This is a genomic window from Paenibacillus sp. FW126-R14 (assembly GCF_058789495.1).
On the sequence record NZ_JBYTBS010000029.1, the window covers coordinates 1 to 57671 of the forward strand.

Consider the following 57671-nt stretch of genomic DNA (forward strand, 5'->3'; position numbering starts at 1 on the left):
AAACGACTTCGTCGTCCTTTCAGGACGAGCACGTTTGTCAAGGTAGATGCGAAGCAAAAGTATAAAACTTATACTTTCTTATCTACAAAAAAAAGAAGAAGGCTGTTCAGCCCTCTTCCGCTATTTTTAATGCTTAATTTTGAAGAATTAATTGTGCTATTGCCGCTAAGTCAGTGATGTCGATGATGCCATCGTTATTCATATCCGCGATTTTGTACTGCTCCCAGTTCGGATCGGCGGACGTTTTACCATACCAAGCTGCTACCATAGCCAAATCTCCGATGCTCACTTTGCCGTCTCCGTTCAAGTCGCCCGGATCTCGCGTGATTACCGTAATTTGTACGTTTTGCGAAGCGCCGCTTGCCGGCGTCTCCACGCCACTAGCGTTGGCTACCGTAATGTTCTTTAACGTGACGGTTCCGGCTGCCGATTGAGCGATCGATTTCGCTTTAAAGTTCAATTTCAGGAAGTCGCCATCCGTACTTACCGCATGATTCCCGCCCAAGCTTGCCAGTAGGATTCGAACTTGTCCAGGCGCTTTTTCGGAAGTGACCACTGTTAATTGATCTTTCACTAAAGGTTCGGCAGAGATAAGCTCGAACTGCGCCGGATCAAACGTAAGGGTCAGATCTTGAGCAAGGAAAGGTTGAGTCACACCGGTTAAACCATAGTTCAGTCCAAATGACTGCCCTGCGCCGACGCTGCTCGTTCCGGTTAATGTCGCATTTAACGTGACAACATCCCGAGCTACCACACTGAAACTCAATGTCGTATCCAGCTTATTGCCGGCATAGTCGGCCGCTGTAATATTCAGGCTGTGGACGCCCAGCTTACCGGACAAATCGACCGGCGTTCCGTTCGTGTAAGGATTGCCGTCAAGCGTGATGGATTGAGAGACCACACTTGTTTCTTGATCTTGTGTGTTCAGTTCGAACGAAACCGTTTGGTTGTCTTTATATACGGTGCTGTCAACGAAAGGTACCCCGTTCGCCGTCAACGTATAGGTTGGCGCCGTGTGATCTTTGACCATAGAGTAAGTGTCGACCACTGCCATTGTATCCGTTCTGTACGTGTTGATCTTAACGCTGGACGGTGAAACGTTGATCGTCGAGAAAGTCGGAACTTTTAGCTGGCTTCTGACCTCGGAATATATTTCCGGGGTAGTCATTAATTCGTAGTATTTACTTCCGCTCGCCGAGTTGGCTGTAAGGTACGTCGCACCTGTCGGGTTGACGACTCGTCCCTCGCTGTCGATCAGCTGATTTTTCTGCGGAATATCGCCTTTCATCACATACGTTCTGACATAGGAGTGGTCATGACCCATGAAGATCATATCGACATCCAATTCGTCAAACGTCGGGAAAAGGGCGGCTCTTAAGCCGGTAATCACAGCTTCCGTAGAGTGAGGTCCGGCACCGTAAATGTCATGGTGGAACGTGACGAACTTCCATTTCGTGTTAGGCACGGCAGCAACCGTTTCTTTCATGAATTGTACGTGCGAAGCTCCGTTCGTGTTATTTGTGTTCAAAACCATGAATAGCGCATCGCCATACGTGTAATAATAGTCACCGCTGGCATTGGTTACACCGTATTTGGTAGACTCATTCGGCTGGTTGAAATGGTATTTGTAATTGACATTGGTATCGTGATTGCCGACGGTAGTTGCAACCGGCAAGCTGCGAAGAACGTCAGGGCTTTCGAACGCGTCATATTCCGCTTCGGTGGTCGCATGCTCAACCTGATCGCCTGCAGACATAATAAAGCTAAGGTTAGGCAATTTTGCAACCGCTTTATTTAAGGTGTCTGTCCAGCCTTCCGTATCCTTAGTCACACTGCCTGAAGCGCCGATTTGCGGGTCGCCAACGAACATGACGCTGAACTCATCGGTTCTTTGCGTATTAAAGTTATATGCTTTGCTCCAATTTGTATCATTACCGTCGCCAACACGGTACACATACTGCGTCGAAGGCTGAAGACCAGTAACCGTTACTTTATTGGAATAATAGAGCGTCGTTCCGACTGTAGCTGCTGGGGAAACCGTTCCAGTAAATGTTACTGCCTTTGCAGCGGGGAAGTTCGTGTCAGTCATATCTGATTTCTTAGCCATTTGGACGATGCTGGCGACCGGATTAATGGAAGAATACCAGGTGAGACGAAGTTCAGTTGCATCCGTGCCGGGATTAAGTGCTATGTCCTTAGGAATGTATGTAGCTGCATCTGCGCTGACTATGCCTACCGGTTTTATGTTTCCGTAGCCTGCGAATCCATCGGACAACAGGGGTAATGCTACCAATACGGACATAACCAAAATACCGATTTTGGTAGAACGTTTCTTCAGACTAAATGAACTAAACATTCAACATAATCCTCCCTAAACTATTATCACCTTCACCCGCGCGGTCTTTCATGAAGGCTCTGATAGTTATCATAGTAAACTTTTGTTAAAAGAAAGACTCAATCTCGTGAATTGTTTGTAAATAATTGGAACCCGCATTTCAATGCGATATTCGAATGCGTTTAGCCCAATTGAATCTTCGAATATGATGGATTGCTGGATACATAACCATCACCATCAGGAGCAGACTGGTTATTATGCCCATAGCAAATGCAAAAAGAGATGAAGTATTCAGCCCGTTATCCGCCCTCATTCCCGACAATAATTCCGCACTGCCGAACCCGTAAATCAGCCCAAAACCAATGGCAAACTCGACCATATATTTTTTATTCCGGTTAAACAGGTTGTTCAAGGTGACGAACAAAATACTAAGCGCAATGATAGATTTTATTAATAATACAGGCGGCGTTACAACATGCAACCCGGCCAAAATTAAGGCCAAGGAATGAGCGGCAGCAAATGCGGCCACGACGGCAAGGAGCTGTTTTACAGAACCGACCCCTATGAGAAGGCCTAGCAGAAACAAAATATACACATAACCTGTCAATAAATGCTCCAAACCTAGCAGGAAAAATCGTTGAACGGCATGTCCAAAACTCATGCTGCCCAATTGAATTTCCCGCAGTTCGTTAACGATCACGGCGCTTTGCTGTATTTTGCCTAGCGAGAACGTTACATAATTGATATGCCATTGGTCGTTATCAAAAACCAAGTCATAGTTCAAAACAAAATGCTCCGGGATACTTCCTGCCGGATACTCCAATACCGCCTCCGCAAACGGTTGAGCCTCATTCTCCAGGTCGATGGTCCGAAGCCCCGTCATCTTGCCTTCAAGCGGCAAACTATCCGCATAAAGTTTAATTTTGGACAGCAAATAAGTTTCCACTTCCTTTTTCGAGCTGTTAACGAACCGATTTAACGTTTCCGGCGTCGAGATGCCGATGTCCGGATCGTTCGGGGTTGCAATTACCCTGAGATCATACATATCAATCTGTAATACATATTTGATTTTTCCATTCTCTAATGAAATATTCGAATAAGCTAAGCTGGCATTGCCATGAGCCAATGAAACGGGCGTACACATACCGAACAGCGCAAACATGAACACGATCAGCAATATCCTTTTTTTACTCATCTCATTTCCTCCCAAAATAGATTTACTTGGGAATATTTTACTTCTTCAATGTTTGAGCAGATGCGTAAGTTTTTTTTCTTTTTGTAAAAAAGCTATTTTATCCATTGTTACTAGTTTCATTGACAACGCGTTAACATTCATTTGATAGGATAGCTTATAAGTGTTTTTTACAAAAAATGCCATGGAGGTTTCGTATGTTCGCATCCAGTAAGGTAAGAACGGCTCTATTCATAGCAGTGCTATTGCTTATCTCTGTCTTTATGTATTTTTTTAACCAGCTTCCCGAAAAAACGTATAACGAACAAGGAGGAACCTCTTATGCAAGCTATGAAAAGGCAAAAGTATTGAGGGTCATCCACGAAGATTTGGCGAAAGATTCGACAGACGAAGGCGTGCTGCACGGCTATCAAGAATTGGAGATCAAAATTCTTTCCGGGGAACATAAAGGCGAGGTTCACACCATTACAAACTATTTAAGCGTATACTTAAACGTTCTTGCCAAAGCCAATCAGACCATCATCGTGAACGTCGACTCCGCCGATCCCAAGCATTATCAGGTAACCGTATACAGCTATTACAGAGCCTCGCTGCAATTTTTCATGATTTTGCTCTTCTTTGCTGTTCTATGGGCGATTGGCGGGAAAAAGGGCTTGAAGTCGGTCGCAGGCATCCTGTGTACGTTTGCTTTTATTTTTTATCTATTTATCCCGATGCTGTACAGGGGCTATTCTCCCATCTTTGCATCCGTGGTGGTCGGTCTGCTGATAACCTGCATCACCTTGCTTTTATTGAACGGTTGGAGTTCGAAATCTTTGGCGGCTATATTTGGTACAATGATCGGCGTCGTTATTTCCGGCATCTTTGCCTACATCTTCGGTGAATTAGTCCAAATTTCAGGATACAACACGAAAGAAGTTGAAGTCTTGATTGTCGTTGCCCAGCAAACGGGCATGCAGCTCAAAGGATTGTTATTTGCGGGAATTATGCTCGCTACCCTCGGTGCCATTATCGACGTAGGTATCTCTATCGCCTCAGCCGTATATGAAGTGTATGTGACGAACCGTAATCTTAGCCAAAAAGAACTGTTCGTATCGGGCATCAATATTGGCCGCGATATGATGGGCACAATGGCGAATACCCTGCTTCTTGCCTTCACAGGCACTACGCTCTTTACGCTGATGGTGCTCTATGCCATGAAAGTGTCTTTTACTCAATTGGCCAACATGAATATGGTGACGATCGAAGTGATTCAAGGGATAACCGGCTGCATGGGAGTCGTGCTGACTGTACCTATCGTGGCGTATATATCCTCGGTCCTTATTCCAAAGTTCGAGCAAAAGTCGGTTCAGCATTTGGAAAGGCAGGAAACGATGCCTGGTTTGTAGGGATTGTTGGTGTTTGCTTTTATAAATGTGATATACCAAAATCAACAAAAAAAACGGAGCCCGCAATTTCACAGCGCTCCGTTTTTTTTGTTTCAGAATTGATTTGAATTTCTATGAAGATTTATGTTTCTCAGCTTTCGTATTAATTCGGCAACATGACGATTTGATAAGCCGATTGTGCGTTCATGTTGTTAACCGTAATTGTGACTGCTCCGTTCGTCACGGTGTAAGCTGCTCTCGATAGCCGGTACGTGCCCGGCGATGTGCCCCCGTTGGAGTTATCGACGGCCCACACCTCAATTGTTGTCTTCCCGCTCGTTTGCAAGGCTGCCGGAATGTTCGTCATATTCACGTCCAGACTGCCGCTGCCTCCTCCGAATATGGTTGCCGAGAGCTTTCTTCCGCTGTCATAGAAGCCTACCCCTTGCATCGCGCCATTTTGGCTGGGCGGTGTAACCGCAATCGTGTTGCCGGTAAACCCGCCGTACCATTGGTACATGTACCACGCACCGGATTTCTGGTAGCTGGCGGTCAGAAGCTCATCCAGCCTTCCCTCCGGCTGCCAGAATGCAAGCCCCGCGTGCACCTTGCTATTTTCGAATCTCGCCATGTACTGAATCAGCTTGCCTGGAACCCCCAGCTCGCCAGTGGATTTACCGTATTCATTAATGGTGATCGGACGGTCAGGGATGCCGAGATCATCCTCGATTTTCCGGTAATCGTTGTAGCTGTTGTACCATGAGGACACGGTATCATCCAGCTCATGCCAGCTCGTATAGTCTGGAAGGACATTATTCGCTTTGGCAAAAGTGAAGAAGTCGCGATACGCTGCGCTGTTATAATGTTCAAAGTTCGGACCGACGATTTTGGCAGTCGAATCAATTGAACGGATTTTTTGGAACACGGTCTTCCAATCGTTTTTGAAATCGTTCAGCTTTGTACCGGACGTCCCGTACCATATCCAATCGGGTTCATTGAACGGCACATAAAGGAACTTGGCGCGATCCTTGTGTGCCTTGACCTGGTTCGCGATCGTCGTTACCTTCGCCAAGTAATCCGTCATATCCCGCGTAGGATACGGCCAATCCTTGTAAATATCCTGCATATAAATTTGCACAAATTTACCGCCTGCCCGGAACCATTGATCCGAGACCTTAAAGGCATCTCCACCGGCATGCTGCAGCCCGCCTGGCGCCATCTGTCCGGTCATATCCAAGCTGTTCAGTCCGGTAAGGAGCGAATCGTCTAACGTCGTACTGTCCTTTAATCCATACAAAAAACCTGTAGCGCCATGCAGCGGCGCACCCGTGGATTGCCCGAGATTAATCGTCATCACGGGATTTGCGGCAAATCCTTGCAGGGGAAGCGCCGTCATAAATAATGCAGCAAGCAAGACAGTAAGCACTTTCGATTTCTTCATGAGAAAACCTCCTGTAACAAATTGGTCATGCGTGACATGACGTTCCGAGCCTTGTGATGCAATCTCTCACCTCTTTCCTCTCGTCGACTACACCTATTATAAGAAGGTCGTTTGGCGGACTGAATGGATTTTACAGGCAAGCATTGGAAAGAAACAGGACAATTTTCTTGGGGTTCTTGTAGATTCGGCACGCGGCTCCAATCTTTGGAAGCATCTCCAGCGCTTGCGGATTGTGCCAATTCGCTATCCTTTCACCGCCGAGCCGACCGTAAGCGCTTTCTCAACCTGTTCGCTAAGCAGCAAATAGACGAGAATCGTCGGCAGACTGGCCATCACCATTGCTGCTCCCATCGCCCCCCAATCGGTGGAGTACTGGCCCACAAATGAAATGAGACCGGTTGGCAACGTTTTCAGATGGGCGTTCGTAACCAGAATGAGCGCCATCGGATACTCGTTCCAAATATTTAAAAAAGCGAATATCGTGACCGTTGCAATGGACGGCTTCACAAGCGGCACCATAATCTGCGCAAACGTGCGGTAGATCCCTGCGCCGTCCATGAACGCCGACTCTTCAATCTCCATTGGAATCGTGCGGAAGAATCCGTAAAAAATCAGCGATGAGAAAGCGAGATTAAAAGCCGTATAGGGTACGATTAATGAAAAATGCGTATTCGCAAGTCCCAAATCTTTGACCAGAATCGCCAACGGAATCATTATGACCTGAACCGGGATAAACAGACCAAGCATAAGATAGGCGTATGCCGTATGGCGGAAACGCCATTGCAAACGGGCAGTGGCATATGCGAAGCCCAGCGATAAAACGAGAATGCCGGCAATGGAGAGAAGGGCAACAATTACGCTATTTTTAAATAACTCAACGACATTAAAAGCCGAAACCGCTTTTTCATAATTTTCAAATCGGACATGCCACGGAATACCTAACGGATTCGCAAAGAAAATTTCATTATTATTTTTCAACGAGAAGAACACCATATATAGAATCGGATAGACCGACACGATGCCATATCCCCATAAAAACGCTGCTAACACAGTGTTTCTACCTAACAACTTTCCCAATGATGCACCTCTATCCTCGATCTCTCTAGTACGTGATTTTATCCCTTGCGATCAACCGATTCACTACCAACGTCACCAGCAGGCACTCCAGCACGAGCATAACGGCCACCGCGCAGCCGTAACCAAAATCGTTTACGACAAACGCAGAGCGGTACATCAGGTAAGTCAGCGTATACGTCGCCGTTCCCGGACCGCCCTTCGTCATAATTTGCATATGCGCAAAAGCATTCAGCCCGCCGACCAGAGCGAAGATCAGGCACATTTTATACGTCTCCGAAAGAAGCGGAAGAGTAATTTTCATATGCGTCACGAACGTTGAAGCCCCATCTATCTTAGCAGCTTCGAAATACTGCTCCGGAATTGACTTAGCTCCCGCATAAATTAACGCAAATTGATAGCCTAGATATTGCCACGATGAAACTAACGTCACTGCAATGATGGACGCCAGCCCCGGACTGGAGAGCCAATCCTGACGATAAGTGAGATGCAGCGCTTCGAACACTTTATTAATCAGCCCAAACATCGGATTATACATCGAGATCCACAATTGGCATACGACCGAAACCGAGAGTACGACAGGCAAAAAGTAGACACGGCGCAGCAGGTTGCGACCGAAACGCTTTTTATTGAGCAGCGCTAAAGCTAGTACAGTGCCAATCCCGAGCTGAAAAACTGTCAGGATGGCAGCGAAGATGAGACCATTTTTCAAAGAAGTATAAAAAAGACTGTCTTGCAGCAAATTTCGGTAGTTATTCAAAGCGATGAAAGTGCCAACCGTAATGCCATCCCACTCGAATAAGCTCCGGTAGAAAATTTGAAGAAGCGGATAGACGACGATGATAGTGAACAGCGCTAGGGCAGGAAATGTAAAAACAAAGACAGCTTTCGCCTGACCTCGTATAGCATTCATAGTAGCTCCACACCTTTATTCCTTAAACTTTTCAATCAGTTTGTCGGTATTGCTGATAAAGAGGGAAGCCGGCTCTCCGGCTACAAAACGCTGCAGCTCCTCGCCAAACGCCGCTGCAAACTTCTGATTCGGCAGCGAATGCTCGACCTGCGATTTCGTCATGTACTGATCTTTGACCTTCAGCAATTTAACCGCCATTTTCGGCAGCGGCTTGTCAGTCTTCAACCCTTCGGTTTTTATTGTTGTCATCGTGTTCCCCGTCGTTCTAAACGTTATTTCTTGATAAGCTTGGGTAAAAGCGGCAGCCACTTTAACGGCCAACTCGGGGTTTTTCGCATTTTTGGAAACCGCGAACCCGTTCATCTCAAAGCCGCCCGGCAGCGCAAGCTTGTTAGCGCCCTCTTGGCCAGGATCCGTCACAGGGAAGACATCCATGAAATCGACGGCATCGTCGCCGAGATTTTTCACGGAGTCTGGAATTTCCCACTCCCCATTGATCAGCATTGCCGCCTTTTGCCCATAGAATAAGGCTCTTGCCGTATCATAATCGGCCGTCACGGCACCTTTTTGGAATACACCTTCCTTAATCAGTTCCGCCATCTTGTTAATCGCATCGGTGTAGCCGGGATCGGACGCTTTCGCTGTGCCTTTGGATAACGCCATCATCCCCTCGGGATTTCCGCGCATCGCGAAGATATCGAAAAATGCGCCAATCGGCCATGCCTGCTTCGCAAAGGTAGCGATGGGCACTATTCCTTTGCTGTTAAAGGTTTTAACCGCCGCCAGCAGCTCCGGATAGTTCGTCGGCACCTTCACACCGTTTTGCTCAAAAAGCTTCTTATTATAAAAGATGACATCCACAGACGGACCTGAGCGCGGAAACGTGTAAATGTGACCATCCGTATATTTCAGCTGATTGCTAACAATATTCGGCGCCAGTTTATTGGTGTATTCGGGATTAGCGGAAAAGAAGCTGTCAAGCGTCAAAATGCTTCCCGATTTGACCACATTTGGAAGTGTTTGCCCGTTAACATCAATAAAATCCGGCAGATCGCCGGTCGCGATTCGCGTTTTCAACTGTTCGCCGTTATCATTTGCCATGGCTTCAGCGGCAATGGTAACATTCGGGTACTTCTTTTTCATTTCAGCAATAGCCAGGTCGACCGGCAGCTTTTCGCTGTCGTTGGAATAATGGGTCATGAGCTTATACGTGACCTGCAGGTCGTCAGCAACTTTGCTTGTGCTCGCATGACTTGCAGCCGGTGTTTCTGTCGTAGATGCTGAGTTGCCACAGGCGGTTGTCGCTCCCAATAAGCCTCCGGCAAGTAAAACGAGCGACGCTTGTTTCCATTTACGTTGTTGCATAGAAATCCCCCTAATTGTATAGGTAAATGATGTACATAGCGCTATGTCATGGCCTTATTATAAAATGTCCGCCCTGCCTCATGAAGGGATAGAACGGGCTTCCATCCGTACTTTTCGTGCCAATCTTATTTTTCGCTCCCATCCTTTTTCCCCATGTACTCGCTAGGCGAGACGCCGGTAGATTTCTTGAACACCTTGCTGAAATACCCTGCATCCGTGTAGCCAACCCGCTCCGACAACTCTTGCAGCTTCATATCCGCCGTATCCATCAGCTGCTTGGCCTGCCGCATACGCACCCCTGTCAAATACTCCGTGACATTGAGTTTTAGCTCTTTGGCAAACGCTTTCCGGATATAGCTGGCATCCAAATGCAAATACTGCGCAACCTGCTCTACCCCAAGATCCGCATCCGCGTAATTCGCGTCGATATACGCCTTCGCCTCCTTTACGATAGCCTGCATCCGAGACAGCTTTTGAACACTATAGTACTGAATCGTTTTACTATAAATCAGGGATACCCATGCAAAAGACTCGTCCAGCGAAGTAATCTTCTTAATATGCTGGAAAGGCTTGAAATCCTCCCCTAGAATCTCTGCAATGTCGCCTCCGAGCTCTGAAATATGCGACAAGCACAGGGAAACTACGCTCATCAGCATCGCATAGGTAAAATCAACCGAGGTGCCGTTAGCGGCAATAAACGTTTTCATCTTCTGCAAGGAACCCCTGATTTCTTCCAGGTCATTTCTTCGCAGTGCGGACAGCAGTTCTTCGTTCACCTTCAATGGATAATAGCCTTGCCTATTCCCGCCTTCGGGTAGGCTGCGATATTCAATGAAACGTCCGACGCCAATTGTTAATTTATGCTGCAATGCGATCGCCGCTTCCATATACGCGCTGCGAATATCCCGCAAATGCCGGACAGAGCCCGAGAGTCCAACCGTAACGGTAAACCGGAAATATTTCTTCGCATAGTCGCACAGCTGTTCATATATCCGAAGATTAAGGGAGTTCAATTCTTCCTGACTGTCCACCCCATGAATCGAAATAATTCTGCCTTCCGGCCCGTTGAAAATCATATGCTTCGCGCTTGGCGAATGGAGATCGCCCAGCACGTTAGAGACGGCGAACCGCCATAGAGAAATGTCATGCGGCTTGAGCCATAACTGGAACAGTTGATCGATTTCTATGGCGGCTACAAGAAAATAACTTGCCTCCACATTCGTACCCTGCTTTTTGAAAAATCGCAAAAACTCGTCTTCAACGGTCTCATAACCGTCGGTAATCAGTGCGTTCAGCAAGCTCTCCTTTGCAAAAAAGGCCTCGTCCTTCGCCTGCATCGCATCTTCTTCCTGCTTGTGAATCTTGAGCTTGAATTTCAGCATGGCGCTGAGCAGCTCATCTTTGCGAAACGGTTTTAGGACATAGTCCTCAACACCCAGCTTAATCGCTCTACGTGCATACTCAAACTCACTGTAGCCCGTGACAAGCGCGATATATAGATCGGGATGGCTGCCCTTCAGCGTTTCTGCGGCTGTAATGCCATCCATCACCGGCATATTAATATCCAGCAGTGCGATATGCGGATGCTTCGCTGCCGCTAACTCAACGGCTTCCACACCCGTGCGGGCCTCTCCGCAAATTTCAAAGCCATAGCTGGCCCAATCAACGAGCTCCACCACGTATTGTCTGAATTCCGGCTCATCATCGGCAATCAACACTCTAATCATGGAACCAACTCTCTTTCTTCCGGGGAATTGTAACCGTAATTGCCGTCCCCGCTTCAGGTGACGACTGAATTGCAATGCCGTAACGTTCGCCGTAATACAATTTCAACCGCTCATTGACACTTTTCAGTCCGAACGATTTGAGCGGTGACAGCGCATTCATATGGGCAGTGACTTGGGCCAGCTTCTCCTCTGTCATCCCCACTCCATTATCAATGACTTTCAAAATAATATGATCATGGTCAAGCATCCCTTGCAGCAGCAGCAGCCCCCGGCAAAGCCTTGGCTTTAAACCATGATAAATCGCGTTCTCAATCAGCGGTTGAATGGTCAGCTTCATAATCGGGTAATCCTTGATGTCCTCATCGATGTCAAAGTTAAAATCGACTATATCCGAATACCTTGTCTTTTGGATAAATAAATAGTCTTCCGCGTTTTTAATTTCCTGGGCTATCGGAATAATCTCTTTGCCTTGGCTAAGAGAGACCCGGTAGAAATCAGCCAAGGCCTTCGTCGTATCCGCCGCCAACTCGATCCGCCCCCGTTCGCAAAGCACAAAAATTAAATCGAGCGTGTTATAAAGAAAATGCGGTTTTATTTGCGCTTGCATTAGAGCAAACTCGTACTCCCGCTTTTTCTTCTGTTCAAACGTCACCTTATGAAGCAGCTCGTTGATCGTGCCGATCATATCGTTGAAGGTTTTGGCCAAGATACCAATTTCATCCACAGAATGGATGTTAGAAGTGAAATGCAGATTGCCTTCGCGAATATGCTTGGCTACCTTGGTAAGGCCGATAATGGGCTTGGCAATATGCCGGGATAGTACATAAGAGCCAATAACCGCAATAAGAATACAGAGTACCCCGACAATAACTATTGTGATGGAATTCGTATAGGTCTCCTGATTAAGATTATGGACGAGCATCTGCTTATAGAGCACCCAGTTCAACTCAGGGATGTGCTTTTGCATCACAAGATAACGGAACTGGTTCATTTTCAAATTGATAGAAGCGCCGTCTCCCCCCGTCCTCAGCCAGCTTTGGAGCTGCTCATTCCCGATAACATGAAGCAGATTGGCCTCCACCTTCGTGGAAACGATAAAACCGCTGCTGTCGGCGATATAATAGCCTTCTTCGCCTTTCATGGCATCGCTGGGGAAAATGCTCGAGATCGTCGATTCTTTGATATTCAAAATCAGGCTGCCCAGCGTTTGGCCGGTATCAATGTCCACGACTCGCTTTCCAATGGTAAGTACAGGCAATTTCTCGTCAATCACCAGATAATTGCGAATTTGCATCGGAAACCACTCATTATTTGGTATGCCGTCTTGCTTTAAGAGCTTCACCATATCGCTTTGCAGCGCGAGCTTCGCATTGTTTTCCAACCGATTGTCCGATACAAAAAAGTTATCGTGGGTATCAATGAACACAATGGACTCAATATCCTTAAAAGCACGAAGATTAAAGTCAAACTCATTCAAAAGCTGGTTGCGCAGCTTCACGCTATTAAAGGAAGTCGTGCTTTCGCTGCTCAGCTCATGATAAATATTATTGATGTTCTTAATGAGCACGCGCGCGCTCGTTTCGCCGTTATTGTAAATACTTTGAATGCGCGTCACGATAATGCTGGATTCGCCGGAAATGTTCACCTTCGTTTTCTGTATGTTCGACTGGGAGAAAATATAATTCGAAGTAAATACCACAATTAAAAGGGGAAGCACGATAATCGGCAAAAAAACGATTAGTATTTTTTGACGAATGACCAGATTGTTGTATAGAAGCAGCAGTTTTTTCAATGATTGGCCCCCTATAACGAAGTACTTCTAGTTTATTACATCAGGGAAGGTAAATAATAGGCATTCACATGGAAATTTCGGGCCGCTTAATTTCAAAGGAAGAAGCACCAACCAACCGCAGCTCGCTGCGTGCAGGTAGGTGCTTTTCACTTTAGCTACTTCTTGTTAATTGTAGAAGAGTCGTACGAAGCTTGCATCAGTTCAATGTACTTCTTGATGTTCAGCGCATCGAGTCCCTTGACATACGCGTCCCAGTCCTTATCCAGACTCTTCGCTCCAGTGACGAATTGAAGCGCATTTTTATCAATATAATCCTTGATATTTGTCTGCATCATGCTAATTTCATCCGCATGCGCCGAGTCTACCCAGAGCGCCCAGTGCGGAAATACTTCCTTCGGTTCTTTGCCGTCATACAATTTTGTCGCTTCGAACAAACGACGCTCGTAACCTGTTCCATAGATGTTCGTGTCCTGTACTTCCGCATCGCGCAGTCCTTTGTATTGGTTGTACTGTGCCATCGGACCCCACAGGTCGTTGCGAGGCAGTTCCCCTTTCGCCAGCGGAATGGTGGCGTACAGCGGTTTCACTTGATCGTTCAGCGCAACATCGCCGTCCTTCGGCTTCCGCCAGCTTTTGCCCTCTTCGCCGAAGATGCCGCCAATTGCGCCTTCTTGCGTATAGAGGTAATCCAACATTTTAATTGAAGCGATCTGCACATCTTTGCTTGCTTTATTCGTCAAGACGAAGGTTGCGCCCGGATCAATCGGATAGTTGTACGTTGCAAAACTTGCTTTTGGACCTTGCAGCGGAGGAACCGGATTGTAGTCCTTCACATACGGTGCGTTCGCAGCCATCTCGGCAAAAATCCAAGGGTGCATTCCGGCTCCCGCACCTAGAATTTGCACATCGGCATTATCGCCGATTTTCTTGAATGCTTCCGCATTCTGTGTAAAGGCGCCCGGATCAATTAATCCTTCAGCGTACATGGAACGAACAAACGCCAGTCCTTCCTTCCACTCCGGCTTATTTGCCGCCGTATCGACTTTGCCATCCTTCATTACAAGGTACGAGCGATCGTCGTCATAAATGAATCCATTCATAAAGTAAGGAATTACATGCACGCCATATGGCTCCGTGGAACCGCTCAGCGGTACCTCGTCCGCCTTGCCATTGCCATTTGGATCTTTTGTTTTGAACGCTTCCAGTACCTTTTTAAAATCGTCCGACGTTTTCGGCATTGGCAGATTGAGCTTATCCAGCCATTTGGTATTGAGCCACATTTTATTCGGATAGGAACAATGATAGCACTCATTTAGACCTGTTAAACCATAAATCTTACCATCAGGAGCCGTATTCATCGCCTTGTAGTATTTATTGGCATCGAGCGCTTTCTTAATGTTCGGGCCATATTTATCAATCAGGTCATTCAGCGGCACGATAACGCCTTGCTGCCCATATTTCAACAGGTCGGTTTGCGAGAAACGATCCACCCAAGGAATAAGCAGATACAGATCCGGATAATCGCCGGAGGCGAGCGATATCTGTCTCTTCTCCGCAGCTCCGTCAAACGGAACAGTCGTCCAGTTGAACTGAATATTAAATTTGCTTTCCATTTGCTTGGTGAACTTATTCGTTTTCAGATCCGTATCTTTATCTTGTTGGGCAAATACTTTAATAGTTACGGGTTTATTCGAAGCAGCAGCCGTAGCAGCTGTCGTAGCCGTACTGCCTTCTGTACTGACCGGCGTCTTCTCCTCATTGCCGTTGGACGAACAACCCGCCAGAACCATACTTAGCATAAATACGCTTGCCATGAGACTACCCCACGTTTTTCTCACAAGACACCTCTCCTTTTTAAATGACCTCACATTGTAATGCCTGCACATAACTGCCGCCTTTCCTGCCTTACTTACGCATCACCCCTTTGCAGTCATTCAACCGCGACCTATCCCTTGACCGAACCGATCAGCATACCTTTTACAAAGAACCGCTGCACGAAAGGATAAATAATGAGCACCGGCAGGGAAGCCACCACGATAAGCGAGTATTTCATCAGATTGGTCATTTGTTGGCGTTTCACCATATCGCTCGCATCGAGGTTGCTTGTTGTTGCATTATTAAGTATTAAAATGCTGCGAAGAATAAGCTGCAGCGGGTAAATTTGCTGGCTTTTCAAATAAATAAGCGCATCGAAATAAGCATTCCACTGCCCCACGGCATACATCAGCGCAAGTACCGCCAGAATCGGTTTGGAGAGCGGCAGCACGACACGACGAATGAAACCAATATCGCTGCACCCATCAATCTCGGCCGCTTCCGACAGTTCCTCCGGGATTGACATTTGAAAGAAAGTACGCGCAATAATCACCTGCCACACCCAAATGGCATTTGGAATGAGAAGCGCCCAACGGGAATCAATCATGCCCATGGATTTTACAACGAGATAGGTCGGAATCAGGCCGCCGGAGAACAGCATGGTTAGAGTAAGAAAAATCATAAGCGGACTGCGGCCGAAAAACGATTTCTTGGACAAAGGATACGCAATCATAATCGTCAGTACAACACTGATGGCGGTGCCGCACAAGGTATACAGAAATGAATTGCCATAGCCTCTAATGACCTGTTGATTTTTAAACACCGCCATATACCCGTCAATCGTAGGACTCACTGGCCACAGCCACACCTTGCCAGAGGAGACAGCTGCAGGCGAGCTAAAGGAGGAACTGACAATGTAAATCAACGGATAGAGTACGACGAGTAAAACAATGATTAGAAAAAAATAGGTCAGCGCCAGAAAGAGACGATCCCCCATGGACTCCTGTACCCTGTTACTAACGACAGCTGTCTGACTGCCTGTCGACTGGACCTTGTCCGTCATCATCCCAACCACTCCTTTCTGCGGTCTACCACAGGCTATTACCTGATGCGCGCTTGGCCATGCTGTTGACAATCAAGAGCAGGACAAGATTAATGACCGAATTAAATAAGCCAACCGCGGTCGCAAAGCTGTAATTCGCATTGAGCAGCCCCATTTTATATACATAGGTAGAAATGATTTCGGAAGTTGCCAGATTCAGCGGATTTTGCAGCAGATACATTTTCTCAAAACCCACTGCCATCATATTTCCTACGCTCAAAATAAGAATAATGACGGCCGTTGGCAGAATACCCGGCAAATCCACATGAAGTATCTTTTGAAAACGAGAAGCGCCGTCAACTTTGGCCGCTTCATACAGCGACGGATCAATGCCGGACAGGGCAGCCAGATAGATCACAGCAGAGTAGCCCATCGATTGCCACACATCGGAGAAGACATAAACCGAACGAAACATCCCAGGCTCGCCTAAATAGTTGATGGAGGGGAAGCCCATTGCATTTGCAATTGTGTTAACAATACCCAGCCTTGGCGATAGAAACAGCATCACCATAGATACCATTACGACGGTAGAAATAAAATAAGGGGCGTAGGTTACCATTTGGACCGTTTTCTTGAAGGCGACATTTTTCACTTCGTTTAGAGCAAGCGCTAATATAATGGGGATAGGAAAAGAAACAACTAACTGGTATAAAGAGATGGCAAGCGTATTCTTTATCAGCATGGCAAAGGCGGGATTGCTAAGAAAGAGCTGAAAGTACTTGGTGCCGACCCAGGGACTGCCCCAAATACCTTTGATGACATTGTAATTTTTGAATGCGAGTACAGCGTTCGCCATTGGCAAATATTTGAAGATTAGAAAATACACGACGGGAGGAAGAATGAGCAGATAGAGCTGCCAATGCCGTTTCATACTTTTTATTGCCGTTTTTCCGATGCGAGTTCGCGCATTCGTGGATGCAGCCGTTTGTACCGGCGCAGCTTGTGAAGGTGTCGTTCGCAGAGTAACTCCTCCTTGCTCTGTTGGCTGAAATGTTTTCGAAAGCGCTTACGAAGGTGATAGACTTATTATAAAAAGAGGCAAGCATTGGAAGAAGGGAATAGATGGGAATTTAGGAGGAATAAACAGGACAAATCAGAATAGTGAAAATGAAGGCTTTATACACATTCTGACGCGAAGCCGAAAAGACCTCCAACAACACCATGAAGGTGAAGATGGAGGTCTTTCTATGATCAATCTATAAGCGCTGACTTCTGCAGCAATTTACGCAAGATCGTCACCACTTCAGCCCGGGTCATCGGATCACCAGGCGAGAATATTCCATCGCCTTTCCCTGAAAGAAGTCCCGCTTTGACGCTTTCGGCGATGCCGGCTCTGGCATAGCCTGAGATTCGGCCCGCGTCGGCAAAGCCCGCTAACAGCTGATCCGCCTCGTCGTCCGCAACACGGACCTCCAAGCCGGAGAGGCGTATCGCCCGCGCGATAATCGTCGTTGCCTGCTCCCGGCTGATCGTATCAAGCGGGCCAAAGGTGCCATCCTCATGTCCCGAAATCAGTCCGTATTCATACGCCCTTTGGACATAAGGGGCGTACCAGTCTGCCGCGTTCACATCGGAGAACACGTTGCCGGCCGCTTCGTCTTTGCCCGGCAAGCCTAATGCTTTAACCGCAATCGCCGCGAATTCCGCCCGTGTCATGCTGCGATCAGGCTCGAACTTGCCTGCGCCTGTGCCGCTGATCATCCAGCGCGAGCTCAGGTCGCTTATAGCTTCCTGCGCCCAATGCTGTTCTACATCACCGAAGGATGCTGCAGATGAACGAACAACTGCAAACGTGCCGTTGCTGGCCATGCTCCGGATCACCACAGCCCTTTTCCCGCCAATGCGGGCGGTTTGAGTTGCAGCGGGGCTGACGGCTCCATCCTCGGTGATCGTAACTCCCGCCAACTTCCCGGTCTCCGCTGCGTTGTCCGGAAGAATAAGCGTTCGTTCCACATAGGAGTTAAAATGACCGAGCTCGCCAGCTTTATCTCCCGCGATGTAAGAGGCATTAAATTCCATTGGCGGAGTGACAAACGCATATCCGCCGCGAGCAGTTGCTTGCTCAAATTGCTTGGCTTTCGCCTCACCCGGAGCGCTAATCTCGATCCGCACCCGCACATCGCCTGATGCCGCTCGCTTGTTCAGACTTTGCAGCGCAGCATCCTTGGCAAGCTGCACGGCGGGAATACGGTAAACGGCTCCGCCGGTATCAAGCCGGAGAGCGGCCTTTCGTTCAGCCATCTCCCGCATGACTTCGTTGTTTAGCTCTACCGTCCATATGTCCGACTTCTTATCGAAGACGACGGAGATTTCGGCATTGTCGCCTTTCTCCTGAAGCAGCAGCTGCTTTAGCGGCTCTGCCTGGATCGTAATGACCGTGTTTACTCTTCCGCCCGTGGATACGGTATTTTCCGTACCTGCGGTTACGGCCTTGCCATTCACTAATACATTCGCCGTAGCGCTAGGCGGAAAGAAGCCGCCTCCTCCCCCGATGCCAGGAACAATCTCCTTCTTCGTATACACCGCTTGAACAGTTTCACTGTCGTTTTTACCTTCAGCTAGTACAATCGCCTGTACGGTCGTAGTCATTGTTAACTCAAAAGGTCCGTTATACCTTTGTGACGCCTCCGTAGGTTGGCTGCCATTCAAGGTGTAATAAATGATTCCCTGCGGCTCATCAGCAGTCAAAGTAATACTAGTTTTACCTTCGAAGGTCGTGTTTGACAATCCTGAAGGCTTCTGTGCCGTATCGGCGTACATCAAAGCCTTCTTATTCACGGTAACGGTTCTGCTCTCCTGCTGTAAAGATGCGATAAGCTGCACTTCACTATCTTTATTCACAGTCTTCCACACAATGGAAGGGTCGTTCGTTAAAATGTAGCTGGATTTCACACGATAAGCTGTATCATGTTCATTCAACACAACGGCTGCCGCCGTCAGCTTGGCCGAATCTACGCCATCGAACTGGGCTAGCTGTGGATAGAATCCGTCTGCAGCCTTCCAGATCGTCCCATCCAAGCCTTCATGCAGCGCACCCTTAATTAGAGTGCCGGTTAGCAAATTCTCGGCCTTGCCTGGTACGGATTTGACGATTTGACCGCCGCCATTGCTGTAAACAATATCTTCCTTAAGCATTTGTCTGTCGCTAAATGCATTGGAAATGGATGCTTGATCCGTGACCTGACCGGCAATTCCGCCGTAGAAGGTCTTCTTGTAGATCATCAATCCGTTAATTGCTCCTTCGACCTGTCCATAGCTCAGTACATTATTGATACTGCCTGCGAGCGCATATCCGGTTATACCTCCTGCCCGGGTGAAGCTTTGGCCCGAGACGTGAATATTCCCGGCGTTCAGGACGCCGTGCAAAGTGCCTTCGTTTTCGCCGGCAATCCCTCCGGCGCTCACAACATCGGCTTCTGCATGAAGCTCTGCATTCGAAAAGCTTTTTTCTATGACAGCCGCCGGTCCGTTCGTTCCGGCGAGCCCGCCAATCTTCACCTGGGCGCCATCTTTATGAATATCGATGCTCCCTACAGCATAAGAGCTTTCCATGCGAGCCATATTTTCGCCGGCCAATCCTCCTGCTGCTTGCGCCTCGCCGGATATTGATCCCTTAAAGTGGGAACGGACTACGCTGCCTTCATTCCTGCCGACAATCCCTCCGGCCACGCCATCCTTCGCCGATAGCGCTCCTTGGACCGAAGCTTGGATAATCGCTGCTGTCGTTTTGCCTGCTATACCGCCGATAAGGCCTGCGCCTTTAATGTTTACGCCGCTTAATACCACGTCCTTGATGTCGTGATCCGTCTCCGGCACGACGCCTGCCGCAGTCCCGTTTGCAGCTTCCACAGTCACGCTTGTCGCTCGAATGCCGCTGACAGGTCCTGTCACCGCTCCGGCGATGCCTCCCGCATTATGCGAGGCGGTAACGGAGATGTCGCCTGTCCGGATATTCGCTACTTGCTTCGCCGATCCGGCTATCGCTCCGGCAAAGCCTTCTGCTGCCGCAATCTTTGTCTTTCCGGTCACGGTAATGCCGCTGATCATCGCCGTCGTCTTGCCGGCAATGCCGCCAATATGGCCTGCGCCTTTAATGTCTACACCGATCAGCTCTACGTCTTTGATTTCGTAGCCCGTTTCCGGTACGACACCTGCCGCTATCCCGTTTGACGCTTCCACAGTCACGCTTCCCGCCCGGATGCTGCTGACAGGTCCTGTCACCGCGCCGGCCACGCCGCCAAGCGCGCCTTCGCCCTTGACCGTTACGTTCCCGGCAACCACGTTAGAAATGCCTGTCGCCTCTCCGGCTATGCCCCCGGCATAATGTGCGGCTGTAACAGAGATATTGCCTGCCTGGATATTCGACAGCTCTTTCGCCGATCCGGCAATCCCTGCCACATAATCCCGGCCGCTTATTTCGAGATCCCCTGTCGAGACGCTGCTAAGCACGCCGATATTTTTACCTGCAACGCCGCCTACATAATCCCCGCTTCCGGACACTTTTCCGCTCACGGTGATATTCGCGATGACGCCGTTCTCCGCATTCGTTCCTGCTACAATCCCTACAATCGATCCGGCTGTAATCCGTGCGTCAGCGAAGACCGTATTCCGGATTGTCCCCTTATTCGTTCTCACAAACCCGAAGTTATTGGCGCCATTGCCGCCATAACTTAACCCGGCGATCTTTTTACCTCCGCCGTCCCATTCTCCCGTGAACGCTTCGAAAGGAATCCATAACGCGCCGGAAAGGTTCAAATCCCGCCCCAGCGTCAGTTTCGATACCGCCATCTTCCCTTCGGCGTTTTTATGATACAGACGATAGAAGCTGAGATCTGAATCATTTAGCAGCGCCACCGCGCCTCCAAGCTGCTGCTCGCTGGTAATGACAAGATTGTCAGCGGAGGACGCCTCCATCATAAACGACATATCCGGTGCGAAGGTCCAGCTGGCAACGTTCCTCAGCACAGGCTTGCCGCCATTGCTCCCCTCTAAATAAGCCCAAGAAGCATGGTCTGTGGCAAAATCCCATCCGGCAACATTTTCCTGCACAGAGAGGTCGGCCCGAGCAAGACCCTGCACTGCCGTACCATGGCCGATCCCCGTATCTCCCTCATAATAGGAGTTGTTCACTTGGCCGTCCCTGAAGTTATAGCCGATGAAGGAGCCGACATAGGAATTGGACCCGTTGGCCAGAGAAGCCGTGTGCCCTACGGCGGCGTACGTTTCCGTCAGACTGCCGTTGTTATACCCGGCAAAGCCGCCCGCATACGCCCGTGTGGCTCCATTTGTGCCGACCGCCTCCACACTGCTTTGGGCAGCATAAGCTTTGGCAATCACGGCGCCCTGATCGATCATGCCGGCAAAGCCGCCGCTTCTAGCATCAAAGGCCCTATTGGAAACTGTTCCTGAGGCATAGGCCTCCTGAATGGAATAATGATCGATATCCCCGGCAAAGCCGCCGGCGTACGAGCCTGCCTTCCCGGATACGGTAACGGAATTTTTGGCGTAAGCACGCTCAATCGATCCGCTGCCGCTAACGCCGGATTCCAAAAGTCCGGCAAAGCCTCCCGTGTACAGCGTCGTGTAAGGGTTATCGCTGGCAACCTGCACGATCGAATCGGATGCTGAGTTTCGGATGATCGTATCCGCCACCCTGCCGGCAAAACCTCCCGTATGGGCAGCCGTAGTGACGCCCGAATTGCCAACCGTCCCGCTTACATTTACGGTACTGCCTGCATTAGCCTGTGAATACACAATCCGGCCGCCTGTCGAAAGTCCAACGATACCTCCCGCATTATAAATGCTGGAGTTCGAAGCCGTAATGGCGGATGTTGAAGCTCCGTTTACAATGTCCCCCGTGTTCCAGCCTGCGATACCTCCGAGATTGGCTGTTTTCACGCCTGAAGCTTCGATACCCGAAGTTGCGCTTGCGTAGTACAGGGAGGACGACTTGTTCATGCCGACAACCCCACCGGCCGAAACGTCAGCCTGATTGCCTGTCCCCACGATTCGAATCGTTCCGCCTTCCGCCTTGGAAAGCGTGATCCCCCTATACAAAGGCAGCACTTGGCCAAAATCGAAAGGCGTATCTGCCGTCGTCTCAGCGATCCCCGCAATGCCTCCCGCATAGCTTGATCCGGCTGACATAGAAAGGGTAATATCGGGGACTGCCGTCCCTTTGTAAATAATGGAGTCAAGGCTTTTGCCGGCGATGCCTCCCACACTTGCCACATCCGAACCCGACTTGATGCTCCCCTTGAATACACCGTTCAGAAGCGCGGATTTATCAAGGCTGCCGGCAACGCCTCCAGCATTGCCGCCGGTTCCTGCGGAAATGACCGCTTGTTCGACGGTCACATCGGAGATGTCCCACACGGCGGATTCTTTACCCGTTTTGGCTCCGATGATGCCTCCCACATTGCCATTGCCCGTAATATTCACCGGATTGGCAATGCCATCATTATGTGCAAGGAGGCGGATGCCGTTCAGCGTATGATCCTTGCCGGACATACCCACGGCGCCTCCCGCATTGCTGCCGGAGCCTAAGCCCTTGATCACTCCGCCATTCAGCGTAATCGCCGTATCGGTCAGGCTTCCTCCCGAAGCGTATCCGACCACGCCTCCAACGGCGGCGCCGCTCGTCATGGAGCGGATTTCCCCGGTGCCATCCACGTTAACAGTAGCTTGCCGTACGGTTCCTTGACTCTCTCCGGCAACACCGCCCGTATACATCCCTCCGGTCAAATAACCTCCTGCCGGTACGGTAATATTGACGTTGGCGATTTGCCCCTTATTCCACGCGGTCAACGCGCCGACGCGGTTTGCTCCTGTTACCGAAACCGGCTCCAGCTTGACTTGACTGATGGCTGCTTTACTTCCTACTACCCCGAATAAGCCCGCCAAATCTGGCTTATCCACTCTCAAACCGCTGATCAAATAATTTTTGCCGTTAAAGCTTCCCTCAAAAGCATGCTGCTCGCTGTTTCCGATCGGTGTCCATTGAGCGGACTGAATGCGTATCGGAGCGGTGAGCTCCACCACTCTTCCGGCAAAATCGAATTGTGGAAGTCCCGTCACACTGCCGTTGACAACGGCCGCAAGTCCCGCAAGCTCCGCTTCTGTGCCGATGAAGAAACGCAGATCTTCTTTATGCTGCGTATACCAGCTGATATTGACATTGATTTCAGGCTGGGTCGGACCTCCCCCGCTGCCTGCTTCCAGCACCAGCTCGGGATAGATGTATTCCGCATGAGTTGTGCCGTATGTCCATATTTTGTTCTGGCTGCTGAAATCCCAGCCCGACAAAACTTTGAAAGCCTCCCTGTCTGCCAGACTGCTGGACAGTATAGGAGATAGACGTCTATAGAGCTTCAACTCGTAATAATTTCCTGCGGCAAAGTCCAATAGACCGCTGTTGATTCCTAAAGTTTCATCTTTTACATAATAGTTGTTTTCCAGCAGTTCCTTATTGGCCGTATCGTATCTGCCGGCGAAGGCGCCCGCATATGCGCCGTTCTCTCCGGAAATTTGCCCTGCCGAATAGCTGTCTTTGGCGGTTCCGCCGGTTATTCTTCCGAAGAAGCCTCCTGCGAAGGAATTGGCGCCTTTGGCCAGCACATTTTTCGCAGCGTAGCTGCTGTCCACGCTGCCGCTTTCCTGCCAACCTACAAGACCGCCTGCGATGGCATTAGCCCCATTGGAAGAAACAACGGATGAAGCGTACGACCTTTCAACCGCACCGCTGTTTTTACCGATCAATCCACCCAAATACCCGTATTCGGTCCCGGTTCCGCTAATGTCGGCGGATAAATCGTTATGCATGTAAGAGGAGGCAATAAGTCCGGTATTCTCGCCGACAAGTCCGCCAGCCTTCGTGCGACTGCCTCCCAACGATAATGTCGCATTCGAGAAAGAGTAGTAAACCGTCTTGGCATTCAGCCCGACAAGACCGCCTACCGTGTTCTGACTGCCCTGGGAAACGACGCGGAAGCCGTCGGAAATACTTGTATTGGCAATCACCGAACGGTTCTCTCCAACAAGACCGCCCACTTTGGAGTCAGATGAGTTCACCGTCAAGCTGCCCAGATTCCTGTTATTCTGAACAGAACTCGCGATCGCTCTTGGGTCACCGTTGTCCATCCCTCCGGCTCTGACATCGTTCAAACCGACGAGGCCGCCCAGAATAGAATTGCTGGAGGAGGCGTTTGCCGTTATGTTGATCGGCGACATATAGTTATCGGCAATGAGAGCGGTGCTTGAGCCTTTGTGATAACCGGCCAATCCGCCTACTGTAGCGTGCGGAGCGTTATCCGTAATCTTCACGTTGACAGCATACAAGCTGCGGATCGGGGTCGCTTCATTCCAGCCAACAGCCCCTCCCGCCGTTGTTCCGTCAGCAGCTTCCAGGAGATGGATGAGTACATCCTCCACATTATGGTCTTGGGCATTCCCGCTGATGGCAGCGCCTACTGCCTTGCCGGCTATGCCGCCAACAAGGGAATTTGCCCCGCCGACCTTGAGAATGGCGTACTCTCCATCCTCGGCGGTTATGGAAGAATTGATGATCTCATTTTCTGTTTGTCCTGCAATGCCTCCAGCCTTGGAAGCAGCACCGGTTGCCGTAATCAGAGGATTCCGAACGCTGCTGCTTTGAATATGATAACCGGCACCCTTCGATTCCCCGGCGATACCGCCTGCCGCAGAACCTGCGCCGCTAATCGTAAGGACAGGGCTGCCGCTGACGACAGAATCCAGGTTGGAAAGGATGCTTTGACCGGCGATGCCTCCGGCAATACTGCCATCCCCGGCAGCGTTGATAATCGCACCCGCAACTGCCGTGTCCGTACCATTGCCGGATATCGCCGCATTCTCCAATATTCCGGCAATGCCTCCAGCCACGGATTGTGGCCCATTCACCGTCAGCTTCGGATTCAGGCCATTCTCGCTAAATACTTGAGGCTGAACGATGCTGCCGGTGCTGCGGCCTGTGAGCAAACCTGCGATACTGCTTTGCCCTTCGGTGGCGATATCCGGATTCAGAATCGCTATACGGTTAAGCGTTCCGGCATTCTGGCCGACGATGCCTCCGGCTTGTGCGCGCGCACCGCTGGAAGCGAGCTTGATATTGCGAATGTTCGGCAGATTGGCTGCGGTAAGCGAAGCGCTGTTTTTGCCGAATACACCGCCAATGAAGGAGTCAGCCCCGCTGGATTGCAGCTTCAGCTCGCTGGCATCCGTCAAAGGCATCGATATATAAACAGTGCCCGAACGGTTTTCACCGACGGCTCCTCCAAGCATGGACTTGTCTGTGGTCGAAGTCACACTCACATGCTTCACCGCGATCGGTGACTCCCCGCTTCCAATGGTCGCTGTCGGGGTCGTCTCCCCGACTATACCTCCCGCTCTCCCTTGAAGCCCATTCTGGCCTTGGGCACGAATCGCTATATATTCAGGAGCTGAGGACTGGATGCTGCCCGCTGAATAACCGGCGATGCCTCCCGCATCCCCAGAGGAGTCGATTGCAGCCTGACTTGCGGCGGTATTACCCGCCTTGGCGCCAGAAATCGTTCCGGCTCCCAAATAACCGACAATCCCCCCTGTATAGGTGTATTCTCCGCCTGCCACTGTCAACGTCCCTGTAAAAGAGGCGCCGTCAATGGTTCCGGACTGCTCAACAAGCCCGACGATGCCGCCGGTAAAAATGCCTGAAGCCAAATCCGTATTTTGCGCAAGAGCTCCGTTGACACGAATCGTTTTGGCGTATTGAGCGCCCGAGAGATTGGCCCCGGCTGCCGTTATTTTGCCGATGTAGCCGCCGGTATACAAAGCCTTATCTCCCGTTACCGTAATATTGCCTGTATTCGATACGTTGTTTGCCGCCTGCGTGTAAGCCTGACTGGAAATAATGCCTCCGGTGTAAATATCCGATTTTCCAGTTACTGTAATATCCCCGCTGTTGACGTATGCTCCCGGCTGCATGCTGCCGAAGGCAAGCTGTCCGCCAGCAGCCCCGAACAATCCCCCTGTATAGACGTTGGAGGCAGTGCCTGACACCGTTAATTTCCCTTGATTTTTGATTTGGAAGCCGGATATTGCGGAAATATTTCCGTCGACATAACCGGCCATAGAGCCTGTATATACATTCTTCGTACCGGATGCCTCCGCTTGAATGTCCACTGTATTGGCAAAGTTGCGGCTAACCGTAAGGCTTCCCTTTATTCGACCTGCCAAACCGCCCGTATAAACCAGATCCTTCGCCTGATTCGTGACCGGTCCGGAATTGACATAATTAAAACTGAGGTTCAAATCCTTTTCAAACAAGCCCGTCAGCGACCCGGCATATGCCTCCGTGGAATTGGCTGCGTTTACCTGCACACTCCCTGAGTTTGCCGTCTGATCGGAGAAAGTAACCGAATCCGCTGCCGCAGTCAGACGTCCCATAATTCCTCCGCTATAAGCGACTGTCCCATCTGCTTTGACGCTGCTGCTGTTTTTAATGACGGTGTTGCCCTCTGCCATCAACAAGCCGGCATTCACCTGACCGATGATCCCGCCAGCCGCTGCGGCTCCCGAGTTCTTGACGTAAACGGCAGCCGTATTGCTTGCCGTCTTCAGTGTAAGCGATCCCTCGGTGCTCCCCGCAATGCCTCCGGCGCCGGCTTGGTAAGTCACGCCGGTAACGGTAACGGGAGCGCTGTTCGCAACATTGTTGAACGTCCCGCTAGCCGACCCGGCAATACCGCCTGCATAGCCAGCATACGTGTTGCCGGTGACTGTCAGGTTCAGGCTGACATTCGTGGAAACATCATAAATGTAGCTGCTATTCCCGCCGCTGCTCTTGACGCGGCCGGCAAGACCTCCGACATAGGCCTCATCCGTCGTTTGGACGGCTATGTTTCCGGACAGCACCAAGCCCCCCACTGTCGCATTTTCCATATTGCCGATGAAGCCCGCATAGCTGTAATTGCCAGTTACGGCAATATTGGAGATCGTGAAAGGTCCGCCGCCGCCCGCGATAAGACTGCCTCTGAACGGCAGGTTCGGCGTTCCAATGGGAACCCATTTGTATTGCGACAAACTCAAATTTCGGTCTACCGCCAATATTTTCCCCCGAAAATCCGTCGTACCATTATTCACAAGCTTGGCGATTCCCGCCAGCTTGTCCGGTGAGTCAATCGTAAACGTCGTGTAATTGGAATAGTTGTCATACCAGGCTGTGTCGGCGTGATCCGTCCAGTTGTCGGTATCCGCTTGAACCAGCAGTGCTCCACACATAAGCAATAGCAGCATAAGAATGCCGAGCCTAAAGCTTTTTCTAGAAAAAACTTTACTCATGAACTGTCCTCCTAGTGTCCATACATAACCATATCCAGCCCAAAAGCTGTTCAAGACAGGCTTCGGGCTGGACCATGGAATTACAGTTTGCACATTATTTTGGCGCCAAAAGCTTCTCCAACCGGATTGCAATGGCAGCCGATTGCGCTCTTGTCAGCACGCCTGCCGCGTCCAGTCCTGCATCTGTTCCCAGAATGATGCCGTTCTTGACGCTTATAGCCACGTCTCTTGCGGCCCATTCCGGCAAATCAGAACCATCGGCAAACGAACTTACAATTTCTTGGACCTCTTCATTGCTAATACGGGCTGCTGCTCCCGCATAATCCAGCAATCTTCCCGCCATGACCATAGCCTGAAGTCTGGATAACTCTTGGTTCGGCTTGAAGGTGTTGTCCTCATAGCCATTAACAATTCCTTTTTCCGCAGCGATTGCCGCACTCCGCGAGAACCAATCTCCGCTTCCAACATCCTTGAATTGCGCGGATGCTTCCTTGTTCATGAGCCCTGCCGTGCGGAGCAATACCGTAGCGAACTCCGCTCTTGTCACCTGGTTGTCAGGAGCAAAAACGCCGTTATCTCTGCCAACCATAAGAAGCTTGGCTGCCGCTTCATCGATACTGTTCTTGCCCCAGAAGCTAGCGTCAACATCTTGGAAGGATGTCTCGTTTCCAATAAACGCAATGCTTCCGCTGCCTGTCAGATTGGCCTCCACATAAGCTTGGTCACCGGACGTATTCAGCTTCCACGGGATGGTCGTCCAGCTGCCGCTGCTGTCCTTAAGGATCACTGCTTTAATCTCGCTTGTCGCTACATCGCCAGGTACCGGTATTTTGACAGTCGCATAGCGGTCATCCTTCAATGGAAGATGGAAGGCCACTCCCTGTCCCAGCATCCGGGCACTCATTCCGGCCGCAATGTCTTTGAGGCCTTGCATCTCAGACTCGCTGTTTTTGGCGATTTTCAACTGAGAACCATCGGCGCCTGACAGAAGCGAATTCTCCTTCAGCAGAACAGAAGCCAGAGGTGTGTCAATTTGGAACGCCTGATCTTCCTTCACGTTTTTATCCAGATGAATGATAAAGGTATGAGCGGATGTATCGTTCGCCACGATCCGGTTCTGGCCGGCGTTCAGCTCCTTGCCTGCGACGGATAAGGTCAACACGCCATTCACTTGCTGCTGAGCAGCCTGTTTTCCGTTCACGGTAGAAGTCGCCGCCGGGATACCTCCGCCAATGCCGCCTCCAAAGCCACCTCCGATGGCAGGCGTCCAAACCCGGGCAGCGATTCTTGAACTTGTCCCCAAAGCTCGTTTATCATCGGTGCTTCTCTTCGCGACGACCAAATAGTCTCCGTTCGAAGCCGGAATGATTTTATTCGAAGGCAGAAGAGTCCAGCTCGACAAATCGTCGTACAGCTTCGGTACATTGGCACCGATCTTGTAAACCAGCTCCGCTCCATCCATATTTCCAACGTTCGATACGCTGATACTGGTTTTGCCGGTCGTATTGTCGATTTTATTCGAAGTCGCCGACAAGGCTTCCAGCTTATCAGGAACCTTCACGACCGTCATGGAGCTGAGATTCGTATCTTCGGATACTTTGTAGCTGGCGCTTACGATGCTGGAGCCGGATTTGATCGCCTGCAGCGTTCCATCCTCTCCGACTTGAACGGCCTCTCCCATATAGCTTGAGAAGCTCAGCTTGGCCAGATCCTCACGGGAGACAGGCACCTCTTCATAGGTAACCTTGCCTGCTGCGTCCTTCCCTTTCGCATATTTCAGGAAAGCCGCCACACGCTTCGTTTCTCCCAGCTCCATATCGAGCGGTTTCTTCAAAACGAGAGCAACCGGCGCCTTAAAAGCATTATTGGTCACATCGACAACCGCTTCATTGCGATTTCCCGCTCCATCCACCGCGACAAAGTTCAGCTTGACATTAGGCTCATTGCTTACAATGGGTACGGTTCCCTCGAATGTGCCGTCCGGCTGCACCGCAATAGGGGTTCCGCCTACAGTAAGAGCAGCGTCGCTGCTGGTCGTGCCTGTTACGGTAATACTGCCATTCGTCGTTCTGTCCCCTGTTTTAGGAGAAGCAATATAGATGATTGGCGGAGTCGTATCCACCGTCAAATACAGCATCGTGATCGAGAAATCGCCCGTACGTTTGTTTTTGGCCTTCAGCTCGATGCCGTAAGTGCCATCTGTAGGGAAGCTGCTCAGGTCTAGCACCCCCGAGCTTCCGCTTCCTTGATTGGAAAGCTCAACGGTTGCTATCGTGTTCTCCGAGTAAACGGCTTCCACCTCTACATCCTTCTGATCGGACAGAAGGTTGATGCGCTGGGAGGTATTCGCCGTTAGCACCGTCATCGAATTCCCCGAAGCTCCCATAGTGCCCGTAGAGGACGAAAGCTTCGGCTTCTGCGGCACAGGCAGCAAAGTTTTCACGGAATCCGCTCGATCCGAATAATGCCAATTTTCATGTTGATCCAAGTTTTTCGGAGGCTTGACAGCCGATGTGACGCCGATCACATAGTCATTTCCGGTTTCCAGACCCGTATGCTTCGCCTGTCCCCCTGCCGGGCTTCCCGAGAGGGTGTCGTGATCCACCTGGTTGGTGGCGGAAACGGCTTGCCATCCGCCAACACGGATATGCTCATATTGACCTGTTGCTTCATTCCAATACTTCTGAAGCTCTTCCCCTTCGAGCGCGATGCCGCCGAATTGCGGATAGCCTGAAAGCTTTCCTCCGGCTGATTCCTGCAGCGCGTCTATATAGTAGCTCTGTGGGAAATCCTTTTGTTCCGCTTTCTCCTTGCCAGGCTTGAAGGATACTTCAAAATATCCGTTACCAGCCGGTTCCACCTTCACCTGACTAACCGGTTCAGGGGCCAGCGGATCGATAATGCGGAACTTCTCCGCAGAGGTTTTGGTCGAGAAGTTCGATACGGAGTGCAGCTCCGCTCTCAAGTAGTAATCCCCCTGCTTGATCAATCCGCGAATATCTTCAACGCCGCCGAGCAGCGGCACTTGGCTGACATCAATGGTCGTGCTGCCCGTACCTGCCAAACCGACCGGCACATTTTTGGCCAGCAGGATTCCCGGGTCTCCGACAGCCGGCACTTGCACCGTTTGGCCGCTGCTGTCCTTGGCCGTTTCCATATCCCCCGTAATCGCATCCTTGGTCAGATAGAGGCTGACCGTATCCCCGTTCTTGAAGTTGCTGGCCTTCCAGGAAGCTCTAAACAGCTTGGAATCGGAGCTGTCCGGAGTCAGCTTGACTTCTTCCAGCGTAGAAGGAAGAGGGATGTTCAGCAGCTTCGTTTCCACAGACTGGTTGGCATACAACGTCCAGTCGCCGCCTTTGATAACCTCTTTCGGAATGGCGATATACGCTTTTCTCCGGTCTATTGTGCCTTCTGATTGTGAGCCTTGGATAAACTGGGTATAACCCGGCAAATGACCTTTCTCTGCGACAGTTCCCTTCGCCACATCAGCCCCGGCTTGATAGTAAACGACCGGATACAAGGTACCGCTTTTATTGTCCTTCAACGTCAGCTCAGGAGCCGTCTTTCCAAAATACTCTACATCGAGCAAGCCGTTCCCGGTCACGCTTCCCATCGGAAGCACATGATTTTTACCGCCGTTGGAAACGGTAATGCCACCCATGCCAACATCCATAGAACCACTATCCATGATGCTGACGCCATCTCCTGCGCTGCGGTATTGGATCTCATGCAGCTGATTTTCGTTCCACGTCCAGGACGTTGCCACTGGCTGAATGCCTTCTCCGATGACTACAAGCCGTGGTCTCTCCTCTTCACTCTGCAGTTGGAGATAAGCAAGACCTTCCGGCAAGCCTTCTCCGGAGGTGCCAAATTCCAGATCGCCTTTCCAGTAATAGGTGACGCCCAGCTCAATCATGATGAAGCCGATGCCGATGCCGATACCGCCATAGATTTTATCGTTGTTCAGTCCCATGAACACACTGCCTAACTTAATGCCTCCAACGATAGGAACTTTCGACGGAATTTGCACCTTGGCACCGACAAAGCCATCGAAATCGATGCGGTTCTTCTCCAGATTTTGACCGACGAAGATTCGGGCGTTGCCGATAATGACATCCCAGCCGAAGACATCGAGCTCAGCCTCGGCCATTACAAACCAAGGAGTCGACCATTGCGCCTCGATCAGTGCCTTAGTCAGCATCTCAACCCTTTTGGACGAAGGGCTTGGGGAATAATCAAGCCTGCCCTCAAGCTTGAAGCCCGACATTTTCAACAGCAAATCAATCGAGCCGTAGAAGGTAGCGGGAGGCAGTCCGAACTTAACATCCACCCCGGCCCCGATGGTCAGAGGCACATCTTTACTGCCTCCAGCAATCGTATCCGCCAGTTCCCGGATAGATCCTCTTACACCTGTCAGGTAAGTGGCGCCGCTGATGAGAATGCCCGGGTCCATATCCTCTGCGCCAAAAGCAATGACGTCAGGCAAAACCCTACCGTCAGACACCTGCTTAAATCCGATTTCGGCGTTGATGACGGCGATGTTTTTGAGATCCGCCTTAAATTTCATTCCATACTTGTTGGTTATGCCTGGCATCTTCTGAACGTAGTGAGTGACATTGAACTCTCCCGACACGTCCCCCGTCGTTCCCTCGCCTTTTTTGATAATCTCTTTCCCTTTAGCGTCTTTTTCCCCTGTTTTCTTGTTCTGAGAACCTAGCAAGCCCATATCCTTGTCCAGATTGAACCTTAAGGCAGCGTCCACGCCTACAAAGCCCTTCTGATTAAAGAGTACGTCCTTAACTTCCGGCTCGAGCACCTTCAGGTTCATAGTGCCGGCAAACGAAACCCCATCCTCTCGGAGCAGGAAGTCGCTCAAGGCCAAGGAGAGGCCGCTAATCGAAAACCCTGGAGTTGCATACATGCTGTACTTGTTAAAATACACCTTGTCGATCGCGATCTGACGGAGCGGATTCATCCGCTCTCTGGCCGCGCCGACCGCCCATTTGAACGCGCCGTTCAACGTGCTGTCTTCAGGATTATCCTTCGCTTTCTTGGCCTTCTCTTCGGCCAGCTTCTGCTTGGCCCGCTCATCCTTCGCGTCCTTTTCCTCTTGGCTCAGTCTGAACGTCTTTTTGAAGCTGTTGAAGAAGTCCAGGGTCCACTCTCCACGGTAGAAGAGGAAGCCGCTGTTATAGATGGTGAGATCGCCATCTCCTTTTACAAACAAAGTACTTAAAAACGGAAGATCGCTGCTCATCCCCAGAGCCTCCAGCTTTCCTTTGACAAAGACGATGTCTTTGCCCTTGTAAGCTACGGTCTTGTTAATAATCGCAGGCTCGGTTTTCGTATCCACCACATATTCCGCTTTATCTCCGCTACCGATTTGCTTGATCATGCCTCGTATTTCAACCAGCATCTCGTCGCCGCTGCCTTTTCTGGCCTTCAGCTCGTCTTCGCTTTGGAACGTCTCGATCCGATAAGCTGCTACGTTCTCAAAATCGACCAGTCCAACTTCATCGAAAGTAGGATCCAGCGCCTTGCTGGCCGCCACCAGCGAGGTTTTAAAGGTCGCAAATTTGGTCACATCCGCCGTCAACTGGCCGATATTGGACACATTATAGCCCGGATATGCCCTGTTCACTTCGGTCAGCTTGGCGCTTGGATTGATCACGTTGCCCAGGGCGTTAACCCTCAGATCGAGCGTGGTTTTGGTGACCGTCAAAATCTTCGCCTCACGGATTCTCGCTTTTTCGTTATCAGTAACCCGGAACGATTTGGAGGTCTTGATGCTGTACATGGAAGCCGTTTCCTCGTCGACTCCCGCTCCGCCCTTAAAATCGATTTCCACCCGATACTCGCCAAGCGGAAGCTCCGGTCCCAGGTTCGCAGCCAGCACCTTGCCATAATCGTCGACCAGATCCCCGGTACGGTATGTAATCCGCATATCCCCCGTAAGTCCTTCATCTGTCGATTGGATGATGACCGAGTCTTTGACCGGCACTTTGTATCGTTTTCCCGTCAACACTTCTCTGAAAAACAGATCGAAGTTAGGGGCTACATTGGCGCTTCCTACATTATATGCCTCGATATTTGACATATTGAGGGTGATATATTTTTCATCCTTCCTGTATGATTCATCCGGCGACATCGCGTACACGTACGTAGGGGTCGCATTGCCTACCGGAGGCAGGAAGATGAATCCCCCTTTGGAGGACGTGTATTCCGCCTTGATATTCTCATCCTGAATCGTCTCCAACTTTTGACTTGTTTCGGGACTTTTCACCGTCATCAAGTACTCTTTCACCGTTGGCCAGGCTCTGCCCTTGGCCTTCACCTTGAAGGATACGGAGACGGTATCCCCTGGCTTGTATTTAGGCTGAATGCCATGGCTCGCCTCTTCCGGCGTAGCCTCTTTCCGGAGAGTCAAGCTGGTCGACCTGTAGGGGGTCGTCACGACTTTCCCGTTTTCGTCTCGGACCATATTTCCTTTCTCATCCAGCTTCACAAAATCAAGGCCGCCATCAAGCGCAAGCTCGACATCCATGTAGGAATGCTCCATATGGAAAACCTCGAGATTTTCCACCTCGGCCGTAATGTTGAAGATGCCCTCGTCTTGATAGGCGCTTCCGTCATCGAGGGTGGCGAGCTGATTCACCGGATCCATGTACCGGATAGAGAACACCTTGTCCGGCTGGATGATTTCCCCGAGGCCATATACGGTTTCAAAAGACTTGACTCCGCCTGGAGCGATCTTATTAGGGTTCCAGTACAGGGCCACCGCAGCGTCGGCGGTGCCATAGTCATTGGTATCCCGGGTAAAGTCCAGGTTCGGGTTCACTGTGTAATCCCATTTCGTATTGGCGAGACCGTTCCAATGTCCAACGATCATCTCGTCTACGATGTTGACATTTTTCTCAGAAAAATTGTTCATCCCGTAAGCAATCACGTTCGTGGCCAAAGGATTGGTCAAATCCAGCTTGTCCTTCATCACCCAGTAAGAGGGGAGCTTATACATCGGTCGCTCCCTCTCCGGAATGCCAGGGTCATCCTCCGGATTGTGAACCAGCTTTCTTTCAACCGTGAGAGGCGCTTTGGAGGCGGTGCCGACCTGAAAGGCCGGACCGTCATTCCCCCCCACCATCGTATCCAGCAAAATTCTGGTGCCCAACTGAACTTCTTTGCCGTTGCTGTTCAGAACCTCGTATCTGACATTCACATTGCCGGCATTTTGTTTGTCCGCTGAGTTTGTATACAGCATCAGAATCTGCTTGATACTCACTCCCTTGATGGTCCACACCGATTCAATCTGCTTGGTTCCATCTTTGTTGGTCACAATCTGAGGCTTTGTAACCTCAGAAAAGAAATCTACGGCAAATTTATACGGATTTCCGAATATATAATCCGTTCCATCGATCCGAAAGGTGGTGAAGGAAGACTGCGGATCATCGCCTCCGAACAGCATGTTGACGCCTTTATCCTTCTTCCTGACTGGCTGTCCGCCCACCGTGCGTATCCCGAAGCGCCCCGAGGTATTGTCGACGGTGACTTTGATGAAGTCATTGGAAATCGTCGTTGCCCCGGCCTTCTGAATTTCTTCGGCAAATGCGGCTACGGGAGCCACACTCATAAGCAATGAAACAAGCAGGGTATAAACTACCCATGTAACGAGCTTTTTTCTCAAGCTTTTCATAATTGTTGTTCTTGCCTCCTTAACCTGTCTCGGATTTAACGAAACATGTTTCCTATAAAGAATGTGGTATATTCCCTCTCTCTTTCCTGCGTTCTGACAATGAGGGTATACCAGCCTGTTTTAGGAAATTCGACGGTGAACGATTTCTGCAGAAGCTCATTCAGGGATAAGCCTTTTGCAATGTATTTCATCTGGCCTTCCCGGTAAAGTCCGCTTTGGTAGAACACATCGTAAGTTCCCCACTCGTTCACCAGGGTCTCTCCGGCTACATCCATAAGATTGTATTTGGATATTTGGAAGGTCACGACATTGGTGTCAAACAGCACCTTTTCCGATTGCTCTGCGGAGATCAGTTCGCCATTCCCCAATATCATGAGACCGTCGCCCGGCAGCACGTATACCTTCTGCTCCACGGTAGACACATTGCCCGCTTCATCTTTTGCCGTATAAGTCACGGTTTGCGCGCCGACCCGGCTAATATCAAGACCGCTTGCTTCCACGACAATGCTGCCTGGCTTGGAGAAATCATCGGACACGGTGAAGCCTCCCAAATCCGATAAAACATTGAAATCCGGTCTGTTCTTCTCGACAAAAGCAATCGGTTTGTTCAACGTAATGACCGGTGGCTTGTTATCGATTCCCTGGATCACGATAGGCAGCTTGTTCAGATTGCCTAGAGCATCGGTGATCGTAAAATAAGTCTGGCCATTCGCCGCAAAAATTCTGGAATAGCTGTAATTTCCGTCCTCATCGCTGATCCGGTTGGTGTAGCCTCCGTTGCCGTCACTCGCCGGAGCGGTTCCCAAGAATACCTGGTTGGGGCCCTGTACATGACCGGAAATGGTTACTTTTACTCGGCCTTTGGCAACCTTAGTGCCACCAATGACTACGATACGATCATCGGGAATTAATGCTCCTTCATCATCCACAAACTCATATTTGATGCTTTCGGGATCGGCGAGGAACGGGATGATGTTCGTAATTTGATCGCTGATCACAGACGTGTTGCCTGCATCGTCAACGATTGTAAAGTCCACTTCGCCGTTTAGCAGAACAGTTGCGCCGTTTGTACCCCTAACGATGTGGAACTCTTTGGCCTGGGCATTCGGCTTCTCGACATTCAGCACAACCCCTTGCGCCATGAGAACTTGACCGTTTGCATCCTTGATCGTTTTGAACGTATTGCTTCCGTTTTCCCCGTACGCATAAGAACGTACGATTTTCGCTTCCGGAGGGGTCCGGTCTATGTTGTATACCTCTGCCGTTACTGATGCCGAGTTACCTGCCTCATCCTCCATCATGAAGGTGAAGCTTCCGTTCTCGGTAAATGTGTAAGAAGATCTTCCGCCATTGTTTAAAATTCTTACAGGCTTGGACGTATCCAGCCTTGCAATCACATTGCCGCTAGTCTTCGATGTCATGGAGTATTCAACGCTTCCTTCAGGAGGCATGCCGTCCAGATTGTCCACCACGACCACAAGCGTATCCTTTCTCGCGCTGTTAGTCAGATCCGTCAGGTCAAAAGAGTAGACACCGTTCTTGGCGATGCCGAATTTATTGCCCTTGATCCGGGTCGGCTCGGAAGGGTTGTTTCCTGCCTGCGGTACCACCCGGATACCTGCCGGAACCTTCAGCTCCAGAACAAAGTTTTCCGGCTTCACAGGCCGCAGCGTGCTGTGTGAAGCAATGCCATATACCGGCTCATCGATGGAAACGGTTTTTGAATTCAAGCCTACAGCCGCGCTTTCCGCGCCTCCCGGGCTTCTGAACTTAGCCTGTAGAAGAATATGGTCTGGGTTTCGGTCCTTCAGCCCACCAACTTCGATAAAGTTGGAGTAAGGGAGCCATCTGCCCCATGAGCTTCCGCCGTCCGTAGACAGGGAGTATCTGTAGCCTTCCTTCACGGAATTTTCAAGGTTCAACTTCAGTACGGCCGTGTATCCGTTGCCGCCATCATCGTATATATAGAGCAAGTCCGAATCACCGGCAGCAGGAATTTCCGCCTCCGCTTTTCGGGCTATCTTGAATGTTCCCGTGTGAGTCACCTTGCTGTTGCCTACGGCATCCTCGCCAAGAACGTAAAGCACAAATTCGTCCATCTCGCCCGGCAACAAGCGGGTAGAATCAATCGTTACCGCACCATCCACCGGAAGATCCAACCAACCGCCGGATTCCTTCACAGGCGCCGGAGCACCCGATCTCAGCCACTGATATTTCTTTATGGCCACACCGCTTAACCGATCGCTTACGCTCACTACAACGCTTTGTTGTTCCAAGGGGTAAGAGACGCCATTTTTACTAAACGTGATTTCCGGAGCTTCGTTGTCTACCCGGTACTGTTTGGAATACGTATAGTACCTTTCCGCGCCCTCTTCCTTGACCTTCACATGAACGGCGTATATCCCATTGATGCTGGGATCCGGTGCAATGAGATAAGACGAAGGGCCATAGACGGCACCGCTCACTGTGTCGGAATTGGCACCACCCTCGGTACCGTAAACCGCCTGGGCGACGGAAGGATAATCGGAAGGAGCAGCCGCAGTGTTAGTCACTGCGTATCTGACGCTCTCTACGTTAATCCCGTTGATCGTGAAGGTGATCTCCGGACTTTTCATATAACTGCCATTCGTTTCAGGCGAGAAAGCGGCGCTGACTTTCACCGAGGAATCTACGGTTACAGCCGTATCCATCTTTTCAATGGCTTGATTACCGGCCTTGTCCACTGCTTTCACAACCAACTGATAAGTTCCATCACCGAACACATGATTGAAAGTCGTAATTTCATCGCTCGCAGGAACATCCAGCCAGTCTATGTCTTGCGGCTCTTCTCCCTGCTTAACCCATTGGAATTGTTTCGTTCCGACGCCGCTGTGCTCATCGGTAGCGGTCACCTGCACCTTGACCTCCGGCGTTGCATTCCCGCTGACCGTTCCGAAGTTGATGCTCGGTTTTTTGTTGTCCAAAAGCAGTGTCCCCGTTGCATACACCCAGTTGGCATCGTCTTTCTTGAAATCGTCCAGCGGCCATTCCGAGTAGTTGCCTACTTCTACCATGGCCTTGTCCTCGGCATATTTAAGTGCATCCGCATCGGAAGCACCGGCATGGTTCGACTTGTAGTCGGCGACCCAACCGTTGAAGAGCGCAGCGTTTGCCGCCTTGAAAGTCTTCATTTTGTTGTATTGTGCAAGCTCTCTCGCCGAATCCCATGTCATGTCCGCGGTCCAGGTGTGCAGATACCAGGCTCCGCTATTCTCTGCAGTTAAAGCGGCTGCAGGCGGCTCGATCATATTAGTCTTATTGTTGGCCGTCTTGAGCGTCACCGTATTCCCGGGATACAATCCTTCCCCAGGCTGCTTGGCCGTTAGGGAATAATACTTGATTGCCGCAAAATGGTCCTCTTCCTTCCCTGCGAACGGATCGGCAGGGCTCTGGCTCCATGTATAATAAACCAGTCCTACCTCCGGCGATTCCCCAGGCTTTACCCCTGTCATGTTACCGGGACGGTAGATGCCTTTGCTGGGCCGTTTTGTTACACTTTTATCCGGGTCAAGGGCAGGAACGATCAAGTCAGGGTCATTCGCATCAATCGTGATTTTTCCGGATTTTGCGTATACGGCTCCGGTAGCGCCTCCCGAAGAATAGCGGAAGTCGACCGCAGGCGGCGTATTGTCAATAGACAGATTCGCCCAGTCGATCTTCGTCGTGGACTTCGGCTTCTTAGGGTCGGCCGGGTTCGGCTTGTCGGTGTTGGCCGTCTCCATCAGCAGGTTGCCGGCATAATCCTGGATGACCCCTGTGTCCGTCCCTTTTGCCTCATGGGTCAGCGCAATCGCTTTTAACAGCGGGGTTTCCACATTGGCCCCGGCTGGAATGGTCATTTTAAACTTCCATAGTCTTGTGTTCGGTCCCGTATTTTCCTTAGCGACGTATTTGGCCTTCATTCCATTATTGAATAAAAGATACAGTCCGTCCTCCGACCACCCATCTTGGACGATGGTGTCTTTGTTCAGCTCTACGGTAAATTCGATCTCTTTCCCTTCATTTAAAACAAGTCCTGTAAGCATTTCCGGCGTAATGCCGTTACCGTTCAAATTATATTGGGGAGGCAATGCGTCCACGATGATCAAGTAGCCTGTACTGTTCGCATTGGCATAATCAAACGGATTGACCGTCCGATTGCTTAGAAAGCGTGAACTGTCGGCGCTCGCTTTATTAAAGCCCGACATATTAAGCGGATTCCCCGCTGCGTCAAAGTAGCCGGCTCCCTCCAGCCTTTCCTTCATGCTGTACAAGTTCTGCGTTTTGGTATCCAGCTCTCCGTTTTTGCCAATCGGAATATTGCCAGTATGATGATCGGCGGCGACTTTATATGTATAGGGAAGCTGTTTGATATATCTAAAAGAATTCACATCGCCCTGATTGTATTTAATGGAATTTTCATAGAAGCCATCGGGCAAGCTCAAGCCTTGCTGTGTGTTATCCGTAGGCAGACCGTAGCCGGGGGGCACCGTGTACAGCAAGTGCTTATCAAAAATTTTATCATTGAACATGGTCGCTCTTACGGGCTTACTGAAGTTGTATTTCAGTTGTATGGATTGATCCTTCTTCAAGAACAACTGCTGCTGCCCTTCTTTGTTAAGCCTCTCCGTGCCGTCGGACGTAAACGTATAATTCGTGAGAACAGGGTCCGTAAAATCGCCAAAGCTGAGCACGGCATCCTCTACTTGAGTTCCGCCACCTGGGGTCTCCGTTTGTATGATGATATAATCATCTACATCGAAGGACAGATAGCCTGAGGTAACCGTCGTATCTTTCTCATTTTTTGTCGAATGTCCCATGAATTTGGACCGCGAAGAATTGTAATTTGAGCTGTATGTTTTCTCCGGTTCATAATAATCAAACTTCACGTATTCAGGCGTTTTACTGGTGTATGCCCAAATATAAGCTCCATTGCTGGTTGTAGAATTCAGAAAAGCCTTAATCCTGAATTTGGCGCTTCCGCCTTCGGCCAAAGCTTTGAGAGCCGGAATCTTCTTAACCTCGATAATTCCCCACCAAGTCCCGTCAACGTGATAGACTCCACCTTGGTTGGCGTAATTTTGGTCATCTCCTCCAGGCGTATGTCTGTCGTCATCGGTTTTCCCTGATATTCCCGGGTAAGAGCTCGGACTCTGGTCCTGCCCGTAGAACACACGCCACATGTTATATTTCGCCAGATCCGAGGCGTAGTCTTCATCCTTCCCCCATCCGGATTGGTTGGTGCAATTGTTCAATATTTCGGCCTGATAGACCATCACATTCTGACATCCGCTTGCCGCCTTCGCTTCCTCGGGCACAATGCCCGGCAATATCGAAGTAAGCAGGAGAAGGGCAGCCATCAGCCTCGCTAGTTTCCCTAAACCTTTACCAAATTTCATCATTCTCTAATCTCCTCCTTGTCTGCTGTGTAAAAATCGCTATCCACACTAATGTCCATCCTGCTCCAGCACCTGCATGACCGCTTGTGTGTCTACTGCCAGATGAATGCCGTTCATTGTGCGTAGAGAGCCGGAAAGAATCCCGGCCGCATACCCGAACGAATCCAACAAAGGCCCGCCGGACATACCGCTCACCAGCTGCGAAGATACTAAGATGCGATCTCTTCCGTTAATCGGGGCGCGAGGTGCGTTCACGATGCCTTCCGTAATAATTGGGGTATCCTTTATGGGATAACCGATGGCAAATACTTTCTCTCCGTGCTTCACGGCTTTCGTCCGCAGAGGTATAAACGGAAAGGGCCGCTCGGTCCCCGAAGTGTCTGTTAGAGGCGACAGCTTCAGCACCGCTGTATCCTGCAGATCGCTTTCTGCAACAGATCGGCATGGTACAACGGTAGCGTCGTTCAGCACGCATTCGATGCTGCCCGCCTCCTTTACTACATGATAAGCAGTCAGTGCCGTACCTTCCGAACGGATTAAAAAACCGGTACCCACATCTTTAAGCGTTCCGTCGGAACGAAATACCCGGACATAAAATATTGCTTGCTCCACAGAGACATATAGGCTTTCCCCGTCATGTTTGTCCGGAGGGTCCGCTTGCGTAATGGAAAACCCGCCAAGAAACAGGAACATTGCCAAGAGCGCCAATATCGCCGCTCTGCCAGTTCGTTTCATTTCGACATCTCCTTTATGACTTTAGTCGTAGGACTTCCCTATGATACCTGACCTATTATACAAAAGGGCTCTCTCAAAATTCTCACAAAAAGTCGAAATTTGTTATTTTGATGATGGAGAATTAGTTAAGTGAAATGAAGGTGAGGATGGTGATCAGGGGATATCTTAGCTGGAAAGATGAGGGGAGCAGGTTTTTTTCCAAAAAAACATATTTGGCTGGCGCGCTATGTAAACTAAAAAGAGTGTCCTCTAAGTCATGGAAATGACTGGGGACACCCGCTCATACTTTCTTTTGCTCAACAACTTTCTCCTGCCATGAACTTCTCCGCTTGAAATCCATCTACTGGAAATCCTTCCTCCAAGGATTGCAGATAAAATTCACCAATACTATATTTCATGTCAATGTAAATCTCATTAATACTGACATCATCACTTTCCCATAGTTCATGCTACTCGAAATGCCAGTCCTTTACTTCTATCCACGGGCTGTTTTTATCCTCTCGTTCGAATGCTGCTCCGTAGTCATTTTTGAAAATAGAGATTAGAGTTGGGTCTTTTTCACATAGATAATAGACATCAAAGATTTTTATGTTGGAAGGATCATTGTTATATTCTTCGGTTTCTGTTCCTTCGAACAATCTCCATCCACTGTCATCGTTCCGGTCTGTTTGCTCGCGATATAACCAACGAATTGTCCATCCCGCTTCCAAACACTTGTTTGATACTAAAGCCTTTTCTTCCCCAATTTCTAACCAGTTCGGATCGCCTTCTTTAATAAATACACTAGCAATATTCTTCGGTTCAAACTCAATTATTTCTCCCGCGTTGAGCGAATTAATATAAAGGGGCTGATTAGTTAATATTCCAAGGTATTTTTTACTAGATAACTTCCTACCAGTTATCTCAACCCACATTCTCTCTGCTCGAGGACTATCTCCTTCTTGATGGCATAAAATAAAATGTAATTTTACTATATCGCCTATTTTTTGATTATTCCTTTTTTTTGCAGAAGGAATATAAAAAGAATCGGGATACAGGCGATTCGTATTTTCAATATCCTCTAGAGTCCAGTCCTTCATAAATTCGATAGTCCCCTTAACGTTTTTTTAAGAGAATTCTACAGTTTTACTTCATTATCCTGCCCATCCTACTCTTTCGTTTAATAGCAAAAAGAGACCCACAGCAACGGGCTGAAGGTCTTAGTTTTTATTAAGCTCTCGATTCCCGACAGTTCAACGCCTTCGCGCCCATATTTGAAACGCAACTTGATCAAGTCGTTCCTTAATCAATATCGATTCTTTATATTTCGCAGGAATTCCTTCATAACCATAGTAGATGCCAGCTAAACCACCGGCAATAGCGCCGATCGTATCTGAATCTCCACCCAAATTTGCCGCCTTTTGAACAACCTCACTGAAATCCGATGAAACCAACAGAATGTGTAACACCCAACGAAACGTATGTACAACAAAGCCACTTGATTCACAATTCGGCAAAGATTTTATGGAATTCTCATACTCGGTACCTGTTACTTCGCACAAGATAGCATCTTTCATTTCTTCGCCCTGAAGAAGACGGTAAGCAATTCGATTATAGATGACACATGCTTCATTACATCTCTCATCGTAGTGCGTCATCTTCGAATGCATCCTTGATATCTTTTCAATGCTAGTCAAATCGGTATACGCCAGCGCTATTGGCAAACATCGCATTAAAGAGCCATTTCCAGCACTTTGACCCAGATCCATATCGGTAAGGAAGGCTGCTTCAAACCAATTATCCTTGAAATTCTCGAATACGTGACGAATCGTGTTTCCAATGTCCTTGGGCCTGGAATGATACCATTCCATAAAGCGACGGCCAATTGGCCCCAATGGTTCCAGCGGGTTTTCAAGGATGCCCTCAGCTACACAAAGCGTCATCATGGTATCATCTGTTACTTCTCCCGGCTCCAACTGCCAAACTCCACCACCAACAATATCCGTCAAATAGCCGTAATAGAGTTGGATCTCCTTGGGTGTCATAAATTCAGTTGTTCCTCCCAAAGCATCCCCGACAGCGACACCATACAATCCGCCTTTGATTCTATCGTGCAATCGTTCATCTTTCATAAAAACCACGCTCCTCCCCTTGTCTGAGGCCATTTTTCCACAGCTATCGTAACCGTAGCTACAATCCCATCAAATCTTTTTCAAAAGCATGCAAGCACTTGCTCTCTTTAGATTTGTCCAATACCGCAAAGCGGATTTCCGAAAACAGGAATCCCAAGCCTTCATCCAACAAAAGTTCCCGCCACCACCTGGCCACCTTCACCGGATCGTTCCGAAATACTCCGCATCCGTATGCACCTAATATGAGGTTCTTATCGCCTTTTTTGGCGAATATCGCCAAGGCCAGTCGCATTCGGTCTTTCATCAAGCGTTCCGCCTCCATGGGGTCTTCTCCTTTGAGCAGAACCTGCCCAAAGTTCACGGCGGGCAGCGTCAAAACAGAAGCAGTCACCGGTCGCTCTAAAAGTCCAAACTGCTCGTTACGGAAAAACACCACGTCCGGCGAATAGATGGCGTAATCTGTGTACATCATCGATTCACAAGCTCGATTCGCTTTATAATAGCTTTCATTACGCAGCTGCGTTTCATATAATCCACTGGATACCGCTAAACTTTCTTCCTGAGCCATCGCTCCGTTTAAAAACCCTCCTCCAGGATTTTTGGCGCTGGCGAAGTTTAGTACGCCGATGCGCTCTTTTCTTGCCTCTGCAAAATCCAAAATCGCCTTCACTGTAGACTCGTTAGCAACAGAACAGGCGGCGGTTTGCGGCAGTCTTAAAAGGCCATCAGTTCCTTTAACCAACACCTTTCCCTGTTCCGGCGTAATCAACTCGCTATTCTCCTCAGAGTGCTTTTGCTCAGTGGCGAATTCAACCCGGTTCCCATTATATTCATAAAAGCCCTGCCGCTGAATCCTCAAAGATTCCTCTGCAATTACTTTTCGGCTCATAGTCTTTCCTCCCCCTATTTCCTGTTTGACGAACACCCCTCGACTTTAATCCCGCAGCAGCAAGTCCCGCACCTCTGTCAGCGCGAATCCGAGCAAATTCCTGCCACGCCATTTAACGGGATTCTCCACTTCCGGATTGGATTGACTCATGCCGATCCCCCAAATGCAATCCCTCGGGCTGCTTTCTACGATAATCCGGTTTTTCGTCGACATGAGATAGTCGCCAAGCTTCGCATTCTGCGAAAACTTAGCGAAGCTTCCTCTTTTGACGATCTCATAGCATTCGTTGTCCCAAGTATCCTTGTCAAAGTTTCTAACTGCTCGCCCGTAACTTTTCATCTCCTTTGGATGCTTGGATTTAAGGATCGCATCCAACATTTCGATATCTCCGAACAATCTTGCCTTTTCGGCCATCATAAACTGCTCAGCACAAGAATACTCAGTCCCCTCCACCTCAAACGGACTCATCCACCATTGACTGAAGCAGCTTTTATCTATGCCGCCATCATTTGGAGGCGTATGGCCCCAGAAAAACACAAATTTAAACGATTGGCCCGCGTTGTAAGCTTTTCTTAAACCCTCAATATTGTATATCATCGATACCCCTCCATATTTCTCCGATACAAACGCGAAGGACGGTGTCCCGCATTTTCAGTGTAATGATCGGTCTCCTCCACGAGTTCATCTACTTTACGCCGAAAAGCAGCCTTCAGCAGTTCTTTATCCAAAATCACTTCATAAACCTGCTGCAGCTCTGTCAAGGTAAAAAGCCTCGGCATTAGATGCAGCGCAATATCGGTATAATTCACTTTCCCCCGTAGTCGCTCAATGGCGCAGGCTATTATTTTGGCATGATCGAAAGCCAGCCCGTTATTGAAAACGATGGAGTATGCTGTTGACGTAGAGCTCTGTTTGGCCGTCACCGTCCGTTCCACGACCGCTGTCAGCTCTTCTTCTTGGCTGCTTAGCTTGAGCTCGTATTCGAACGTTTTTACATATCCTTCCTCATTAAGCTCTTTCCGTTCCCGAAGAAGCCGATAGGAAGCCTTGAACCAAGCAGCGTCGGAAGCGTCATCGCCTGCTTTCAGCTGGATTTGATCGCTGTTAATCAAAGCCATGTAGCTGCAGCTCATCACCCAGGTACGGGGGTCCCGCCCAATATCGCTGAAGGTGTACAGCTGCTCCAAATAAACTTCAGCCACCCCCGTTTCCTCGCGCAGTTCTCTCGCGGCTGCCTGTTCCGTCGTCTCGCCAGGTCGGACAAAACCGCCCGGAAGTGCCCATTTGCCCAAGAACGGGTGCCCTCCCCGGCGTATGAGGAGTATTCGCAGCTCTTTTTCCGGAAGCTTACGGTAACTGTCCGCCTCCGTGTTCGTTACAGTGAAAATGACCATATCTGCAGCCACAGATGGCCGCTCGTAATCTCCGGCCCGGTAATGCTCCATAAATTCGCGTTCTGTAAGGCCATCGCGATCCAACAAATCCAACGGTTTTGCCTCCCTTAACCGACCAGTAATCCAGCACGTATCTTAGTAATACTTTGATAATAACATTTTGTTACTATTAAAATCAATAAAAAAAATGATTTTCATTTTAAACGCAAATACCCATATATATAAAACAAACCGGAACTCCAACGGAGTCCCGGTTCCATAATTGCACCTATCCAACCTGATTCAAATTGTCCTACAGAATATCACCGCTCTAAGCCCAAACGGCTTAGCCATGCACTACCGTCTGATTCCGCTTCGTATAGCGGTTTTCCGGCACCGGCAACCCCAGATTTCCCCTTAGCGTATCCGCTTCATACTCTTCGCGGAACAGACCGCGCTCCTGCAGAACCGGCACTACCAGTTCAACGAAGTCCTCGAGGCCTTGCGGCGTGGCATTGCCAACAATGAAGCCGTCTGCCCCGCCCTCTTCAAACCAAGCTTGCAGCTTATCAGCTATTACTTCTGGCGTTCCCAGGAATGTCGGCTTAGGCGTTGCCACGCGGAGAGCTACTTGGCGAAGCGTCAGTCCTTCAGCTTTGGCCCATGCTTTCATTTTGTCCGTAGCGCTTTGGAAGCTATTGCGGCCAAGTTCACCCAACTCCGGGAACGGCTCATCCAGCGGATATTGGGAGAAGTCGTGATGCTCGTAAAAGCGGCCGAGGAAGTCAAGTGCTTTCTCGATCGATGTGAGGCTGGCGATTTCCTCATATTTTCTTTCCGCTTCTTCTTGGGTACGGCCAACGATCGGCCCTATGCCCGGCAGTATGACGATTTCATCGGGATTGCGCCCCAATGCCGCTGCACGTCCTTTTACGTCCGCATAATAGCGCTTGGCATCCTCCAAAGTCTCCTGACCGGTGAAAATGGCATTCGCCACTTTGGCGGCAAAATTTTTCCCGTCCTCCGACGCACCTGCCTGGAAAATAACCGGCTGCCCTTGCTTGGAGCGAGCCACATTCAGTGGACCTTTGACAGAGAAAAACTCACCTTTATGATTCAAAGTGTGAAGCTTCGCCGGATCGAAGAATACGCCCTTTTCTTTATCACGCACAAAAGCATCATCTTCCCAGGAATCCCAAAGTCCTGTTGTAACTTCCAAGTATTCATTAGCAATCCGGTATCGCTCAGCATGAGCCGGATGCTGGTCTTCCCTCTTGCCATAGTTGAGCGCAGAGCCTTCCAAGGGAGACGTCACCACATTCCACCCCGCTCGGCCTCCGCTAATTAAATCCAGGGAGCCGAATTGCCGGGCAACCGTAAAAGGCTCGCTATAGGAAGTTGACAAAGTCCCTACCAGACCGATTTTGGAGCTAATTCCGGCCAACGCGCTCAGTATGGTGAGAGGTTCAAACCGATTTAGAAAATGAGGAATGGATTTCTCCGTAATATACAGACCGTCTGCAATGAAAACGAAATCGAACTTGCCTTCTTCTGCTTTCTGCGTCCATTTCTTATACAGCTCAAAATTCACGCTAGCGTTTGTAATAGCATCGGGATGTCTCCATCCGGATATATTTCCTCCAACGCCGTGCAGCATGGCACCTAACTTCAATTTTTTCTTGCTCATATCTCTTTCCTCCTAAGACTTTATGTGATTAAAACGCGATAGCGAAAAGGTATTCAGTTCCGCTGTGTTTGTCACTTGTTGAATAAGATCGGCGAGCAGCGAACCGACAGCACTTGCGAATTTGAATCCATGCCCCGAAAACCCGCCGGCCAATATAACATTCGCATAAAACGGATGACGGTCAATGATGAAATGCTCATCGGGAGTTAACTCGTATTTGCAGACTGCTCCTCGCAACAGCTCGCCTGTTGACTGAGGCAGGTAAGCGGATAACGTGCGGCGCAGATCACCTTCATCCTCTTCGAGGTAGCCGAACGGCGATGCCTGCTCCCCAGGAACCCAAGGTATTCCCCCGTCATGGCGGCCGATTTTGATACCGGCGCCGTTAATGCTGGGAAAACCGTAGTACCCTCCCTCTTCCGTTTCAAGCGTAAATCCCGGAAAAACGCCCGCATCGTAAAGATTGAGCTTAGTCCGAAACCAACCCACCGTTTTGCGAACAGCCCGTATCGGCAGTGTGACGAAAGGTTCTAAATTCTTGAACCAGGCTCCGGCCGTTATAATCAATTGATCCGCTGAAAACACTCCAGCGCGCGTACGCACACGGATACCTGATCCATCCGCCTGAATATGCTGAACCGGATTATAAGGCAGCAGCATGGCTCCTTCGGCCAATGCCAACTTACGGTAAGCGGCGATACATTGCTCGCTATATAAATATCCGGCATTCGGCTCATACATCGCTTCATAAGATTCAGGCAGCACGATCCCTGGCCAACGCCGGTGAACCTCGGCTGCATTCAACATTTCCACTTGCACCCCTGCCTCATCGCAACCAGGCAATCTGCTTGTGAATTTGCCCGCAGATTGATCGGCCATATTGAGTACGCCGGAGCGAACAAGCAGCTTTTGGCCGCTGGCCGTTTCGAGCTCCCTCCATAAGCGGTCGGCGTCCAACGCCAAGTTCATATAGGACCTGCCTCCGCTGTAAGCATGACGGATTAGCCGAGGCTCTCCATGATGGCTTCCATGTTCGTGCGGAGGATCAAACGAATCGATCATCAAGGTGCGGATTCCCCGCTTAGCCAAATAATAGCCTGCGCTCATGCCCATGGATCCGGCTCCGACAACGATGACTTCAAACGAATTTTTCATCCCTGACCTCCTCCAAGACTGCCGCTTCGATTCGCCAGAAAAAATTGCAGAATCTCCGATTGCTCGCTATTCAAACTGATCAAATTTGTCTGCAGAGCGACGCTTGCTGCCCCAGCTAAATCTACGGGATATAGAAGCTGCTCGCGCACTTCCTTATAGACGCACAGACCCGGGAGGAAGCAGAGACCGGCCTTATTCAATACGAGCTTCTTGGCAGTCTCTGCGTTATCGGTTTGAATTTCAATGGCCGGAGGTTTATCCAAACTTTGAAACAGCCTGTGAATTCGAAGCCAATCCAGCGAGCCGCATTCAAAAAAAACGAAGGGCTGATCGACGATCAAATCAAGAGGCACTTCTTTTTGCCCTACGAGAGGATGGTCCGCATAAGCGTATAAACGAATAGGGTCTTCGTAATATTTGACCGAATGCAAATTGGGATGGCTGACATTGCGGACGAAACCGATATCGAGCTCTTTGTTCAGAACTTTAGCCATAATTTCGTCGGTCGTCGCTGTGGTCAATTTGATTTGAAGTCCCGGAAACTGATGTTTCAGCTTAGGAAGCAATTCCGGCAGCATATAGTTGGAAGCGGACACGGTGCAGCCCAGTCGAAGCTCTTGCGGATCCGTCCGCTGGCGCTGTATGTGCTGCCTGCCTTTCTGATACACTTGCAGCAGCTGCTGCGCATAAGGTAAAAACTGCCTGCCCTTCTCCGTCAGCTGCACTTGCTTACCCAAACGGTCGAACAGCCGAATGTCCAGCTCGCGTTCGAGCGATTGAATCCGGGCCGTAACCGAGGGTTGTGACAGGAACAAAACTTCCGCCACTTTATTAAAACTGCCATAGTGATACACATAAACAAACGCCTCAATATTCTCAATATTCATACGCGGTACCCCAGATCCTAATAGAATAAGATAAGTCAGAAACCAAGCACAAAAAGACCTCCGAACACTTCATCTGACCATAGGTAGATGAAGGCTTCACAGGTCTCCGGCTGACCGGTTGACAGCTATTGAATTATCCTATACTTTACCGAGTATTACCAAGTATGTCAATCGGAATTTATACATTTAAACCAGAGGATCGTGGCAAGCCACGAAATGCTCTTGGCCTACTTCGCGGAATTGCGGTTCTTCCGCAGCACATCTTGCGGTCGCAGCAGGGCACCTTGTGCGGAATCTGCAACCACTCGGGGGACTAGCCGGTGACGGAATTTCTCCCTCAATCGCTTTGAACGAGCGCTGCCCCAGCGGATCGGCAACCGGGATCGAAGCCACTAGCGCTCTTGTATACGGGTGCGCCGGATGGCGGAACAACTGCTCGCTGGGCGCAATTTCAATCAGCTTGCCCAAATACATGACACCGATACGGTCAGACACATAACGGACAACATGCAAGCCATGACCGATAAACAGCATCGTAAGATCAAGCTGTTTGCGCAGCTCTTGCAGCAGATTAATAATCTGCGCTTGAACGGATACATCGAGAGCCGAAACCGCTTCGTCCGCCAGTAAGAATTTCGGCCCCAGAGCGATCGCTCTCGCAATGCCGATACGCTGGCGTTGCCCGCCTGAAAACTCATGCGGATAGCGGTCATAAACACTTGGATCAAGTCCCACAAGGCGCAGCAATGTCTCGATGGATTCTCTCTTTTCCTTGCCCTTCCGTACACCATGCACCGCAAACGGTTCGCCGATAATATCCCCTACCATCCATCGGGGATCGACGGAGCCGTGAGGATCTTGGAAGATCATCTGCATATCCTTCCGTTGTTGGCGTAAAAGGGAGCCTGACAATGCGCCCAGGTCTTGATTTTCAAATAAGACCGTACCGGAGGTAGGTTTCTCCAAATGAAGCAGCATTCGCCCAAGCGTCGACTTGCCGCTGCCCGATTCGCCGACCAGACCGAACGTTTCGCCTTTTCGAATCGTGAAGGATACATCTTCGACAGCTTGAATCCACTTCCGATCCCTTGAAAGGAAAGAGCTTTTCAACGGATAATGCTTCGTTACATGACGCAGCTCAATAAGCGGTCCATCCTCCCGCTTGGAGTTAACCTCTTCAAGAACAGAACGCTCGCGAACTTCAACTTCAGGAACTTGTTCCGCTGCATGGGCATCTTGCAGTTCCGGCAGGTGATCAGCATACCAGCAAGCCGATTGACGGCCGCCTCTATCTTCCAGCGCCGGAGCCTCCCTGGTGCACAATTCTGTCACAAAGGCGCAGCGGGGATGAAAACGGCATCCGGATGGGAGACTGTTCATACCGGGTATCGAACCGGGGATTGCATAGAGGGGCTGAGCGCGATCGCTGTCTAGCGTTGCAATAGAGCGCAGCAGCCCGAGCGTATACGGATGCCGTGGCCGGGCGAATAAATCCACAACTGCCGACTGCTCGACGATTTGACCGGCATACATAACGATGATTCGGTCCGCCATCTCTGCCGCAACCCCAAGATCGTGGGTGATCAGCAGGATGGACATGTTATACTCACTCCTCAGCTCTTGCAGGAGCTGCAAAATTTGCGCCTGAATCGTCACGTCCAGAGCGGTTGTCGGTTCGTCTGCAATCAGCAGCTCCGGTTTGCCGCTTAGAGCCATCGCGATCATAGCTCGCTGCAGCATCCCTCCAGACAGCTCTCCTGGATACTGCTTAAGCCGAAGCTCCGGCTCCGGGATGCCTACCCGCTGAAGCAGCCGGACAGCTTCCTCCTCTGCCTCTCGGGCAGTAATATGACGATCATGGCGTCTAATGGTCTCCGTAATTTGGCTGCCAATTGTAAAAACAGGATCAAAAGCCGCCATTGGCTCTTGAAAGACCATCGCAATTCTTTTCCCCCGCAGGGAACGCAGCTTTTGCAGTGGAAGCGCCGTGACATCGACATCGCCGAGCTTGATCGTACCGGAGGTAATCTCCCCGTTCTCATGTTCAATTAAGCGCATGATCGCTTTGGAGGTCACGGACTTTCCGCTTCCTGACTCCCCGACCAAACAAACAATTTCACCGGACTGAATGGAGAAACTTATCTCGCTGACAGCCTGCACGACATTCCGATTCGTTGCAAATTGTACGCCAAGCCGGTCTACGGATAGTAATGCACTCATCCTCTACGCCCTCCTATGACTGCCGTTTCTTGGGATCAAGCGCATCGCGCAGTTCATCGCCGATTACATTGACGGACAGGACGAACAACGTTATGGCCAACCCCGGAAACGTGCAAATCCACCATGCTACCGTCAAGTAGCCCCTGCCTTGAGATAGCAGCGCCCCCCAATCAGGAATTTCTTTTAATACGCCAAGCCCCAGAAAACTAAGACCGGACCCGGTCAGTATCGCTGTTCCGACGCCTATAGCCGCCATAACGAGCAGCGGAGAAAGAGAATTCGGCAGAACATGCTTCATAAACAAAGAAAGCTGTGTAGCCCCGATCGAGCGGGAAGCGGTAATGAACGGCCGATTTTTGACGCTGAGAATTTGCCCGCGCATGACACGGGCATAGTTAGGAACTGCCGCCAAAGCAACAGCGAGTACAATATTCCAAAGCCCAGGGCCGAGTGCCGCAGCAATCGCGAGCGCCAGCAATACGCCGGGAACCGTCATGACGATATCATTGAGCCGCATCAGTATACGGTCCGTCCATCCTCCGAAATATCCCGCACATGCGCCGATCAGCCCTCCCAGCAGTCCGCCTACAAGAACAGAAGCAAAACCGATGAACAGCGACTCCCGGGCGCCATACACAATAAGACTGAACACATCCCGGCCAAAATAGTCCGTCCCGAGCAAATGAGCCGCTTCGGGAGCACGCAAAATCTGATCCGTTTGCATGTCGGTCGGCAAATAAGGCGCAATCCATTGCGGCACTATGGCACAGATCATCAGAAATACAACGACAACCGTTGACGCATACAGGATGAAACGTGAAGAGCTCAGTTTCAGTTTCTTGCGGTGAATGGTCAGGCCGTTTTGTTTCACCCGCCACAAAGGTTTCGCAGTGACGACTTCCCTCATCCTAGGCAACCTCCTTTAAAGCTTTCGTTAGAAAACTGATTTGGTAAGCATAAACTTAAGTTTGGAATCGTCTGACCCGGGGATCGATATAGGCGTACGAGATGTCGACAAGTAAATTCACCAGGACGTAAACGATTGCGGAGAATAAAATTACGCCCTGCACTACCGGCAGATCCTTCGCCATAATCGCGTCTGCAATAATTCTGCCGACGCCTTGCCGGGAAAATACCGTCTCAATGACAACCGTGCCGGCGAGCATCTCGCCGACTAGAATGCCCAGCATGGTAACTGCCGGGATTAATGCGTTGCGCAGCGCATGGCGGTACATCACCGAGCGCTCCAGCAAGCCCTTGGCTCGCAGCGTAGTAATGAATGCTTCCCCGAGCACTTCCAGCATGGAATTTCTAACCATTCGGACGATAAAGCCCGCTCCCAGCATACCTAATGTAACGGCTGGGAGAACCAGCGTTTGCCAGCCGTTAGAGCCAAGAGCCGGCAGCCATCCAAGGGAAACGGAGAATATCAAGATAAGCAAAATTCCTGACCAGAAGGTCGGCATGGAAATGCCGAACAACCCGACAATTCTGGCGATGATATCGATCGGTTTGTTGCGATGAATCGCCGATAACACGCCCAGCACGAGCCCGACGGTAATCGACACCAGCGAAGCCGCAGCCGTTAGCGCCAATGTCGCTGGGAAATGCGTCATAATTTTGGGCAGCACAGGCTCTGAGTTCAGTAACGAATTGCCGAAATCCAAGACAAGAACGTGGCTGAAATAGGTCGTAAACTGCTCGGCAAACGGCCGGTCTACCCCAAGCTGATGGCGCAAATTCACAATGGCTTCAGGACTCATTGTGCTCGGATCGATCATATTCATCACAACATCACCGGGCAGTACATACAAAACGCAAAACACCAAGATGGAAGAACCGAGAATAACGCCTAAAGAGCTGACAAAACGGATCGCTAATGCCTTTACCACCCGAACGGCCTCCTTACTTTTTGAGGATAGACGCGTCATTGAACAGCGGATAACCTAATGAATCAAATTTGATGCCACTCACATTTTTCGAGGCTGCTACGGTGTAGGGGAAAATGTAAACAGGAATAATGACCGCATTGTCAATGATATAACGCTGTACATTCTTGTAAATTTCCTTGCGCTTCCCTTCATCCGCTTCTACAGCTCCTTGTTCAAGCAGTTTATCAAGAGCCGCATCCGATAAATGGGAGAGTGACGGACGAGCATTCGGCGCCGTTGTGTGGTAGAACGAATTTAAGGCAACCGGGTCTGAATTCACCTGGCTGTTGCCATAGAGATCGTAGGCTTGGGCCGTATAAATAACACTCTGAACATCTTTGGTTATTTCGACTTCTACGGCGACTCCGACTTTCTTAAGCTGCTGCTGGACGATGGCGGCAATATCGTTGCGCTTTTCCCGATTCGGCGAACCGTCTACATAATGCAGCGTCAGCTTTTTCCCGTCTTTCTCGCGTATCCCGTCTGCTCCTTTAACCCAGCCCAATTCATCAAATAAACGATTTGCCTTGTCAAGATCGGGTTTAACCTTATTTTCAAGGGAAGCATCGTAACCGAAAATCGTTGGTGTCAAAGGCGACCATGCGCGTTGATAGGTGCCCAAATATAGCGTCTTGACAATAGCATCGACGTCAATTGCAGATTGTACGGCCTGGCGCGCCTTCACATCATTCCAAGGAACTCTGCTTTGATTAAAAAAGAGCGTATACGGCAAGCCGCTTGTGTTTACTTGCAGAAGCTGAAGCTTGGCATCGTTTTTCAGCGCCACGGCATTTTGCGGAGGGATGGTTTCTGCCGCCGTCACTTGACCGCTCTGCACGCTGCCGAGCCGGGTTGCTTCTTCAGGAATAATTTTGAATGTGATCGCATCCAAATACGCTTTGCCTTTATTTTCAACCAGCGAAGGGGCCCAATTATAATCTGGATTTCGCTCGACTTTGATTTCGGAATTGTCTTCCCATTTAACGAATTTGAAGGGCCCTGTACCGACCGGATTTCTGCCGAATTGATCGCCGTATTTCTTAGCGGCTGTAGGCGATACGATCCCCAGCATCGCTTGACTCAAATTGCCCAGAAAAGCGACCGATGGCGACTCCAGATTCAGCTTGATCGTATATTCGTCAATCACTTCCGAAGATTTGTATGGCTTAAGCAGTGCGGAAGCATTAGCTGCTTTCGTGGCTGGATCAAGAATACGATCGTAGCTGTATTTCACGGCTTCCGCATTAAACGGCGTCCCGTCTTGGAATTTCACATCCTTGCGCAGCTTGAACGTGTAGCTTTTACCATCCGGCGAAATCGACCATTCCGTTGCCAGCCAAGGTTTAATCGTGTTGTCCGGCAGCTGCACAACCAGATTGTCATAGATCGTCCGGAATACTCTGACGGCAACGGCCAACCCGCTGCGGTGCGGATCAAGCGAATCCGGCGAGGTTGCCAGCGCATAGGAGATTTCACCGCCGCTTACTGCCTGCCCGTTCGCTGAAGCATTAGCGGAGCTTGCCGGCGATGCCGATTTGTTTTCGCCGCCGGCTCCTCCGCACGCGGATAAAACCGTAACGGCAGCTGCCAGCAGCAGCGTGATGGGGATAAAACGTAATTTCTTCATTAATGAGCACACTCCAATGTCAAATAAATAAATCAAGCTGACCAAACACTGCTTGCAATCTCCCGTCGAAGCACTGGGGCAACTTCTTCGGCAAACCATGCCATCTGCTCCCGTTGTTCAGCTTCCGTCAAGCCGTCCACACTGATCGACATGACCTGGTGGCCGTAAGCGGCCTGATAGGTCAATATTTTCTCGATAACACGCTCAGGACTGCCCACGAGCAGCGGCCCGTTTGCTAAGTTATCCTCCAAACTGGTAAAAGGCGATTGGTTATGTTTCGCTGAATCCGTGGAATGAAAAGCCTCATAATACGGGCGAAAGCGCCGAATCGCTTCCTCAGTCGTTTTCGCCAAATATAATGTGCCTGCTCCCGCTCCAACCGTAGCACGCCTAGGATCATGTCCGTAATAAGCCCATCTCTCACGGTAGTGATCGATCAACGCCTTGTACTTCGGTAACGGATGAAACGTATTGGAGGAAAAAATCGGTTCCCCATATTTGGCGGCAAGCTCCGTGGAGAGCGGCGATGAGGCGCTGCCGTGCCAGATCGGAATCGACGCTTGAAGCGGTCTTGGCACAACGGTAACGCCCTGCAAAGGGGGACGATACTTGCCTTCCCAATTGACATTCTCTTCGCTCCATATTCGTTTGAGCAGGGCATACCTTTCAGCAAGCGAATCCCACTGCTCTTCTTCTTTGATGCCAAATAGCGGATAATGCCTCGGGTCATTGCCTTTGCCGATAATCAGTTCCAGACGTCCTCCCGAAAGGTGATCCAACGTCGCATAGTCTTCGGCAACACGAACTGGATCCAGAACGCTGAGCACCGCAACCGTTGTCAGCAGACGAATGCGCGAAGTATGCGCAGCAATCGCTGTCAGGAGCACGGCCGGTGAGGAAGAAAGAAACGGAGGCCCATGTCTTTCCCCGATACCGTAGGCGTCAAATCCGAGCTTTTCGGCGTAAATCGCCTGCTGGAGTATGTTCTGAAACTTCTCTTGCGTTGTCAGCGTTTCACCGGTAACCGCATTGCGGATATTCATCACTAAGCTAAATAAAGCGAATTTCATAACCCTCCTCCTTGGTGCTTACGAATTCTCTGAGCGTGCAGCTGAGGGTTCACAATTTTACGCAGCAAATACATCGTGCCGTCGCCATTGCCCCGGTCAATGGCATCGATGCGCTCGTAACCTTTTCGTTCGTACATATCCAGCAGCCATGGATGCTTCTCTGCTGTGGCAAGTGTGACAGCCGACACGCCGAGCTCATCGCGAATGACGGCTTCCTCTACCCAAGTCAGCAGCTTAGTGCCAAGCCCGCCGCCTTGCGCATCGGGATGGACCGCAAACCATTTGAGAAACGGATACTCACTGCTCCACTTGTTGGCGCCATCTTTGGATAAGGTTAGCGTAGCGGCAATCTGTCCGTCTTTTTCCAGAACATAGCAGGCATTCTTAACGATATTTTCTTCGACTAATGCCAAATCGGCATGCGCTGCGGGCCATTGCAGCTTCAGCTCGCGTATCGTGATATACGCATCGTAGACGATCTCCACAAGCCGCCCGGCATCCTCGGGTTGAGCAAGACGATAAACTTCGCTCATGAAGAGCTCACCTCATGCTCATTTGCGGTAGCAAAAAAATGCTTAATCCGTTCTATTTGGTTTAAATGGGTATTCACATGCTTTGTAAAGCCCTGAATAATGTTTGTTACGCTGACTGTGTCGCCTTTAGCATTTATGCCGGACTTTTGCCATTCCTCATCGTTAAGACGATAAAATAATAAGCCGTTATACTGGAGCAATTGATTAAATATCGCCAAAATATCGGCTGCATCACCGTCATTAGCCCTTTGCCCGCTAACCCAGGCGTCCTGGTTAAAAGCAGGCAGCCGGACCGTCGTCCCCGCCAAAATATCGCGAATTCGGAATGAAATCACAAGGCTATGATCCGCAAGGTGGGCCAAAACCTCTGTCACGCTCCAAGAAGCAGGAGCCTTCTTCCAAATGAGTTGTTCCCTAGTCAGTCCTTCCACAGCCTGAAGCAATTGGTTATGCGTAGCCAAATAGGCTTGAATGTCTTGTTGACTCATCTCGTATCCTCCTTATAATGAATAGTTCAAATGCTGCGAGTGCTAGACGGCCGCTTCCAGACTGTTCAAAGCTTCTGCCAGACGCTCATAAGAACGGACTCTTTCTGCGAAATCCTCGATTCTAGTCGTAACGATGAACTCCTCCACGCCTGTAAGCCGCTGTAAATCTAACAGCTGTTCACGAACTGTCTCTTTAGAGCCTCGGGTAACTTCCGCCTTCTTCTCCTCAATTGTGTATGGCTCATTGGCCTGCCTGCCGAATTCCTCGGCCTGCTCTAAGGTACCTACGGTCGCTTTTTTGCCACTGGCCAAATACACCTTGTAGTGCTTCTGTTCGACAGCAAGCGCATGCGCTGCCTGATCCGTGTCTGCCACGATAACGGACAAGGCAAGTATTG

The 57671-nt window shown here is 50.0% G+C and carries 32 protein-coding genes (1 of these 32 running past the window's edge); 1 reads left to right on the forward strand and 31 read right to left on the reverse strand.

Annotated elements, in window-relative coordinates; all coding sequences use genetic code 11:
* Positions 1-133: 133 nt before the first annotated feature.
* Positions 134-2356 carry a fibronectin type III domain-containing protein gene (locus AC3WRW_RS18470; RefSeq protein WP_492547771.1) on the reverse strand — a complete coding sequence of 741 codons (2223 nt, stop codon included), beginning with the start codon at positions 2354-2356 and terminating at the stop codon, positions 134-136.
* Between the two features lie 139 nt (positions 2357-2495).
* On the reverse strand, positions 2496-3530 hold the full coding sequence (locus AC3WRW_RS18475) for a HupE/UreJ family protein (RefSeq protein WP_492547772.1): 1035 nt from the start codon (positions 3528-3530) through the stop codon (positions 2496-2498).
* Positions 3531-3724: 194 nt separating this feature from the next.
* Between AC3WRW_RS18475 and AC3WRW_RS18480 the strand changes: the two genes are divergently transcribed.
* Positions 3725-4915, forward strand: a complete 1191-nt coding sequence (locus AC3WRW_RS18480; protein ID WP_492547773.1) for a YibE/F family protein — start codon at positions 3725-3727, stop codon at positions 4913-4915.
* A 142-nt stretch (positions 4916-5057) separates the two neighbouring features.
* Here AC3WRW_RS18480 and AC3WRW_RS18485 read toward each other — a convergent pair whose 3' ends face one another.
* The 29 genes from AC3WRW_RS18485 to AC3WRW_RS18625 all read right to left on the reverse strand — a co-directional run.
* Positions 5058-6335, reverse strand: a complete 1278-nt coding sequence (locus AC3WRW_RS18485) for a hypothetical protein (protein WP_492547774.1) — start codon at positions 6333-6335, stop codon at positions 5058-5060.
* A 243-nt stretch (positions 6336-6578) separates the two neighbouring features.
* The gene (locus AC3WRW_RS18490; protein WP_492547775.1) at positions 6579-7385 is read right to left on the reverse strand and encodes a carbohydrate ABC transporter permease; all 807 of its coding nucleotides are present in this window, start codon (positions 7383-7385) and stop codon (positions 6579-6581) included.
* 52 nt (positions 7386-7437) lie between these two features.
* Positions 7438-8322, reverse strand: a complete 885-nt coding sequence (locus AC3WRW_RS18495; protein WP_492547776.1) for a carbohydrate ABC transporter permease — start codon at positions 8320-8322, stop codon at positions 7438-7440.
* 15 nt (positions 8323-8337) lie between these two features.
* The gene (locus AC3WRW_RS18500; protein WP_492547777.1) at positions 8338-9687 is read right to left on the reverse strand and encodes an ABC transporter substrate-binding protein; all 1350 of its coding nucleotides are present in this window, start codon (positions 9685-9687) and stop codon (positions 8338-8340) included.
* A gap of 125 nt (positions 9688-9812) precedes the next feature.
* On the reverse strand, positions 9813-11414 hold the full coding sequence (locus AC3WRW_RS18505; protein ID WP_492547778.1) for a response regulator: 1602 nt from the start codon (positions 11412-11414) through the stop codon (positions 9813-9815).
* The gene (locus tag AC3WRW_RS18510) at positions 11407-13206 is read right to left on the reverse strand and encodes a sensor histidine kinase (protein ID WP_492547779.1); all 1800 of its coding nucleotides are present in this window, start codon (positions 13204-13206) and stop codon (positions 11407-11409) included. The genes AC3WRW_RS18505 and AC3WRW_RS18510 overlap by 8 nt, the downstream gene beginning before the upstream one ends.
* A gap of 155 nt (positions 13207-13361) precedes the next feature.
* Entirely contained in the window at positions 13362-15044 is a 1683-nt protein-coding gene (locus AC3WRW_RS18515) for an ABC transporter substrate-binding protein (protein ID WP_492547780.1), read from the reverse strand.
* A gap of 107 nt (positions 15045-15151) precedes the next feature.
* Positions 15152-16087, reverse strand: coding sequence for a carbohydrate ABC transporter permease (locus tag AC3WRW_RS18520; protein ID WP_492547781.1), 936 nt, complete (start codon positions 16085-16087; stop codon positions 15152-15154).
* 22 nt (positions 16088-16109) lie between these two features.
* Positions 16110-16994, reverse strand: coding sequence for an ABC transporter permease (locus tag AC3WRW_RS18525; RefSeq protein ID WP_492547782.1), 885 nt, complete (start codon positions 16992-16994; stop codon positions 16110-16112).
* Positions 16995-17314: 320 nt separating this feature from the next.
* On the reverse strand, positions 17315-27457 hold the full coding sequence (locus AC3WRW_RS18530) for an S-layer homology domain-containing protein (protein WP_492547783.1): 10143 nt from the start codon (positions 27455-27457) through the stop codon (positions 17315-17317).
* A 94-nt stretch (positions 27458-27551) separates the two neighbouring features.
* Positions 27552-35150, reverse strand: a complete 7599-nt coding sequence (locus AC3WRW_RS18535) for an S-layer homology domain-containing protein (protein WP_492547784.1) — start codon at positions 35148-35150, stop codon at positions 27552-27554.
* A 35-nt stretch (positions 35151-35185) separates the two neighbouring features.
* On the reverse strand, positions 35186-40570 hold the full coding sequence (locus tag AC3WRW_RS18540) for a hypothetical protein (RefSeq protein WP_492547785.1): 5385 nt from the start codon (positions 40568-40570) through the stop codon (positions 35186-35188).
* 45 nt (positions 40571-40615) lie between these two features.
* Positions 40616-41302, reverse strand: a complete 687-nt coding sequence (locus tag AC3WRW_RS18545; protein WP_492547786.1) for a S1 family peptidase — start codon at positions 41300-41302, stop codon at positions 40616-40618.
* 449 nt (positions 41303-41751) lie between these two features.
* On the reverse strand, positions 41752-42381 hold the full coding sequence (locus tag AC3WRW_RS18550) for a DUF2185 domain-containing protein (protein WP_492547787.1): 630 nt from the start codon (positions 42379-42381) through the stop codon (positions 41752-41754).
* 153 nt (positions 42382-42534) lie between these two features.
* Positions 42535-43413 (reverse strand): ADP-ribosylglycohydrolase family protein, encoded by an 879-nt coding sequence (locus AC3WRW_RS18555; RefSeq protein WP_492547788.1) that lies wholly within the window; start codon positions 43411-43413, stop codon positions 42535-42537.
* A gap of 58 nt (positions 43414-43471) precedes the next feature.
* Positions 43472-44302 carry a TIGR02452 family protein gene (locus AC3WRW_RS18560; RefSeq protein ID WP_492547789.1) on the reverse strand — a complete coding sequence of 277 codons (831 nt, stop codon included), beginning with the start codon at positions 44300-44302 and terminating at the stop codon, positions 43472-43474.
* A 45-nt stretch (positions 44303-44347) separates the two neighbouring features.
* Positions 44348-44899 (reverse strand): riboflavin biosynthesis intermediates N-glycosidase, encoded by a 552-nt coding sequence (ybiA, locus tag AC3WRW_RS18565; protein WP_492547790.1) that lies wholly within the window; start codon positions 44897-44899, stop codon positions 44348-44350.
* The gene (locus AC3WRW_RS18570; RefSeq protein ID WP_492547791.1) at positions 44896-45789 is read right to left on the reverse strand and encodes an NUDIX domain-containing protein; all 894 of its coding nucleotides are present in this window, start codon (positions 45787-45789) and stop codon (positions 44896-44898) included. The genes ybiA and AC3WRW_RS18570 overlap by 4 nt, the downstream gene beginning before the upstream one ends.
* Before the next feature lie 232 nt (positions 45790-46021).
* On the reverse strand, positions 46022-47362 hold the full coding sequence (locus tag AC3WRW_RS18575) for an LLM class flavin-dependent oxidoreductase (protein WP_492547792.1): 1341 nt from the start codon (positions 47360-47362) through the stop codon (positions 46022-46024).
* 12 nt (positions 47363-47374) lie between these two features.
* Positions 47375-48517 (reverse strand): N-methyl-L-tryptophan oxidase, encoded by a 1143-nt coding sequence (gene solA, locus AC3WRW_RS18580; RefSeq protein ID WP_492547793.1) that lies wholly within the window; start codon positions 48515-48517, stop codon positions 47375-47377.
* Positions 48514-49404, reverse strand: coding sequence for a LysR substrate-binding domain-containing protein (locus AC3WRW_RS18585; RefSeq protein WP_492547794.1), 891 nt, complete (start codon positions 49402-49404; stop codon positions 48514-48516). The genes solA and AC3WRW_RS18585 overlap by 4 nt, the downstream gene beginning before the upstream one ends.
* A 186-nt stretch (positions 49405-49590) precedes the next feature.
* Positions 49591-51624, reverse strand: coding sequence for an ABC transporter ATP-binding protein (locus AC3WRW_RS18590; RefSeq protein WP_492547795.1), 2034 nt, complete (start codon positions 51622-51624; stop codon positions 49591-49593).
* A 13-nt stretch (positions 51625-51637) separates the two neighbouring features.
* Positions 51638-52531: an ABC transporter permease gene (locus AC3WRW_RS18595; protein ID WP_492547796.1), complete on the reverse strand. Its 894-nt coding sequence runs from the start codon at positions 52529-52531 to the stop codon at positions 51638-51640.
* A gap of 55 nt (positions 52532-52586) precedes the next feature.
* A complete protein-coding gene (locus tag AC3WRW_RS18600) occupies positions 52587-53516 on the reverse strand; it encodes an ABC transporter permease (protein WP_492547797.1) in 930 nt (309 codons plus the stop codon).
* Between the two features lie 13 nt (positions 53517-53529).
* Complete coding sequence (locus AC3WRW_RS18605) at positions 53530-55182, reverse strand: ABC transporter substrate-binding protein (protein ID WP_492547798.1); 1653 nt, start codon at positions 55180-55182, stop codon at positions 53530-53532.
* Between the two features lie 32 nt (positions 55183-55214).
* Positions 55215-56252 (reverse strand): LLM class flavin-dependent oxidoreductase, encoded by a 1038-nt coding sequence (locus AC3WRW_RS18610; RefSeq protein WP_492547799.1) that lies wholly within the window; start codon positions 56250-56252, stop codon positions 55215-55217.
* Complete coding sequence (locus tag AC3WRW_RS18615) at positions 56249-56785, reverse strand: GNAT family N-acetyltransferase (protein ID WP_492547800.1); 537 nt, start codon at positions 56783-56785, stop codon at positions 56249-56251. Before AC3WRW_RS18615 ends, AC3WRW_RS18610 begins: the two co-directional genes overlap by 4 nt.
* The gene (locus AC3WRW_RS18620) at positions 56782-57273 is read right to left on the reverse strand and encodes a DinB family protein (protein WP_492547801.1); all 492 of its coding nucleotides are present in this window, start codon (positions 57271-57273) and stop codon (positions 56782-56784) included. Before AC3WRW_RS18620 ends, AC3WRW_RS18615 begins: the two co-directional genes overlap by 4 nt.
* 42 nt (positions 57274-57315) lie before the next feature.
* Positions 57316-57671: the 3' portion of an LLM class flavin-dependent oxidoreductase gene (locus AC3WRW_RS18625; protein WP_492547802.1), read on the reverse strand. 661 nt of this gene lie beyond the right edge of the window; 356 of the gene's 1017 nt are visible here — the last part of the coding sequence; the start codon falls outside the window, past its right edge; the stop codon is at positions 57316-57318.

Coding starts and splice junctions, on each gene's coding strand:
- AC3WRW_RS18610 (WP_492547799.1), bottom strand. CDS start 56,252: ATGAAATTCGCTTTATTTAGCTTAGTGATGAATATCCGCAATGCGGTT.
- AC3WRW_RS18535 (WP_492547784.1), bottom strand. CDS start 35,150: ATGAAAAGCTTGAGAAAAAAGCTCGTTACATGGGTAGTTTATACCCTG.
- ybiA (WP_492547790.1), bottom strand. CDS start 44,899: ATGATATACAATATTGAGGGTTTAAGAAAAGCTTACAACGCGGGCCAA.
- AC3WRW_RS18545 (WP_492547786.1), bottom strand. CDS start 41,302: ATGAAACGAACTGGCAGAGCGGCGATATTGGCGCTCTTGGCAATGTTC.
- AC3WRW_RS18550 (WP_492547787.1), bottom strand. CDS start 42,381: ATGAAGGACTGGACTCTAGAGGATATTGAAAATACGAATCGCCTGTAT.
- AC3WRW_RS18505 (WP_492547778.1), bottom strand. CDS start 11,414: ATGATTAGAGTGTTGATTGCCGATGATGAGCCGGAATTCAGACAATAC.
- AC3WRW_RS18560 (WP_492547789.1), bottom strand. CDS start 44,302: ATGAGCCGAAAAGTAATTGCAGAGGAATCTTTGAGGATTCAGCGGCAG.
- AC3WRW_RS18605 (WP_492547798.1), bottom strand. CDS start 55,182: ATGAAGAAATTACGTTTTATCCCCATCACGCTGCTGCTGGCAGCTGCC.
- AC3WRW_RS18555 (WP_492547788.1), bottom strand. CDS start 43,413: ATGAAAGATGAACGATTGCACGATAGAATCAAAGGCGGATTGTATGGT.
- AC3WRW_RS18530 (WP_492547783.1), bottom strand. CDS start 27,457: ATGAGTAAAGTTTTTTCTAGAAAAAGCTTTAGGCTCGGCATTCTTATG.
- AC3WRW_RS18525 (WP_492547782.1), bottom strand. CDS start 16,994: ATGAAACGGCATTGGCAGCTCTATCTGCTCATTCTTCCTCCCGTCGTG.
- AC3WRW_RS18585 (WP_492547794.1), bottom strand. CDS start 49,404: ATGAATATTGAGAATATTGAGGCGTTTGTTTATGTGTATCACTATGGC.
- AC3WRW_RS18540 (WP_492547785.1), bottom strand. CDS start 40,570: ATGATGAAATTTGGTAAAGGTTTAGGGAAACTAGCGAGGCTGATGGCT.
- AC3WRW_RS18595 (WP_492547796.1), bottom strand. CDS start 52,531: ATGAGGGAAGTCGTCACTGCGAAACCTTTGTGGCGGGTGAAACAAAAC.
- AC3WRW_RS18475 (WP_492547772.1), bottom strand. CDS start 3,530: ATGAGTAAAAAAAGGATATTGCTGATCGTGTTCATGTTTGCGCTGTTC.
- AC3WRW_RS18615 (WP_492547800.1), bottom strand. CDS start 56,785: ATGAGCGAAGTTTATCGTCTTGCTCAACCCGAGGATGCCGGGCGGCTT.
- AC3WRW_RS18470 (WP_492547771.1), bottom strand. CDS start 2,356: ATGTTTAGTTCATTTAGTCTGAAGAAACGTTCTACCAAAATCGGTATT.
- AC3WRW_RS18620 (WP_492547801.1), bottom strand. CDS start 57,273: ATGAGTCAACAAGACATTCAAGCCTATTTGGCTACGCATAACCAATTG.
- AC3WRW_RS18495 (WP_492547776.1), bottom strand. CDS start 8,322: ATGAATGCTATACGAGGTCAGGCGAAAGCTGTCTTTGTTTTTACATTT.
- AC3WRW_RS18480 (WP_492547773.1), top strand. CDS start 3,725: ATGTTCGCATCCAGTAAGGTAAGAACGGCTCTATTCATAGCAGTGCTA.
- AC3WRW_RS18590 (WP_492547795.1), bottom strand. CDS start 51,624: ATGAGTGCATTACTATCCGTAGACCGGCTTGGCGTACAATTTGCAACG.
- AC3WRW_RS18485 (WP_492547774.1), bottom strand. CDS start 6,335: ATGAAGAAATCGAAAGTGCTTACTGTCTTGCTTGCTGCATTATTTATG.
- AC3WRW_RS18500 (WP_492547777.1), bottom strand. CDS start 9,687: ATGCAACAACGTAAATGGAAACAAGCGTCGCTCGTTTTACTTGCCGGA.
- AC3WRW_RS18520 (WP_492547781.1), bottom strand. CDS start 16,087: ATGATGACGGACAAGGTCCAGTCGACAGGCAGTCAGACAGCTGTCGTT.
- AC3WRW_RS18575 (WP_492547792.1), bottom strand. CDS start 47,362: ATGAGCAAGAAAAAATTGAAGTTAGGTGCCATGCTGCACGGCGTTGGA.
- solA (WP_492547793.1), bottom strand. CDS start 48,517: ATGAAAAATTCGTTTGAAGTCATCGTTGTCGGAGCCGGATCCATGGGC.